Below are 48,331 nucleotides of genomic sequence, written 5' to 3' on the forward strand. Positions count from 1 at the left end.
CGACGATGAGTGGCGGCAGGTAGGTGGTGCTGTCCGCTTTGACGATCGAGTCGATGATGACCGCGGGGTCGAGGTCGTCGATGTCGGGGAAGGACACGTCGATGGTGCGGTCGGTGTCCTGCGCCAGTTGGACGATCTCCTGGCCGTCTTCGTCTCGCGACACCGTGCCTTTGAGCGGGCCTTGCGGCGCTTTGACGGCTTGGTCGATGACGTAGTCGAGGATCCGCCGGTCGGCTTCCGACCACACTGAGCGGCGGAGTTCCATGCTGCGTTCGGTCGGGGTGTCGAGCGTTTCAGCGGTTGCTCTGGCCCCGGTGGTGCCGGGGTCGCCGAGCAGCATCGTCACTGGCACGTCCAAAGCGGCGGCGACCATGGCGGCCAGCGGGCGCCCGGACTCGGAGTCGATGGTGGCGCCCGACTTAGGCACTGCTTCCAGCGCCATCTCGGGCGTAAGAAGGGCGGTCGCGCCGGCGCGTTGCGGCTCTCCCGAGTACCGGTCGGTGGCTGGCGCGGCGGCCATCCGCTGCCGGACTTGTGCCTGCTTGGATCCCTTGGAGGTGAGTCGCCACGCGAACCGGGACAGCGCCTTGATGAGCACTGCCCAGTCGGTCAGGAACTCGCGGTAGGCGTTGGCCCAGTCGATCGCGGCGTAGCTGTCGGGGATGCCGAACTTCCAGCCGAGCTGCGAGTTGACTTTGACGTGGTAGACGGGGGCGTCCCAGTACACCTCGGCCAGAGCAGAGTCGCCGTAGGTGGGGAACGTCAACTTCCGCGGTTTGACCGGCGGGTTGTAACCAAGCGCCGGATAGTAGGCGACCATCCGCTCCTGCACCATTCCGGCGCCGGTGCGGCGGTCCTGCCACCACTCGCGCCGGTAGAACCACGGCTCGGAGCGGTCCTCGGGGTTGCATACGACGTCGGTGATCTCATCCCACGGCAGCGTCCGCACCTGCACGCGGCCCGTACGAGGGCTGGTGAACAGGGCGAGGAACACGTTGCCGTCGGTGTAGAGCGCCCGCTCCAACTCCTCATGAGCTTGATCGCCTGAGAAGGTGCGGCGGTTGCCCTGGTCGGTGACGAACTTCTGGACGACGTCGTTGACGTCCTGCCCCTGCTCCCCCGTCGCGCGGGCGGAGATCTGGACGCCCTGTCCCCAGATGTAGCCGGTCCGCAGGGACAGGCCGCGACGCAGCAGAGGCGACTTGATCGCCATGATGCGGCAGACTGCGGTGATCTGCTGCAATCCTTCGCGGGTGAACTCCCGCTCGGCGTAGGCGGTGAGCTTCTGCCAGCCGGGCTCGTACATGCGGTTCTCAAGGTCGGCCAGCGACTCTTGCAGGTGCGCGACCATGTCGCGTTCCGCCCGCACCACCTCAGCCATCTCGGTACGGCCGGTGGCCCGGTACCACGTCTCGCGGATGGGTCCAGCGAACGTCTCTCGCAGGGAGGCGGCAAAGCCCACAACGCCTCCTCGGGTTTCAGTAAGGCGAGATGGTGTAGCCGTCGATGTCTTCGTCCAGCTCGCTGGCGTCCACGATCAGTGACCCGGCCAGGATCGGCGCGAGCAGCATCCGGTTGATCGCCTGCGTACAGCCGTCCACCTGGTCGTCATGACTGCCGTTGGGAAAGCCTGCATGTTCGTCGATGAAGTCGCCCACCCACGGACACAGTTCGGGCGCCGGCAGATAGACGGAGCCCGCCTCTATGAACGGGGTGACGGCGCGGGCTCGCGCCTCCTTGCTGCCGTCCGGCTCGACCGGGATGAGGCCGGGCACCTGGCGGCGCAGTGAGTTGATGACCGCGGTTCCGTTGGCCTTGTCCTCGACCAGCTTCAACGTGGCTTGGGGCCACTTCGCGGCCATGCGCCGTAGTGCCGCGCACGTCTCCGTGAATGACAGCCGGTCGTGGACCTGGTCGAGCAGGAACATCTCTAACCCGTGCCGCGCCCAGACCTGGCCCACCACGTAGTCGGAGCCGTCGGTGTCCTTAAACGCCATGTCCCACGACATGCAAACCTCATCGGCGCCTGGCGCCCAGTGAGAGCCGTCCTCACGGACGGTCCAGCGCTGCGAGGTGTACTCGCGCCACCACTCCCGCAGGAAGATATCGCCAGCGGCCGGCGCCGGTCGGCCTTGGTAGAGGCTGGCCCAAGTACGGGACCCGGAGCGGACCTTGATGGCCTCCCACTGCTCCTTTGTCCGACCTCGGGCCGACCGAAGGTACTCGCCCGGCTCGCGGTCGAGAGGGTCCGTTTCGCCCTTGTTCGGGTTGTGGTCGGCCTGGGCCGGAACGTTGACCACCCGCCACAGGTGCCCGTCCTCCGCGGCGAGCAGACGGCCGGCGAGGTCGTCTTCATGCCAGCGCGTGAGGATCAGCACGACGGGGGCGCCAGGTGCGAGACGGGTCGCCGCGACGTCGGTCCACCAGTCCCAGGCCCGCTCTCGGTAGGTGGGCGAGTCGGCTTGAGCCCGGTCCTTGATCGGATCGTCGATGATCATGAGATCTACTGGGCGCCCAGTCAGGGCCCCGCCGATACCGGCCGCGTAGACGCCGCCCTCGTGCCCGGTCAATTGCCACTCATGCTGGGCCGACAGGTCGTCGCGGACTGCGAGGCCAAGCTCGGAGGCGTGGACAGTGATGTCGTCGCGGATGGCCCTACCCCAGCGTCGGGCAACGCCGTGCTCGTAGGAGGCGATGGCGATCCGGGTGTCGGGTCGTTGCGTCAGCGCCCAGAGCGGGAAGCGTCGCGAGGTCCGCTGACTCTTCCCTTCCTGCGGCGCGCAACTGATGATCAGGCGCCCATCGGGAGTGTCAACCAAGCGGACCAGTTCGGCGTCCAGCAGGTCGAGCATGGGGGTTTGACGGGTCTTGGGGTCGAAGTGCTGCGCCAGCGCGCCGGGCGTGGCCCAGCGGCGGCGCGGCGGCTCGAACATGCGGGCTGCGGCTTCCCACGCGGTCAACGTCACGGCCGCTCCTCACGCACTGTAGCTGCGAGGCGGGATCACGCCGACCAGCAAATCCCTTGATCACTCTTGTGGTCGCTAACCGGCGGAGTACCCGAGTTCCTCGCGCTTCGCGAGCTTCAATCTCACGCAGTGTTACGAGACGGCGCGGAGGTGGCGCGGGACGACAGTCGGAACAAGAGCCTGCTGCTCCGGCGTCAGAACCAGGTCGTCGAGGATTCGCTGGATCACACCGCCCAGAAGCGCGCCCTGCTGCTCAGCCAGACGCACCTGCCGCTCGGCGATACCCGCCGCGATAGCCGCCTTGCACACGTCCGTCTGATGCTTGCGTTCTGCCTGATAGAGCGTCAGCCACACGTTCGGCTTCGCGGCCTTCGTCGTGTCGATCCCGGTGAACTCGCCAGCGCCCTTGTCGACCTCTTCGACGACGCCCCACACAAGGTCGTCCTCTTCGATCTCGCGGACCTTCTGCTGCAGCCACGCCACATGACCGGCTGTGCGATGCACCTCTTCGAGCAGGGCCTCGGCAGGCCCCACCTCGCGAGGCAGACCGTACGTCGCTACCGCCTTACGGGCCAGCTCAGACTGGGCAGCGACCTTGTGACTCGTTGTAGAGCCGCCATGCAGCTTGCACTTTCCTGTCCCAGCGTGAGCGGTTCCCCAGCCCTGAGGCCGATGGCACCAGCCGCCTTCTTCCCCGCGCTTCTTACCGTGGCAGTAGGACCCGTCACAGCAGGTGTCACGCTCCCCATCGCCGGGCGCAGTTGTCATGACCCCACCTCTGCTCGGTGTGCTCTAGCGAGATGGTCGACGGCTGTGGCCCACAGGGCGGCGACGGTGGCCACTGCGGGATCTACGTACGGGGTGCCGTGAGCCGAGTAGTAGGCGAGGACGTTCCCGTCGCAGTCCTGGCAGCGCAGCGCTACTCCTCCGCCTGCATCACCGGATAGGTGGAGGCGAGAGTCGAGCAGAGCAGCGATGAGGGCGTCAGTGGGAACCTTCACGTCTTCGCTTCCTCGGTAGAGCCATCGCCTCGATATGCGGCAAGAGCCTCGCGTACCTGGTCTTCGCTCCAGTCGCAGGAGTCCCACCACTCGATGGCCTTCCACACGTCGCGGAGACGGGTGATGCGGGTCTCGGCCCGGACCTGCCACTGACGGAGCATGACGAGCAGCTCTTCGGTCTCTCGTGCCGCGTCTTCTGCCCAGCCCAAACCGGCGAGGCGGGCGGACATCTGCTTTAGGTTGTAGCGGTGCCCGAGCAGGTCGTCGAGGTCCTGGATGTCGCACAGGTAGTCGTACGAGCCGCCGCTAATCGCGATCACCCACGTCCAGCCCAAAGCGCTTGCGGATGGCGAGGTCTTCGGGTGAGCCGGGATCGTGGTTCTCTATCCGAAGGCCAATCGGGGCGGGAGCTGCGGCGTGGTCGACGAAAGCCCGGTTGACGCCCAGATCGGCAGGATGGCGGGCGGCCTCCAGGACCAGGGCTCGGACGTCTGCGAAGTCGAAGCCGCTGGCGAGGAGTTCGTCGCGGTAGGCAGCAAGCTTGTTGGCGGTGGAGATCTGCGGCTCCACACGTGCGCCAAGTTCCGGGCTGGAATCCCGCAGGTCTACCGGCTCTTCCGGGATGTTCAGGAGTCGGCCGCAAGACGGGCATCTGGCCTTGTCTCCTGGGATGTTCACGCCGTCTCCGCCGCAGGAGCAGCGCCAGTGCATCTTCTCGATCGTGGTCGAGTCGTAGGCGTACGTCTTATAGGCGTAGACGACGCGGGCGGTCACCGCTTCCTCCCGCGAGAGCGGCAGCGACGATGGTACTCAGCCTTGACTCCGTGGGAGCGCGGGTGCGTACGGCCGAATACCAGCCGGTAGCCGGACCAGAGCAGGCGGCCCCGCAGCTTGACCGCGTATGGCCCCGTCCGCTCCAGGAGTGACGCGGAGACTACGAGGAACCGTTGTGTCTTGGACAGCATCTCGATCGGCGTGGGCGGGCCAGTGACGAACTGCAGATCCGACACAGTCTCTCCGAGATCAACAGGTTCGCCGGTCGCGGGAACCCATGAGACTCGGACCGTGGTCATCGGTCACCTGCCGACTCGCACTCCACAGCCACGATGTGACGGGTGGCAAGGATGACTCTCGACCCGTCCGGCTGGTCGAAGGTGAGAGTGCCGTTCTCCTGCCCAACCAGGGTGGCGAGTCGCTGCTTGCATTCGTCAAGGCTCGCGAAGTCGCTGGTGCGCTGCGCGTACTGAACGCCAGTGGTCACGGTGAACTTGAGGTCGATGTGCATGGTTTCTCCCGGATGTGCGAGGACCCCGAGTCCGGGAGGTCTCGGGGTCCTCTTACCTGCGGTGGCGAACCGCAGGGGCGTGGGTGAGGGGCTAGCTGTGGATCAGGTTGGTCTGGGCGAGTGCCACCAAAGTCAGGCCGACGAATAGCAGAACGTGCAGCCACGACTTCTGGATGGCGGCGACGATCGCGCCAGCCGCGAAGACTACGACGGCGAGAAGGAACAGGATGTCCATGAGAGACCTCCTCGGAAGTCAGCTGATCTTCACTGGTCTGCCTTCGATCACCGGGATCTCAGGCGAGGCGGTGATGCGGACGTACGGCACATAGGTGCCGGGAGCGGCGGAAAGGTCGAAGTCGCTGCCGGGCCCGATGAGGATCTGGGCGACCGTCTGGCCGTCCTCGTCCGTCCCCCACTGGGCTGTTTTCCAGCCAACGGGGTCGGGGCGAAGCGGATAGAGGCGGACCTGCATCTCCACCTGGAGGGTCACAACGTCGACGGGGCCGTCGACGGCGACGTCCAGATACTCCTTCGACTCGCGCGGGACCTCCCGTACCTGCATCGGCGGCCCTCCTCTCAGCGTGTTGCAGCCCAGCGGCGTTGAGACGTGTCCGCCGCCCAGCCGTTGCGGCCAGCCGATGGGCTGAACCAGCGGCGACGTTCCGGCCGATCGCTGAGGTGGACGTCGATGTCACCGATCTGACCGGTCGAAACGGACGGCGCCGGGATAGACGCCACCGCGGCTACGACGGGAGGCCGTGCCGTGCTGGAGATCAGCGCGGCGGGAACGGACGCGAACGCCTGGACGGCTGCCGCTGTGGCAGCGACCAGGGATGCGGTGGTCGGTGTCGGTACCGCGGCTGTAGCAAGGACGACCGCGGGCAGGGCGGTGGAGCTCGCGCCGGCCGATGGTGCCGGGATGTTGGCCGTGGTCGTGACGACCGCGGGCTGCGCTGTCGCGTTGCCGCCGGCCGCGACGGTGGGCGCCGGGATGTCAGCCGACGCCGTCACCACACTGGGTGTGGCTGTGGCTCCCGTACTGCTGTCTGGGCTCGGGATCGCCGCAGAAGCGCTCACCACGCCGGGAGACGCCGTCGAGCCAGCGGAGATCGCCGGGACTCCTACGGAAGCCGTAGCGGCCACCACAGACGGGCTCGCGGTGGATCCAGCCGTCACGGCCGGGGCCGGGATTGAGGCCGACGCTTGGACTGTGCTGGGGGACGCGGTCGTCGAGCTGCCCGATTGGACGCTCGGTGATGGAATCGACGCGACTGCGGAGACGACCGCCGGTGTGGCGGTCATGTCGTTGGCCACGCTTGGCGCCGGGATGGCGGCCGTCGCGGTAACGGTCGCAGGCGTAGCCACCTGTCCCGTGGCCACGGTAGGGGCGAGGACGGACGCCGTGGCCTGGACCGTCGCAGGTGATGCTGTGGAGCCAGCCGACACGCTCGGAGCTGGAACCGCAGCAACAGCTGTGACCGCAGGAGGACTCGCGGTTGAACCCGTCGCGGTCGCCGGCGTGGGGATGGTGGTGGTCGCCGGAACCACAGCCGGAGACGCGGTCGCCCCGGTGGAGGCGGTGGGCGCCGGGATGATGGCTGTGGCCCCGACGACGCTTGGGGCGGCTGTAGAGCCGGTGAAGACGTTCGGCGCGGGGACGGAAGCGGTGGCCGTGACGACTGCCGGGGAGGCCGCTGTGACGGCTGTGACGGTCGGAACGGGCACGCTCGCGGTCGCCTGAACCACTGCGGGCGAAGCGGTAGAGCCCGCGTGCGGTGTAGGAGCAGGGACGCTGGCGGTGGCCTGAACGACGGCAGGGCTTGCCGTGCTGCCCGTCGAGGTTGACGGGCCAGGAACCGACGCCGTGGCGGCTACCACGCCTGGCGTGGCCCTGGAACCGGCCGAGGTCGCAGGAGCGGAGACACTCGCCGTGGCTGCTACGACGGCCGGTGAGGCTGTCGAGCCGGCGCTGGGAGTCGGCGACGGGACCGAGGTAGTGCCCGTGACGGCCGCAGGCGTGGCGGTGGCGCTGCCGGTGGCGGGGGTGAGCGCGATCGACCAGGCGCCGATGGGGCCGCTCGTGCCGCCGAACGTGCGGGTTCCAGTCGCGCCGGCGACGCTGATGACCTGGTCGGCTTCGGCGTTGTACGCGAACGTCGAGGGCGGTGTCCGGAGTGTCATCCCGGACGGGGCGGTCATGTCGTGGACGACCTCGTCGGCGTACAGGCAGATGAGCCACGAGTTGGCGGCCGTGGTGGTGACGGACGGCGCGACCGCAGATGCGGCGGCGGACTGGGCGGTCACCAGCGTCGAGGAGGCGGCCCGGTAGCACAGGATGTCCACAATTGGGCCACCGCCGCCTCCGGCCCAGTTGAGGGCGGGGCTGGAGGCGCCTACGGTGATGGTCCAGGCGTTGGCGCTGAAGGAGCCGCCCGCCCGGTTGAAGCCGATCTGCGCCCACCCGGCCGGCCCGGTCAGGGCTGTCGCGTCCTGGGCGATGGCGAGCAGGATGTCACCCTGTTGCGCCCCCGCAGGCAGGACGCCGGTGAGGCTCTCGGCGTGGGAGGCGGCCACGAACTCGATGCCGCCGACGGACGTCGCAGGTGCGGGGACGGACGCGACCGCCGCAACCACGGCAGGTGTAGCGGTGGAGCCTGCGATGGTCGTCGCAGACGGGATACTCGCGGTTGCCGACACCACAGACGGGGTCGCGGTAGCGGACGTGCCACCGGACGGGACCGTCAGCGTGAATCCGATACGGGCCGTTGCTGAGATCGTGCCGGAAGCGGTGAAGTTCGCGGCGGACGTCGCGCTCCCGCTCACCAGCGTCCGATAGCCGACCGTCGCGGTCGGGTAGCCGCCGTGGTTGACATCCGCCGACGCAGGCTCGGTGAACCCCGCGGCAACGGTAAGCGTCCGGACGGTGCCTGCGCCGTTGCAGCCCGCGAACCGGACCTCCAGGTCAGTCGACCCGGTCGGGGTGATGCCCGGCGTGGCGATAGCGGTGCCGGTGCCGGAGGTCGAGTTCGCTGTTGTGGACGGTGCGCTTCCGCCCGACACTGCGACCAGGATGCCGACACTGAACGCGGACGAGTGGTGAGACAAGCTGTATGTGGACGGCTCGGATCCGCCCGCCGTTCGCACCCACACCTTGCCGTGCAGGTCGGAGGAGGAGGCGGCGTCGACGCTGCCGATCTGCGTCCAGCCTGAGGGGGTGACCATGTCGGTCAACGCCCCGAAGTCGGCGTACTGGCACAGGACCAGCACGTCTCCGGAGACCACGCCGGACGGTTTGGCGATCGTGTACGGGGTGGTCCCGCTGTCGGCGATGGTGTGGGAGCGGTACGCCGCAGGCACGCCGACCCCCCGACATGCGAAAACCGCCCGGCGGCGGCAGAGTCAGGCGGCGTTTACGCAGATCAGGCTAGGCGAGAGTGATCCGCCAGATCCCCGATGCCGACCAGGTGATTGCCAGCGTCCCGGCGGAAGTGCTGTACGAGCTACCTAGGTCGACTAGGGCATACGCGTTCTTGCCCGCCAGGGTGTTGTCGTAGACAAGAACCCCGCGAGCACCGGTGATGGTGGAGCTGGTCCACGAGGTGTCTGCGGCATCGAACGTGGCGATACCCGACGCGCCGGTGAACGTGGTGGAACCTAGCGTCGCCCCGCCAGCGGTGTAGCCGGTGCCGGACAGTTCGGTTCCGGAGTAGACGCCTGCCGCGTAGGCGGCGCTCGCCGCCGCCGCATTGAAGTCCGGAGTGATCGTTGACGGGTACAGGGCGACCTTGATGGTGTCGCCATCCAGGTTGGCCGCGAGCTGGGTGGTGTCGTAGATGTCGACGACCGTGGCCACGAACAGGCCAGACTGAGTGATCGACACGGCTAAACCTCCTCATCCACGAACGCGTCTCCGCCGACCACGACGCCCTCAGAGCGGCGCTCGGCGCGGGCGGCCCGCAGCGCCTCGGCGGCAGTTTGCTTGGCCGCCCTTGTCTGCTCGGTCGGACTGTTGGCGTACTCCTGCTTGGCGGCTTCGAGGTCGTCTTCGAGGCGGGCTTCCGCTCGCAGCGCGGCGGCGCGAGCCTCTAGCTCCTCGGCAAGATCAAGGCTCGACACGAGAGCCCTCCTTCGGGATGGTGGCGAAGATGGTTTCGGGGCTCTTGATATGCACGCTCTGCTGGTCTCGGCCGTGCTGGATCACGTCGTTGCCGAGCTGGTCGGTGGTCGCCTTGAAGCGCCGGCCAGTGCGGTCGTGGCCTTCGCGTACCTGATCGTGGGTGGCGTGGGTCCAGCCCTGAGGGCGGGTCTGCGGGCTCTTGTCGCGCAGCCACTCGGCGTAGGTCAGGCCCGTGCTCTCGTAGGTCCAGCGGGTCGGCGAAAGGGCCACGCGACCACCTCCGGGCATGCGAAAGAGCCCGCATAGAGGCGGGCATTGGAGGACGATCAGCGGGTGGAAGAGTGGGCGAAACTCATCGAAGCGATCAGCGGGCTGGTTTCAGGGCTGGCCTGGCCAGTCGCGGTAGTGCTCGCCGTGTGGCTGATCATGCGGCGGCACAACGCGGCGTTCAGCAGGTTGATCGACCGCATCACGTCGTTGCAGTTCCCTGGCGGACAGATCGATCTGGCCGCAGCCGCTGCCGCACGGCGGGAAGAGGTAGATGAGCTCGCAGAGCAGGTGGCCAACCAAGACGTAGCAGAAGATCGGCGGGTGGTAGTACGCGAGCTTGCCGCGTCGGCCGTTGAACTCGGAGCGATCGAACAGTCCCGCAGGATCGCTGACATCCTTGGCTCGCTGTCTAGCGAGACGCAGTCTTCTGCCGTGGAGGCGGCACTTGCCGAACTGGCTGTACGCGGCCACCACCCTCAGTTGTCGGTGCGTGTGCGCGGCACCCGCGTGTAGTCCTCGCCGGAGATCGGCTCGACCTCGTCCGCTTGGAACCAGACCGGGCGCGGCTCCTGATGGCCGCCACGGTAGCCAGACGAGATCTCCACGATCTCGACGAGGTACTCCCTGGCGCCGTCCGCGTTCTTGCGCCACTCCAGCAGGAAACCCGCGCCGGACGGGTGGCCGGGAAGACGTACAGACGGTGGGTCGCCCTGCATGCGGTCAGGATATCCAGCGCGTCGAACGTTCATTCGACTCAGGGTCGCCATCAACCAAGCAAAAGTCACGATAAGATAACGATGCCTATCGCTGGTGTCCATCTACATAGTGCCGGATAGCACCGGAGAATGACGAGTGGTGCCGGATAGTTTCGTGGACAACCAGGCGTGCCGAAATTGTCCGCCACACGCCGCCGACCTGCTATGTCATCGTCGTTCTATGCCTTCATTCGAGCAACGACAGCAGGTCGGAGACATCCACGAAGTTCGCGTCAAGCGCGAGCTCGAAGCGCGCGGCTGGATAGTAGATCCGCAAGGACAGGCGACCCTCTCCGAGCAGATCCGCAGAGCGGTGAGTCGCACCCGCTGGAAGAACGCTCCAGACCTCATCGCAGCCCGCGACGGCGACGTGGTGGCCATCGACGCGAAGGACCGCATGTCGTCCGCCGAGACGGGCCGGTACGCCATCTCTCGCGAGTGCGTCAGCTTCGGCATTCAGTTCGTCGCCGCGTTCGACGTCCCGATCTTCTACGTGTTCGGCAACCTCGGCGTACTCACGCCGCAGGAAGTGATGGCGTACAGAACGACCGGTGCACGAGCGATGGGCGGCTCGTACTACCTCGTGAACGGCAGGCTGGCCCACCAGTTCGACGACGTATTCGGCAGGCCAGTCAACACGAACGCGGCGGCCTGAGGCCCTTCGAGTCGGACAGGTGGTGGCCGCGCAGCAGAGCCACCGCAGGAGTTGGAGTTGATGCGCGCCCGAGCTCCGGTGACCCCTACGCTGAGCCGGGCGCGCGCTTTGGGGTGGTGACGGCCTGGCCTACGCCCGTGGACCCCTCAGATCCCGCAGACCAGGCCGACACCGGGTGGGGCTCCACGCCGACTCCCACGGGGGAGGGAGACGACGGAGCGGCACGCTCCTTGCACCAGGAGCGCGCGACTTGGGATGTCTAGCGGTGTCTAGGCAGCAGCAGAGAGGGAGGAGCGCAACTCGTCGCGCTCCTCAGGGGTGGCCGGCACAGGCTCACCGCGGTGGAGTTGGCGGGCGATCGTGGCGATGTCCAGCCAGTCGTACCAGGCGGTCTTGCCGAGCTTGAGCAACTTGCGGGCGTGGTGCCGGGATGCCCACACGCGGACAGTCGGCTCGGGCTTGCCGAGACGCACAGCGGCGGCGGCGATCGTGATCCGCTCAGGACGGTCGGGCATGCTGGACACCCCCAGACATGCGAAAAGGCCCCCGACACGTCCGCGCCTGAGAGCCTTTGATCCCACCTTGATTCCGATTTATAACAGGTCACCAGCCGAAACGCCAACTATGGCGCGCCGGAGCGCGGGTTTCGTGGCCGCCCATCCCGCCGACGTGGCGGGGCGGCGACCACAGTTCAACGGTTCAGGCTCGCCTACTGCCCGCATCGTCCAGTAAGGCGACTCGAACGCCGCCCCGCCGGTAGGTTTTCACCGGCTCGGCCCGGACCTTGGTTAGCTCGCTGTACTCCTCCTGGTCGTACTCGCAGCGGCAGGTACGGCAACGAGCTCCGTCGGGTCGCCCATCATCGTCGAGGACCTCATACAGCTCCGCGAACCCGCAATCGCAGTACACGCCGGACAGGTGACGTGCCGCCCGCTTGGTGTCGGTCAGGAACGCTCGGCACCGATAGGCCAGATGCAGGAGTTCGAGGCCGGCGTCGACTCCGGACAGGTCTTCGATGCTGTCGCCGCGGGGCATTGGTTCGGCGGGCAGGGCGAGCAGCGCGTCGAGGTGGGCGGCGAGGATCGTCCACGCCTGCGTGAGGATCGCACCATCACGCCGGCGCCGGGATGTCACGGTGTCCAGCACGGCGAGGCGTGCCACAGTACGGACTCGTTCTTCCCACGATACGAGCGTGGCGAGCAGGAGCCGCAGCAGTTCGTCCGCGGGCAGCGACAGAGGTACGGGCGCGGTCTTCGACATGGCGACGATCGGTCCTCCCCCAGCTGCGGCGAACGTCTTGTCGAGCCTTTGGTGGACGCGCACGAACAGCATCGGCAGATCGTTGAGGGCTTTCGCTACGGCGTTGCGGTCCTGGTGACAGAACGCCTGATAGGTGAGGGCAGGGAGACGGACCGTCTTGGCGCCCTGCGCTACCAGGCGCGGGTCGGAGCATCGGTCGCCGCGGGCGCATTCGCGCTGTCCTTGGTCGCGCCAGTAACCGTCGTCGGCGTTCGGGTCAGAGTGCATCCACATGTCGATCTCCCCGATGGTCGTACGCTGTTCGGGAGACCTGTTGTGGCTGTGGGGTCTGGTGGGGTTGTGGGCGGTCTCTCGCTGGCGGGCGGGAGGCCGTCTCTGTCGTTTACCGTCTTCGCTGGTCGGCTGTCTGTCCGTGTTCGATCAGCCACGTTCCCACATCGATCAGCTGGTTGCCGTCCAGGCGGACGCCGACAGCGATCAGGTAGGACTCACCCGAGCGCGGCCCGTGGTGTAGCTCTACACCGGGCAGGCGGGGATGGCGGGTGATGAGGGCGAGAGAATCGTGCATCGTGCGATCATTATCGCAGATGAGAGTCTGGCGCATGTCGGGACGTGGGATCGGCAGCAATCGTCTCACTGCGTGGTGTGTGTGGCGAGAATGCGCTCCCAGAACGGCTCCAGGTCGGCGCCGCTGATACGGGCGTAGTGGACGCGGGTGCGGTCTCGGTAGACGGCCACCTCCGTGTACGGGTCGCCGTGGTCAAAGCCGGTGTGGAGGCTGGTCCAGTCGTCGGGGTGCGGTCGCCAGTCGGGGAACGCGATCTGTGCTGCGGTGTCGCGGAGGGTTTTGGTGTGCTGTGGGGGGCGGTTCTGGTGGTGCACTATCCCACATTGGCATGTCGTGTCCACGATCGGACGGATTGACTACTGCTCGTCCTCGAAAAGGGCCGTCTGACCGTCCACGTCCCAGCCGCTCGGGACTCCCGTGATGCGGAGAGGCCGACGAGGTGTGAGACCGAGCTTGGATGCGCAGTCCGGGCCGAGTCCGCGCTGGCGGGATTCTGGCGTCTTCAGGGTGTGCTTGCAGGCTGCGCAGCGGGTCACGTGCTCTCGGATGGAGGGGTCGTCGAGGTCGAGGAGAAGTGTCAGCAGCGCGGCATCAACGCTCCTGCTGTGCTGCGACCGGTACTACGAACTGTGTCAGTGTCGGCGCCTCAAGGAGTAATCGGCCAAGAGAGACTGACGGACACCCCCCAAGGAAACCCGGCGCTGATACCGAAGTCGGCTGCTCCCAATGCGGCACCGGCGAAACCCAACGCCCTTCCGAGGACGTTGTACAGCTGATGAAGCCGGGTGATGATACTTGCACTCCATCCAGCCAGGGTTTGCTTGAGCGGACTTTCAGGCCCGTAAAAACGCACCATGGCGTCTGATATGACCGATGCCCAGGCTTCCACGACCACGAGGACGTAGCGAGCCTCCTCGATCTCCAGAGGGGGGTGGTCCTCCTCGATGGCGACGTCGATGTTGATGCGCTGTTGGATTTCCTCTAGCAGAGAGTTGAGACCGTCCTCATCTCTTTCTGAAGCGAGTTGACGAGCCCTTTCGGCTACGTAAGCTCGGAGTGTGGTGTCTGGCACATTCATGGGCTCATCCTTTAGCACGGCGACAGGCCACTTTGATCATGGCCATAGTGCCGCGCCCTCTACGGGGGCAACCGCCCTGTGTTCCGTCACCGTGTCTTGAAAACTTCCCCAAGGTCAACGGCCCCCCTCTTGGGGGTCACGGTCCGCCTCCTGCTCAGAGATCTGCTCGTCGCGGCTTCGGGCGAGATAGCCAGCCTCGAACCCTGCACGCCACATGCCGTGCCAGGCCACCGCTTTGTCGCCTCGGTTCAGGACGATGCCTCTCCAATGGCGGTCGGGCCGCGCGATCGACATTTGAGCGTAATAAGTTGAGCGCGACTATGTAGTAGAACAGATTTTCCTGTCTTCAGGTATACCCGATCATTGATTGGGCATAGAAGGTGAAGGGTGGCTGAAATCGATATGGCTCAACTTTTGCCATAAAATATCCAAAATTAGCCATCCATCCCTTGCGTAGCATTTCGACAACTGGGAGGCACCCGTGAATAGCCAGAGTCACCAAATCTTCGATGGTACCTTCGAAGGTATCTGGAAGGATTTCGACGAAGCCTTCCGCGCCAACCTTCTCAAAACGATCGGCCAGATGGGATCCCTCCACAGGCTCTCTGGCGACCAGGAGAAGATCAATGCCGAGTACGGTAGACGCTTCTATGAAGCCCTCGAAGAGACGCTAGTATCCGGTAGATTCATCTCCAAATGGAAGAACTCACTAGTCAACCCTATCCCTAAAAGCGCCGATGAGCTAACAGAAATATTCCAGCTTCACTCCGTCTACCCATCACACGCCTTCTACCTATTGCTCGTCTTTATCCATGAACATCCCTTGCGCGGTTTTTTCTCTGGCAGGGGAGCGCCAATTCCATTCAATACACTTACCCTCAAATTCGAGCAACTTTTGAGCGATCCACTACCTACGGGGGTAAATTACGAATTGGAAATGATCCAACTGGATCGTTGTCCTGGACTCGCCTATGATTCCGAGGTTTCGTCGACCCAGGAGTTGGATGCCTCACACACGCTCCCGTTGCGGTCGCCAAGCCGTCACCCTCAGCATCACTGGAGAGACCTGATCTGGGTGTGGCATTTCTGATCAGATCTAAGAGACGGCATGCAGCCACGTCTCCTCTGTGGGCAGCATGGCGTCGGCAAGGTCTTCGGCTTCGACGATGACGCGCCTGTAGGTGACGACCAGCGCGTGGAAGGCCGCCTTAGAGGTCCTAACAAAGGACCTATCGGACGAGGCGTCGCCAGCAGATGATCGCGGCGGCGAGGGTCATGAATGCTTCGTGGATGTCGTCGCGGATCTCCCAGCGGATGCGCAGGCGGCGGAACCAGCGCAGGAGGGCTATCGTTCGATCACCCAGCGGCGAACGCCCAGGCCGGAGCCGTGCGGGGTGCCCCGCCGGGCGATGTGCGGGCGAATGCCGACGCGCCAGACCCGGCGACGGTAGACGTCATGGTCGTAGCCACGGTCGGCGTATAAGCAGGCAGGACGCTTGCGCGGCCGGCCGTGCCGACCGCGCACAGGCGGAATCGCCTTGATCAGCGGCAGCAGTTGGGTGACGTCGTTGCGGTTGCCGCCGGTCAGCGACAACGCGAGCGGGATGCCGTTGCCCTCGGCACTGACATGGTGTTTCGAGCCCGGCTTGCCGCGGTCGACCGGGCTCGGCCCGGTTTTGGGCCGCCCTTGAGCGCCCGCACGTGCGAGCTGTCGATCACCGCCTTGGACCAGTCCAGCTGACCGGCGGCATGCAACTCGGCCAGCAGCAGCCGGTGCAACTCGTCCCAGACTCCGGCTTGATGCCAGTCCCGCAGCCGCCGCCAGCACGTCATGCCCGAGCCGAAGCCCAGCTCCTGCGGTAGGAACTCCCACGGGATCGGGGTGTAGAGCGCGAACAAGATCCCGCACAACGCCTTACGGTCATCCAGCCGCTTGCGCCCCGGATGACGGGCACGCCGCCGCACTTTCGGCAACAACGGCTCGATCCGCTCCCACAAGCTGTCCGAGACGATCCACGGCAGTTGCTCACCCTTCATCACACCTCACCCAACGACAATCATCACCGTAAGGATGCGGGCCATCTCATTCTGTTATGACCTCTTAGGCGCCTCTTCGGCTTCCTCGAACCCTCCCAAGTACGGGGCGAGCGCTTCTTTGATGACCACGTCGTGAGGGATGTCCTCAGGCCGGAAGTCCTCGTGGTCGACGGCCGCTGCGGCTTGTACGGCTTCTGCTGGGATCTCAGGCACGGCTGGCCTCCAGGGCTGCGACACGGTCACTGATCTTGCGGAGTTTGGACTGGAACACGTCCTGCGGGTCATCCACGACGGAGCCGAGAGCAACCATGGCGGTCACGATGACGTCGCACAGTTCGTCAGCGACGTCTTCGCGGGTGTGGGAAGCGGGCTTGCGCGGGTTCTGGCCGAGTTCGCCGATGCGGGCTTGGACGGCCTCGCCGAATTCTTCGCCGATCTTCATGATGCGCAACGTGATCTCGTGGTCGTCGCGGCCGTTGTTGTGGTCCAGCCACGCCACCAGCTCTGCGATCGTGGGCCATGGCCTTGCTGGGATGGGTTCAGGCATCGGACTCTCCGTTCGCGAGATCGCGGGCTCGGACCTTGTCCGCCCAGTCAGCAGCAGCGAGGAATGCCATGCCGATGCGTCGGGCCTCTTCAGGCTCCAGCGGGACAATGTCGTCGTCGTAGCAGTGCGGGTGGTTCACAAACACGCTGGCCGGAGTTTCGTCCGGGTCCACGACCCGGATGGCCCATCGGTCGGCAGAGGTCCATACGGGGCCAGGCAGGTGCTTGCCCTCTTCGATTCGGTTCGGCTTCGGATTGACCCGCGTGTCGATGTCGCCGAGCAGCCCGGCTGCTTCCTGGCGGAGTTCGGCGAGGCGCGCAATCAGGGCGGGATGGATCGCGGGCTCTGGCGCGGTCACTCGGACACCTCCGGAGGTTCGCGGTAACTGTCGAGGTAGGCGTCGTCCTCGCCCACCGTCCCAGCGACAAGGCGAGCTACGAGGTCCGCTTCCCAAGAGCCGGGGCGGCCTGAGATGAGCGCGTATGAGCCCTCAGGCTGGCGGGCTGCCACGGTGGCGAGGGCGGCGGCCAGCCAGCCGGGGAAGTCCTGCTGGAGGGCGACGGCATCGCTCAGGGCGTCTACCGCCCTACGCCCGTACGGTGTGTCCGTGATGGCCACGGTTCAGTCCTCCTCTCCGAGCGCCAGGAAGGCGCACCTCAGCGCGTACTTGTCGGCGTAGTCGATGTGACCGCATGCGGACCGCTCAATGCGGAGCACCTGCTCCAGCGTGGCGGGCTCCAGCCCGTACTCACCGCGCAGTTCGTTGACGAGGGCCAGCATCTGCTCGGCCTCGTACACGACCCAGCCAGGCGCTGGACCGTAGGGGCTGGGGACCTTGTCCCAGCGTTGGTCGCGGTGCTGGGCCGCCTCTCGGAGCTTTGCCAGGAAGGCGTCACGGGCGGCTAAGCGGACCTTGAGCGTGGCCATCGGTCAGCCCTCCTCAGAGTCCGCAGGCGTCGCGTAGCGGGTGTTCAACGGGCTCGTGTTCGGCAGCCAGCGGGTTTCGCCCGGATCGATCTCGTACTCCTTGCGGAGGGCTCGGACGTGACTGACGGAGCACTCCAGGATGCGGGCGATGGACGGGTCGTCCTTGCCAACCATGGCGAACCTCGCTGCCAACTCCGCCTGGTTGTCGGTGCTGGGGGTGCGCTTCATTGGGCGCCTTTCTCGTTGCTTGGGGTCTGGTCTTGGTGCTCCCTCCTGCGTCTGAGGCTGCCCGGCCAAGCCGGGAGGAGAGAGCCGAAGGTCAGCTGTAGTAGGCGCAGAGCAGCCAACTCGGGTTCTCCTGCTTGGGTGTGATTCCGAGCGCCTCCAGCGCCGCGTTAAGAGCGTTGTCCCACTTCAGGACTTCACCGAGATCCGGGGTTAGGTCCTGCGGGTTGACGACGAGGGCCTGGTCGTCGCCGACTTCGATCACCTTGGCGGCGAGGACGTGCATCGGGTATTCGCCGTAGCTGTAGGTGTCGAACTTGACGCCGAGAAGCGCCTTCGCCGCCTCCTCCCGGTCGAAGTAGCCGCCGTCCTGGTTGTCGCCCCACTTCTCGGTAAACCCGGCGATGACGGCAAGCAGGCGGCGTTCCGCCTGCTCGACGAAGCCGTCAGCGTCATCGCCGTCGTCGTACCAGGCGAGCGTGCTGACGTTGCTCGCGTCGATGCCGCCGTACTCGTCGGTCTCGCGGATCTTCCATTCATCGCTGCCGCCCAGGTCGTAGCCGTAGGCGAGGAAGGCGCTCGGTGAGCTACCCATGTCGATCTCCGTTCGGTGAGGGGTTGGGTGTCTTCCCGGCAGGAGCCGGGAGACAGGGGTAGGCGGCGGGAAAGCGCTTGCGGCGCGGGATCAGGGGGGTCAGTTGTCGGCGAGGCGCTCGTCCGCCGCGCCTTCGCTGTCGTCGGGAGGCCGCTCATCGAACACCTCGAACAGCACCCACCGGCCGTTCTCCCACTCGCGGACCACGATCCGCTCGCCACGCGGCAGGTGTTCGCGGACGTACTCGTACGCCTTGTTCTGGGAGCGGAAGCCCTTCGGCTCCTCGCCAGCGACCTTGACCCGCCAGCGGTTCGTGGGCGGCTTCGGCGGGGTCGTCATGTCGATCTCCAGGGGTTCGGTTGGCCCGGCAGGAAGCAGCCGGACCAGGAGGGGGTCAGGCGCCGATCAGGCGCTCGGCTCGCTCGGCGGGGGTGAAGGTCGCAGGCTCTTCTACGGCCCAGACGACGCGCTCAGGGTCGTCCCGGTCTATCTGACGGCGGGCGATCCGGTTGAGCGCCAACGTCAACGAAGGCGGAAGAGGGTAGCCGGCAGCCACGGCGTGAACGGTGAACCCCATCCGGGCGTTCTCGCCCAGCGAGTCCGACGCCGACGCGCGGGCTGTCTCCATGGTGGGCGCGTATACGCAGAACAGGGACGGTCCGTTTCCGGCCGATCCGGCTCTGACGATCCACGTCTGATTCGTGGGGGTGGACATGAGAAGTCTCCTTGATCGTTGACGGTTTGGTCTGAACGTGTCCGTCCCGGGCATCGCACACCGGGAAGGCTGCTGGCCGGACAGGAGGCCCGGGGGATCTCCCCCGGGCTGGAGGGTCAGCGGGTGGACAGGAACTCAGCCAGAGCGATCAGCGGCGAAGCGGGAGGCTCCGGGTCCGGGTTGGCCGCGCTCGGCAACTCGATCACGACAATCTGCCGGTCCGCCCAGTGGATGAAGGCGTCGCTGTCCGCGGGGCACAGGTCGATCCAGCGGCCCCCGTCGTCGGTGTGGACGACATAGGCGTTGGTTGCCCTGGCCGGGCAGCGGACGCAGGTGTGACCCTGCGCCGCGCGGGTCGCGATCAGTTCGGGAGTCACGTCGTCCGGCCGGGCCGGGGCGGAGGGCAGGCCCAGGATGAGTGTCGGGATCATGCCGGTCAGCCCTGGAAGCAGGCGAAGTCGAACGTGCAGTCGTTGCCGTCGGAGTCGAGGACCTCGATGTTCCAGGCGATGTCCTCGGAGACCTTCGCGAGGACCTTGCCGACGATCTCGACGCCGGAGGCGGGCAGGTGGCGGACCAGCTTGACGACCGCGACGCTCCCCTTGACGTGGGTGTCGTACTGGAGGGTGAACACCTTGGTGAAGCGGCCCTGACGGTCGCGGTTGAGGGTGCCGAGGTCGACGACGCTGGTCATGTTCATCTCCTTGTTGCCGGGGGTCTTGATCTGGTGTCCGTTCCGGGACTTGCACCCGGGCGTCTGCTATCGGACTGGGTGGCCCGGGAGAACTCCCGGGCCGGGAGGAGAAGGTCAGGAGCTCGGCGTGTCGAAGCCGAAGAACGCGTGCGGGGCAAGCTCAGCAGCGCCGTCGATCCACTCATCCCGCGAGAGCATGTCGATCTCGACGGCCTCTTCAGCCTTGCACCAGCTGCGAGAGGCGTCCGGGTCGCGGGTTTCGAGTTCTTCCACGATCCAGCCGATCGTGCGGGAGACGACACGGGCTTCGTCCTCGGTGCTGGCTTTCCGGTACTCCGTGGCGTTGATGTACATGTCGCACAGGTGCTTGGTGGAGCTGGTGGCGACTAGCTTGCGCGCTTCTTCGTCCTTTACGGCCATGGGCGCCTTCACCTCTCCCCTGTTGCGCTTTCCTACTGCGCTACACGCTAGCGCTATATCTGGCGTAGCGCAATAGGATTGCGCTACATTGGTGCGCATGGAAAGCGAGGACACCGCCCGGCTGCGCGAGGACATCAGAGCCGCCACCCGTAAATACCGGCGCACCGAGAAAGCCCACGACCAGGCGAGAGACGAACTCATCGCCGCGATCGTCAACGGCCTGCGCAACGGCGTCCGCCCCGCCGAGGCTGAGGATGACTCCCCGTTCAAGGGCGCGTACATCCGACGCATACGGGACGAGCACGGTATCCCCGCGTTCAAGAAGGGCCAGCCCGCACAGCCCGACCCCCAGTAGCCCTTCACCGCCCCTCCCCCGGCCGTTCGCCTCGCGTGCATGGCCCGCAATAGTGCTTGCCGTCACGCTCGTTCCAGCCGTACCGCTCAACCGCGATCGCGAAGGCGGAGTCCACGTGCCTGGCCCTGGTCTGGCAGTACGCCCAGCAGCCGGGGGTGTCGCAGTCGAAGGCGATGTGACGGATGCTCACGACGCCTCCTCCCCCGGCTTCTGGATGAGCTTGGCGATCCAGTCCCTGCCGGGAGCGAGGGCGCGGCGCTTGAGTTCGTCGAGGTAGTCGAGCAGCAGTTCAGGGGCGATCATGCCGCCGTCGTCGGCCGCCTGCGCGACGTAGCCGCGCAGTTCAGTCCATGCCGAACCGTAGTCGGCTGCGGGGATCGGGTTGGCGATGTCCAGCCACTCGATGCGGGTTGAGCCGTTGTGGCCGTGAACCTTGACGATCCCCTGGTGGCCTTTGTTGTGCCACACGACCGTGGTCGGCTCGTTCATGGGCTCACGGCCGAGCCAGTGAATCGCCGCCCACTCGTCGGAGAACAGCACCCCTTCGGCTACCACGCCCGTGCCGGAAACTCCGGAGACGTCCTCGACACGGACCAGGCGGAAGCGGCGGATTGCGTCGGCCATCAGGACGCCTCTCCGGACTGCTGAGCGGCCTGCCTGGACTTGCTTGCGGACTTGCGGCGCTTCAGCGTGCGGTCGTAGTCCTGGAACCGCGCTTTGCTGATCACGCTGCGGTCTGGGGCTCGCAGGACGACGCCCTCGTTCAGGCCAGGCTCTCCGGAGGTGGCCACACTGGTGGCCTTGTACGCCTCCAGGAAGCCGCGCATGTCCTCGACGCTGGACGGGATGTCACGGCCGTCGATCTCGAACAGGCGCGGAGTGAGCTCCACGCCGCACTGCTTCGCCAGGTCGGCGAGAACCCACTCAGAGGCGAACTCTTGGCCGCCGCCCTGCCTCCATGAGGCGATGCGCTCGATCTCCCACGAGAGCATGTAGTCGGGGACTGCCGCCACATCGAACAGCCGGTAGGCGGGCTGACCAGATCCGTACTGCTTCCACGCCGGAAGCTGCTTGGACCCGTACACCTCCACGTAGAGGACGAGGATCTCGCCGAAACCGCCGGCGCCGAGCGTGGCTGCCCGCTCGGCGACTGCGCGTAGGGCGTCCACGATGCCGAGCGCCGGGTTGTGGACGACGTCTCCGCTGGCAGTCAGCAGGTCCTCGCGGGAGCCGATCAGCCAGTCGCCGCCGGGCAGCAGGATGATCCGCCCGTTCGTGCCGTCGACCTTCTCCGTGCCGATCACAGTGCCTTCGTAGACGGTCGGCTCTTCGAGCAAGCCGCCGTTCTTCGGGTCGAGCGCATGGTGCGTCGGGATGCTCGGATACTTCGTCAGCGAGTTGAGCTTTCGCAGGTTGATGGCCCGTAGGTCGATGCTCATTCGTTCGATTCCCTTCTCAAACATGGATCTTGAAGGTTGATATTTCGATCTGAATTCGATCTTGAGTTCCCCTCGGAGCGCTCAAAGGTGCCTCTGAGCGCTCCGCAGAACGCCGGTCTTAGCGAGGGAGCCGAACGACGCCCTCGCGCGCGGCAGGTGCCTCTGAGGCGCGGGCAGCGGGATTTCCGTCCGAGCCGTGCGCCGCAGATTGCGCAAGAGCCGTCAGATCGAACTCGCCGTCTCGCACTCCGGCTGTGAAGGCAGCCCACTCACTCGGCGTGAAGACCAGGACAGGTCCGTCCTGCTGCTTGCCGTCCCGTAGAGCGATGCTGCCGTTCGCGAGCTCGGCCACCTCCACGCAGGAACTCGCACCGTTGCAGAAGCTAGACCTCTGCCAGGTCGCTGCCACGGGATCGATGTACATCAGCGACCTCCCTCGTTGATCGGGTTGAACAGGTTGTTCGCGGCCTCCCACGGTCCGTGAACCGAGGTCAGCGCTGCCAGGTCGTCCAGCACGTTCGCCTCCTCCGCGACGTCGGCGTCTCCGAACGGCCACACCCCATCCGCCCCGTCGACGACCTGCTCGGCCACCGACGGCGCCTCGGCCATGACCGTGGCCGCATCCCAGAAGTCGGCCGAGCGGATCGGCCATGGGTACGGGCGGAACGGCCACGTCACGGAGCGCCCATCGACACGGGCAGGAACCCGCGCTTGCTCAGCTCGCCAGCCACCTGCACGCCGGTCACCGAGGCGAGCACCCGGCACATCTCCGTGGCCCGCTCGTGCGGCAGCGGCTCCCCCAGCCGGTAGGCCACACGCTCGCCGTTGCGCTGGTAGACGATGGCTGCCTGCCATCCCGCGCTGAAGTGGTCGAGCCAGCCGACGTACGGCCGGTCAAGGTCGACGGCGGGCGTCTCGGTCGCGGGTTCGATGTCAGCCATGGACGGCAACCTCCTGCCTGGGAGGTTCGATGAGCTGAATGTGGGTCAGGGCGATGCCGCCCGACCAGCCTTCGACCGACACCACGGCAGCACCGTGGCCGAGCGTCCACGCCGGGGTTCGGGTACGGGTCACCAACGGCTCGTCGTCTCGGGTTCCGGGCCACGCCAGGACCGGCGTGCCGACCGGGTGGACGTCGTTCCAAGCAACGGCAGAGTCGCGGTACCAGAACCACGGCTTGGACGCCTTCTCCGAGGAGGACACATGCTTGCGGGGGCCGTTGGACTGGCAGAGGCCCCTGTCGTGGGGCGGAAGCCCGCACACATCCCCGTGCTCGCTCACCGCTCCGCACTCGCCCACGGCGCTCATCGGGCGAACCCCTTGTCTCCGTTGATGATCTGGGCCAGCCCGTTGGCGTACACGAAGTCGTCGCGCCGCTCACACCCGTTGCACGCGCCGTCCGGCTTGTCGCAGGGAGGCATGTCGTACTGGCGGGCGATCTCGTCCAGCAGGAAGATCAGCGCCCCGCGCAGAGCCTCAGGGACCCACTCGTCGTCGTTCGGGTACGGCATGCCGCAGACCTTGCACGGGCCGGGCTGGGCGAGGGAGCCGTGCGGCGGCTGGACGGGGAAGGTGTGGGGACAGCGCAGCCTTACGACTGCCATCCGCATCCGGTCGGCGGGCGTCTCGGTCTTGGTGTCAGCCATGGGTCGGGATCTCCTTCTCGTTGCGATCTTGCGTTGTCGTTTCTGTCCGGTTAACGGCTGATGCGGTCACGTCCACAGGCGTTTGCACAGGTTGTGGACGGTGTGCGCCGGACGGTCCAGGGGTGCCGAGCCACCGCAGGACAAGGACCACACTGCTCACGTGACAGCCCCTCCCCATCTCGATGTGGTTGACCGTCCCCTTCGAGCAGCCGATCTGCTCGGCCGCGGCCCGCTGGGTCAGACCGCGGGCTTCGCGCGCCCGGCGGAGCAGTCTCGGGAGGTCGACCAGGAGGCCGGCAAGAGCGGCGTACGGGGCAGGGCGGGCGGTCATCGGCTTGATGCTCACTCGATCTCCTCGACGACCGCGCCGTCCACGACTTGCGGCCGGAGGGTGATCGGGTTGAGCGGAACACCAAGCGGCATCCCGTCTTCAGCGCACGCCTTCTCGACCTTGCGCTGGTAGTCCTCGCAGTTGTGGAGAGCGTCCGCCAGGTCGCCGTAACCGTCGTCAATGACGATGGCGACGGCCCAGTTGCCGTGCTTGTTACGGACCGGGATGAACCGGAGCCAGTCCTCGCGCCACTTGAAGAAGTCGGCCGCTGCGCTCATCGGGAAGTCCTTTCGGGGAGAGCTCCAGGTGATGCCGCACTCGCAGATGCGGCGGGAGGGCGGGTCGTCGGGGTGCCGACCACGACAGGCCGGGCACGGGTTCATGAGGGGAGTCATTTCAGTTCACGGCGCGCAGATTCGGGCGGCCGTCGGAGGCGGGTGAGGGTTCGTCGTCTTTCGCCATGTCGATCAGGCGGCTGTAGTGGAGTTGAGCGGCGACGCTGATCGTCGCCTGGGGGCCGCCGCGGTTCTTGGCGACGATGAGTTCGGCTTCGCCGGCTCGAGGAGACTCGGGCTCGTAGGCGTCTTCGCGATGGACCAGGATCACCAGGTCGGCGTCGGACTCGATCGACCCGCTGTCGCGCAACTCAGCGATCTGGGGGCGCTTGTCCTGCCGCTTCTGAGACTCCCGGTTGAGTTGAGACAGCAGCACGATCGTCAGCCCGAACTCGCCGGCCATGGCCTTCAGTTGCTGGGTGACCATGCCGAGTTCCATGTCGCGACGCTGATGCTTGGGCGCGGTCATGATCTGCAGGTAGTCGACGATGGCCAACTTCGCCGGGTCGTCTCGGGACAGCCAGCGGAGTTGGGAGCGGATGTGCTCGAGCGTGCAACCTGGCGTGTTGTCGATCGTCAGCGGTGATCCGGAGATGCGGGCGCCGGCCTCGGCAGCGGCGGCCAGTTGCTGCCGGGTGACGTTGCGGGTCTGGATGGCACGGAGCGGTACGCGCGCTTCGGCGGCGGTGATGCGCTGCAGGACCTCTTCCTCGCTCATCTCGAGTGTGAAGATGATGCTCCGCTCGCCGTCCTGGATCGCCGCCTTGCGGGCGAAGTCCGTGGACAGGACGCTCTTTCCCAGGCCGGGCCTGCCCGCCACCACGACGAGTTGGCCTTTGCGGAACCCTCCGCCCAGCAGGTGAGTGAGGTCCTCGAACGGCGTCTCCACCACGTCGAGCTTCGGGGGCGGGTTCTCCAGTTCGTCCAGCAGTTTGATCATGGTGGCGGACACGTCACGCGGATGCTCGCCGACCCGGCGCGCGGTGGCCGCGTCGATCATCTGCCGGACCCGGTCGGTGTCGGCGTCCGGCTCCCATGAGGCGTGCTCGGTCATCTGCATGCCGCGGCGCAGCGCCTCCTGAAGCCTGCGCCGGTCGGCGTCGGCGGCGACCAGCCGGGCGAAGTGTGTAACCGACCCGGAGATGGCGGCGTGCTCGAGCAGCGTGTGCAGGTACGGGCCGCCACCCACCCGCTCGAGGTCGCCACGTTGCTGCAGCTCGATCAGGACCGCGGTCGGCTCGATCGCCCTGCCCTGCTCGCGCAACGCCTGAGCGGCGGCGAACACGAGGCCGGCGATGCCGTAGAAGTCTCCGGGGGCGACCAGTTCCGATGCGTCGTCCAGAGCGGTCCGGGACTGGATGGCCGCCCCGGCGATCGCCATCTCGGCGGCGATGACCTTTTCGGTGGCTTCCCAGCCGCTGGTCTCGAAGTCGGTCGCGGTCATCGGCCCGCCCTCCAGTCGTTGCCCTCGAGTTCGACCGTGGTCGCGCCGTCGCCCAGCCTCGAGGTGAGGCGGGCGCCGAGCGCGGCGTCGAAGTCGTCCATGTTCGACGTGACGACGGTCGGCCGGGCGTGCTGCCACCGCTCATCGACGACGCCGAGCAGCTTCTCCCGCTGCCATTCGTTGATCCGCGACGAGCCGAGATCGTCCAGCACGAGCACGTCGGCGTTGCGCATCAGGCGCAACCGGTCGAAGTCCGGCGGCGGGCCGACGACCTCCTGCCACTCGGCGGACGTGGCGAACAGGATCGTTCCCACGTACCCGGCTCGGACGGCCCGCTCGAGCACTTCCCACACGTTCCACGTCTTGGCCACACCCGGATCGCCGGTGATCACCAGGTTGCGGGCGGTCTCGTCGAACAGACGCGAACCCCACTCGGCGACGTCGTCGTTCAGGACGCCCTTGTGCTGAAGCATCGGCGGGCGGCGGGCGCGGAAGTTCTCGATGCGACGGCGCAGCCGCTCCGACCGCCACTCGGCGAGCGGGTCATCTTCAGGGTTCATGCTGACTCCCTCTTGCTGCGGAAAGGGTTCCGGCGGGGCTTGCCGATCTCGGGGACCTGCGAGCCTGAGCCGTTGCCCTGCTGGCCGCTCGGCTTCTGGCGGGCGTTCGCCGCCGTGGTCCATTTCTGCTGGTTGCGCATCCAGGTGCGCCAAGTGGCGAGCCAGTCGGCGCGGAGTTCGCGCTTGCCTGTCCAGTGGTCGACGAACTGCTCAGTTTCAAATTCGAGATCGACAACGAGAGGGGTTTTCTCGGCTGCCCACGCTCGCATTTCGTGCGTGATCGCGAAGTTTTTGGGGACCTGAGTCTTGCGCTTGGCCGACTCGTCGGGCTTCTGCTCTGGCTTCGCTTCGCGTCTCACATCAAATAGAGATCCAGAACCTTCAGACGCTTCAAGGTCAAAGGCTTCTTCAACCCCAGACCCCTTATAACCCTGGGATGACCCCCGGGGGTCATGCTGAGAATCGGACATCGACTCTTCAGCCTGCCCCTCGGGGGTCATGCTGAGGCTGGGGTCCCAACTCTCAGGGTGCTTGTACCCGTCACCCTGAGAATCGTGACGCCCTGCTTGGGGCTCGTTCTCAGGGTGCTTGTACCCGTCACCCTGAGAATGCTCAGCCTGACCCCCTACGGTCATGCTGAGAGAACTCGTCTCAGGGTGACCCCCTACGGTCATGCTGAGAATCCGGCCGTCGATCGCTGCCATATAGACGGCGGTTTGATTCTTTTGGCCCCTCGCGGTCTGCACGAGAAACCCTGACTTCAGGGCGACCTTGAATTTGTCCGCCATCTTGCGATCACTCCTTTCGAGTAGGGCGGCGAGATCCTTCCGAGGCACAGAGACGCGGCCATTCGCGTCCATAAGCAGTGCGAGCGTCATCAGCAACACACGCAAGGAATCGGTGACCTGCGGACTCCGCATGACTGCGCGCAGCCAGTGGGCGCGATAGGTGCCGTCGCCCAGCAGGCCACGTTGTTCGTCGTCGTTCACGTAGAGGGGCTCTCTCTCGGGGTGCTACTCGGGGATTGGGCCTATGAGAGAGATGCCGGTCTTCGGATCGTGGCCACTTCAGTCCCCCTGATCACTCACTTGTTCGAGTAGTTGGTCAAAGCGGAAGGGTGATCGTGAGCCCGATCGGTCCGAACTGGTCGACGAGCCTCGACCAGTCACGGCCGCGGGTGCGGCTGCGTTTCGTACGCCACTCTCCGCGGGCGTGAATCCAGAGACCCCCATGCGAGTCCCGAACGACAGCGGACGGCGGCGGCTCGGCGGGCGGCTCATCCGACATGCCGAGTTCGGCGAGGCGTCGGCGATACCAGGGGTTGGCTAGGTATCGATCCGAGCCCGCAGGCGCCACAACGTTCCATCCGGGACGCTCGGCGTTCAGGCTGTTGCAGCGGTGGCAGAGCAGGCCGCGGACCGCCCACAGGCCGAGCTTGTTCTCGTGATCGATGAACAACTTGCCGCTCGTGTTGCCTTGTGGCGGGACGCCGCAGATCTCGCACCGTTGGCCAGTGGCCACCAGCATTTGCTCGTAGTCGCGGCAGTTGAGCCCGTAGAAGCGGTGGTGGCAGTTGATATGACCCGGCATGGTGCGGACCACGCCAACCGCTGTATCGATTTTGCGCATGCCGAATAGCCCCCCGGCCCGTCGCGAACAAAGCCTCATCTGCCAGGGAACTTGCTCCTGGCGTGGATATACACGAAGATAGCGCCTGTGGATATACACGGCAACCTCGCGACGATCACACCTGCATATACACGGGTTACGCTTGACCTCGTGAAGGACACCCACACCAAGCACCGGCCAATCAGGGTCGAGGACGAGCTGTGGACTGCCTTCGGCGCGCTCGTCGGCGAGCGCAAGCGATCCCAGGTGATCCGGGACTTCATCCGCTGGTACATAGGCGAGCGCGGCGCACGACTTCCCCGCCCGCCCAAGGACACTGAGCCGGCCGACTCCTGACCGCGCCTCAACGCCCCCGAAGATCACGACGCCTCCTCAAGCTGCTCGGCGTCGTCCTCGATAGGCACCAACGCCAGACGCAGACCCAGGCCGCGGGCGACTTCCTCAACCAGCAGAAGTTGACGGCCGCCCGGGTCGCTCTCGAAATGGCTCACGGCGCGGGCTGACTTGTAGATGCGGCGGGCGAGGGCGGACTGCGACAAGCCCGCCTCGACCCGGCGGGATGCCAGCGCCTCGATCAGCGGATGCCTCACAACGCCGCCCCGATCCACTGCTCGGCGCGGATGGCCAGCAGCTTGTCGGCGTTGACGGCCCGCATCTTCCTGGTCGGCGGAACGCCTTGGGGTGGCCTGCCGTGCAGCAGCGTGGCGACGGTGCTCCTGTTGAGGTCCGCCAACGCGGCGATCTGCGGCAGCGGCAGGCCGGCCTCGCGGAGCTTCCGGACGTGGCGGCGTACAGGTTCGGCGTCGACGTCAGGTCGGTAGCGTCCGTACGCCTTGTCGCGGCGGCGCTGCCGGGCAGCAGCAGCATGTGCGGCCCGGCATAGGTCGCAGTGGCAGGGGCCGTGCCGGTAGCGCCTCGGGGTGCCGTGCGGCGCTGGTTCGGCCATCACGCCACCGCCTCGCGCGCGTCACGGCGCTCCTGCCGCTCCCGCGCGTGCTGGCAGCCCTTACAGGCGGACGTGAGCCCGTCCGTGGCCCGGTTGTCGGCGTAGAACAGCTCGGCCGACAGCACCTCCTGGCAGCGGCAGCACCGCTTCTCGGACACGGTGACTCGCGGCCGGGGCCTGGCGACGAGGGACAGCGCGCCGGTCCGCTGGACGCGCCGGCGGACGGAGACGCGCTCCTCGGGGTTGAGTCCTCCCCAAATGCCGAACTTGTCGTTGCGCTGCAGCGCCTCCTCCAAGCAGCGCATCCGCACCGGGCAGCCGCCACAGACGGCCTTCGCTTTGGCCTCGCGGCGGTCACGATCCGGCTGGCGTTCGCCCTCCGGTGGGAAGAACAGCAGGACGGGCAGGTTCTTACATGCCGCCTGGTGATGCCAGTCGAGGTCAGTCATGGGGGGTTATCTCCGTTCGAGGGTCTGAGGTGACGGCCGGATCCGTCCGGTCCTGTCCGGCGAGGTCCAGCGCCATCCGCCAATCGGCCAGCTCGTCAGCCACCGCGGCTCGGGCAGCGGGCAGGGCGGACTCGTCACGGGCTGCCGCTTCAAGGTGCGGGATGTGGCGGGCTATCCGCTCAAGGTCGTCAGCAAGGTCAAGAGGCATCGGGCACCCCCTCAGAGGTCTTGCCGGCCCCGGGTTCGTCAGCGAGCGGAGTGGTGTCCTGTACGGCTGGCGCCGGTGAGAGACGAGCCGGAGCAGCCGCGAACGCGGGGCATCCGCACGGGACGGCCTTCGCGCCGGTCGAGATGGAGCAGGCGCCGCGAGAGCCGTTGCCGCGGATCGCGTGGAGCACTTCGACGTGACCACAGGTGCACGGGCCGGCGAGGGCGCCGGTTGGCGGGTCCTCGCGGCGGCCGTCGCACACCACCCAGTGGTCCAGGAGGGCTTGCTGGCAGCAGGGGCGGAGGGCGAGAGAGGTCATGCCGACACCGCCTCTCGCTTGCGGGCCGCGCCGAGGACCTTGGTGATATAGCTGGCACTGACGCCCAGCCGTTCCGCCGCGTGCTCGATCGCGTAGCCCTGGCCGTTGATCAGCTCTTCGGCGTTCTCGGCCAGCGCCTGCAGCCGCGGCACCTTCTCGCCGAGGTCGGGGCGGGCCGTGGGGTCGTCGATTGTGTCGTCGTCCCACGCCGCTGGGGGCGGCCAGCCTTGCTTGGCGGCGTGGTTCCGCGCCCGACTAGCGGCGATCTTGGCTCGGTGGTCATTCTCCGGCGGCGCCTGATCCCACAACTCGTCGTACAGGGCGCGCACCTTTCGGGCGGTTGCCACGATGGTGCGCGGTTCCTTCATCAGCGTGGTGAAGTTGCTCGGAGTCCAGCCGAGCTGCTCGGCCAGCTTCGACTGGGACCATCCGAGCGTGACGAGCGCCTGGAGTCGGCGGCGGGTACCCGTCGAGTCGAGGACGGTCTTGGCGCCGAGCAGGTCGAGTGACGGCTCAACGGCTAGGACCTTGGCCGCCAGTTTCAGGCGCATCTTCTGCTGCGGTCCCTTGCGGCGCTGCCCTCGCCGGCCGGTCAGGATGGCTTGGAGGCGCTGCAGGTCAACGTCGGCCGCCTCGGCAATCCGCCGCAGCCCGACGCCGCACGTTTGCAGGTCCCGCACGTGCTGGCGGACTGGTTCAGCGTCTACGAACGGCTGCCACGTGCCGTACGCGATGGCGCGCTCTCGCCGCTCGCAGTAGACGGATTTGGCGTAGCCGCAGGTGTAGCAGCGGCATCCGTCGAGCTTGTAGCGGGCGTAGCCGTGGTCGCGCGCGGTCACGGATGCCTCCGGTCGGTAAAGGGCCACCACTCGGTGGTCAGCCCGTCGCAGTCGTCGCCCTGGTGGAGCTTCTCGGCCATCTCGTGCTCGTCGAGGATCTGCTGGAGGCGGGTGGGCGGCCGGTGGAGGGCGTGGGCTCCTGCCTCGTTCCACTGGTCGAGGAGGGCGCGGGCCCTGATCTCCGCCACGGCCTGCTGCTGACGGCGGAGCCGGCGGAACACTGCGGCGGCGATCCATCCGCTCGCCACGAGGGCGACCAGGAGCAGCGGCATGAACCACGAGTTCAGCGAGGCGGTGTCGGGGGCGGACAGCAGGTCCAGCAGGGTCACGTCTCGGGTCACGGCTGGTCCCCCATCCGTGAGTGCAGGGTGGCGGTGACCTCGGCCTTGCTCGCGTGCTCCAGCGCCGCCTTGGCCTCGTCACGCTCCGTCTTGAGCGCGGCTGCCGCCTGCTGGAGGCCGGTCTTGTCGGAGCGGAGCTGCTTGATGCAGGCGTCCTTGTCGAGGATCACCAGGACGCCGACGGCCAGGACCACGACGAACAGGACGGCCAGGATGACGAACATGACCCCGATCACCCAGACACCGCCTTTTGCGGAGTGGTGGTCAGGGTGCGGAGCAGGTCGGCGATGAAGGCCCTCACGCGGGTGTGGCCACAGGTCGGGTCCAGCCGGGCCGCCAGGTCGAGAGCGGCGTTGATGCTGTTCTCCGCGCCGACGTGGAGGCGGCGCAGCAGCTCGTTTTCGGCCTTGAGGCGGTCCACCTCGGCCTCGGCTGTCTCCGCCCGCTCACGCCATTTGTAGGACCAGGCGGGCGGCAGGTAGCCGCCGCCGGTCACCTGGCGGACAGCGGCCACGACCTCGGTGGCGCGCTTCAGGTCCTCGGCGAGACGAGCCGCCTCGCGGCGGAGTTCCCACGCCTTGTCGCGCAGGCGGATCGGGTCCGTGGCCACCAGTTCGTCGAGATCGTCGTAGGAGGGAAGTGCGAGAGGCTCAGGCATGGTCGGCCACCGCCCCAGCCGCGACCAGCTCGGCGCGCTTGCTGTCGTACTGGCTGATCCCCCAGACGATCGCGTGGCAGCACCAGAGGTAGTGCCAGTGGAAGTCACGGAGATCCCACTCCCACACGTCGTAGAAGCGGAACCCCTCATGCTTGAAGCGTTCGAGCGACTCTCGTGCCTCGGCCTCAACGGCGATGTTGTCGCGGAAGATCTCGTTCTGGATTGCCAGCAGCAGACCCGCAGGACGGTCGTCCCGGTACCGGATCTCTTCGATGACCCTGGCTTTGAAATGCTCCTCGGTGTAGGACTTGCAGGCGTCCCGCCCGCCTTGGGTCTTCTCCGCCCAGTAGTCGGCGTTGATGCGACCGCTCTTACTCCGGAAGAACTCGAACATGTCGGGGACGCGGGTGAAGATGTAGCCGCCGTCCACGTCACCCCGGATGGCGAGGCATCCCGGCCACGTGATGATGTCGAACCAGTAGGCGCCCTGCTTGGGCTGCCTGAACCGCAGGTGCCGGTACAGGCCGTAGTCGTGCAGGACGGTCATCTCGTGCTGGGCGGTCTCGCGTGCGAACCGCTCGGCGATCGGATCCACGGCGCGGCTCATGCGGCATCTCCCGTCCCGGCCTGAGCGGCCTCGTGGGCGTCTGCCATCTCGGCCAGCTGGGCGGAAAGCTCGCGCGCATCGGACGGGTCCAGCTCCCACTCGTCCATACCTCGCAGGTACAGACGGATCCCGTCGGGAGTGAGGGCGAGCAGATCGCCGCCGTCATCCCACGAGATGCCGAGTTCAGCGGGGCGCTCCAGCACGATCGGCGCTGTCGCGCCGGGGACGACGACCGCCCGGAAGTGGACCTCGGGCAGCTTCTCGCCGTCCTCGCTGTACGCCTCGATGCCGATGTGCACCACATTGCCGTCGGCGCCGATCGACGGGTGCCAGTAGTTGCCGTCGTGGTAGTCGTTGTCGCCGCTCGTCAGCATCTCCGCGACTTTCTCCGGGGTCGGAGGAGTGGCGGCGACGGGCTCGGGGGTGATCTCGCTCATGCGGCACCTGCCGTGTCGTCGTCGGGGAAGAACGCGCCGTCGCTCTCCTCGGGGTCGTCGCGGAGCAGCAGCCCCATCGGCTCGGCGAACTCGGTCCCGAGGTCGATGTCCACGCGCCCGGCGGCGGTATCGATGTTCAGCACGACCTGGCCGGTCGCCCCGGTGGTCGTCGCACCGAACCCGGTAGCGGTGTAGCGGATGTGCGTCTGGCCGGCCTTTTGCTCCGCCTTGATGGCGGCGGCGATGGGCTCGAACACGTCGGGGTCGATGCCGTAGCCGCGCAGCCAGTCCCACATCCACTCGTCGACGTCGCCGTCCGACCACATCCCGAACAGGCGCCTGGCCAGCTCGTCGGCCATGCCGGGCAGCTCATGCTTGAGCACGCGCAGCAGGTAGGCGGCGGCGAACTCGCGGGTGACGGCCTTGACCGCGATCCCGTAGCGGCAGATCTCCTCCTTGGAGGCGTCCGGGTCGGGGAAGTCGATCAGGCCGCTCGCCAGGTAGGCGCTCGCCGTCAGGGCGCGGGCCAGGTTGTCGGCGGTCGCTTCTTCGGCGTTCGTCGGGAACGGGGCGATCTCGTCCAGGCGCTTCATGCCGCACCGCCGTTCTGCTCTGCCTGAGCGGCCTCAGGGCGCTTCACGGCCAAGAACCGCACACGACCGTTCTCCAGAAGCACCGCCAGGTTGTGCTCGGCGAAGTGGTCCATCCACGCGATGTCCCGAGCGCTCTTGATGGCTTCGACCACCGCATGCAGGTCCCAGTCGGCGCCGATGAACCCAGCGAAGCTGTGCACGATCTCCCGACCGAAGTCGGAAGACTCCGGGTCGGAGATCTTGAATGCTGCGGTGGTAACCCGTTCGATCGCTTCTTCGGCTGTAAGGCGTACCAGCCCGTCAGATGCTGTTTCGGTGCTCATGCTGAGCGCTCCAGGTTGGTGTCGTAGGGGTGGCGGCGGTAGTCGGCGAAGGGGATCAGGTCTTCAGCTACCGGGGCCGCCGCCAGCGCGGGCCGACGGATCTGAGAGAAGTCGTCCACGGCGGGAGCGGGCTGCGGGGCAGTAGCGGCCCAGCGGCGGCGGCAGTGGCGGCCGGTGTGGCGGGAGAACAGCGCGGCAGGTAACGCGGCCAGGTGGCGGGAGGTCATGAGTGGCCCCCGGTGCGCTCCAGTTCGTCGTGAGCGGCCTCCAGGTTGCGGATCGCCCCGTCCGGGTTGTGTGACAGTTCCCCTCCGTACGGGGGGATCGGCACACCCGCCACCGCGAGCAGGTCTGCCAGGCCCTTGGCGACGTCGCGGCCCCGCTGCGACTCCAGCTCGGCCTGGTCCTTCTCGGTGTTCTTGGAGGCGATCCAGGCGAGCCTCTCGTTGACCTCCCGCTGCAACTGGTCGATCTCCTCACCCTTCTGGGTGGCGACGGTCCAGCGTGCGGCGGCGTAGTGGGCGGCCTGCTCGTAGCGGGCCTTCAGGTCGGTGACGATCTGGTCGGCGGCGTCCTGGGTGGCGAACACCACGACGGGAGCGGCGACGAGCTGGTCTTTGCTGTTGCGAGTCATGTGCTGGTGCTCCTGGTGCAGTTGTGGATCTTTGCGGGGTGCGTGCTCGCCCCCGAGCGGTGAGCACGCCGAAGCGAGGTCTACGAAGAGGAGAGGTCCACGATGTGACGGGCCAGGAACGGCTTGTCCTCGTCCGGCACGATCGCGGGAGTGACGCCCAGGCGGCGGGCGCGCTGGCGGGTGAGCAGCCGCTGGCCGACGTCCGTAGGGATGTCCGGGTCCAGCAGGACGGCCCACACATCGATCAGCGGATGCTTGATCTCGTCGAGGTTCAGCGGAGCGTTCATCGACCACCACCGCCGACGGCGAAGAGCGGGTTGACCGTGTGCTGGTTGCCGCGTAGGCCATCCTTGACGAGCTGCTCCTTGAACAGCAGTTCCGGGTCGCCCGGACGCACGAGCGTCTTGAAGCGGCGTCGGCCGCCGAAGATCCCGGCCTCGTGCAGGTAGAGGTAGGGCTTGCCGCGGTAGCCGGGCTCGAAGTGTTGAGGCCCGTCCTTGTAGCACTCGTTTTTCTCATCCCACGCGCCTTGGCCGCGCTGATCGATCAGGTAGCCCTTGGCGTACAGGTGCTCGAAGAACGCCTTGGCCGGCACCTCGGAGAAGTACTTCTTGTGGAACTTGGTCGCGGTGATGCCGGGGCCGCCCTCGAACTCGGCGAACTTCCGCTCAGCGACGTCGGCCCGCTCCTCCGCCTTGTCGGCGCGGACTTCAAGGTGCTGATTGGCGGCCTGCAACTCGCGGTTCCGCTTCAAGGTGGCCACGTACCGCTCGGCCACTTCCAGCTCGTCCAGTTCGGCGGCCTGGGCCTGCTCAGCCTCGTGCGTACGGACCGCGAAGTACGTCTGGGCGGCAGCCACCTCAGGCTTACGCGAGTCGCAGTTCATGGCCACGAGGTAGGCGGCGTACCGGGTCAGCCGGTAGTCCTTACCGTTGCGACCCGCGTGACCTGCATTTTTGAGGATGGCCTCAAAATTGGCGTCCACGTCGGCACCGACGTTGGCCGCCGCGCACTTCGCCTTCTCAACCGCTTCGTTGAACTGTCGCCAGTTCGTGTAGCCCATAAGCGGCATCAGTTCGCGCGCTAGCCAATAGTCGCCCCGCTCGTCGGTCCTCTTGATCGTGTCGAACGGCGAGAGGTTGCGGCGAGGTTCGATCTCGTTCACTGGCTTCCTCCTTCCTCTGATCGGATCTGGGGTTTATGCCGGTGGGCGCCCCCGATAGGTCGCCCACCGGCGGGATCAGGGGGTCTCGATGTCGGAGGGAGAGCCGTACGGGTCCGCGATGAACGCGGCGAAGGCGCCAGGGCACAGATGGTCGGCCGGCATGTCCTGTCCACAGCGGTCGCAGCGGCTGACCAGGACGATCCGGAAGGTCAGGGGGATCACGCCGCGTCCTCCTCTTCCGGCTGGTCGCAGTCGTGGTCGGTCGGCAGCCAGGCCCGGCAGTGGTGGCAGTAGGCGATGTCCTCCACCGGGATGTCGCCGGCGAGCAGCTGCTTGCGGACGGACGCGAGCACGTCGAGTGGGGTCTGCTCCCACGAGTGGATGAGCAGCCCGAACTCATACGCCCACGGCTTCTCAGCGCCGACCTCGTTGTGGTGCGGCCTACACAGCGGCACCGCGTTGTTCGGGTCGGTGATGGATCCGCGACGGGCTCGGGTCAGCGGTTCGTGCAGGTCGTCGGCCAGCCGCCAGCAGTTGGGTTTGCTGCAGGTGGGCTGCCCGTCTGGCCACAGCTCGTTGGCCATGGCCTTGCGCTCCCGGTTCTCCCGGTCACGCTTCTTGCTTGTGCTGCGGAGCGGCATGCGGGCGAGCTGGCTTTCGCCGCGGTGCAGTTCGGTGCGCCTCTCCATCGGCTTGGTGCCGCGCTTGATCCCGGTCCGCTTGAGCGCCATCAGGAACCCGCCACGAAGTAGAGCGAGAACGCTTCGGGATTCTTGGGGTTGCGGCGGAAGTCGAGGTTTTTGCCGAAGCCGTCCACCTGCACCCGGCCGCCGCCGTCAGGGCGGAGCGCGTCAAGCGCCTGCTTGGCTTCGGCTTCTTCCTTTTCGGCGGCGCGCTTGCGTTCGCGGGCCTCCCACAGCTTGGCCGCCCACTTCGCCGCGTCGGGGTCTTCCACGAACAGCACCGACCGCAGGTGCCGCTCGGGCACGTAGCCCTCCCAGCAGATCCCGCCGTCCGGCCCCCCGAACGGGCAGCCCTGGCAGAAGACGGAGTCGGGGTCGTTGTCGCGCGGCAGCATGTCCACATCGGTGCGGCGGACGTTCTCAAGCCACTCGAATGCGTCGCGGACGTGCCGAGGGTTGAACGGTGCGCCCTCCGCGTTCGGCCACTGGTATTCCTCGCCCGTGTCGCGGGCCAGGTAGTCGATGCGGACCCGCTTGACCTTCGAGCCCGCAAGGATGCGCGCCGCCGCGTAGCAGGACACCTGCCAGAGGTGGCCGTGCTCCGGCCCGTGCAGTTTGATGTGCTCCAGCCAGCGGGAGGAGGTGGTTTTGACGTCCACCATCAGGTCGTCCTCTTCGCGGTCGAAGTGGCCGAGCAACCCGGCGATGCGGACCTCCTGCTCGGCGACCACACCCGGAAGGCCGAGCCCGGCGATGGTGTCGGCGATCAGGTCGTGGATCGCCGAGCCCATGGCGGCCTGCACCGACCCTGACGGGTTGACCGGCTCCGTGCCAGCCAGCTTGTAGCCGACCTTCCGCCTGCATGAGCCGAGGTCGGACATGCCGATCTCTTTCTGCAGTGAGCGCGGGCGGCGCCGGTCGGCCATCAGTAGAAGTTCGGATGTGGACGGCATCAGACGACCGCCTTCTCGTCCGTGGCCTGCTTGCTCGCGGCCGATGGCCAGCCGGTGATGATCTGAACCGCGGCCAGATGGGCGCACGGGGTAGAGCTGCCGCACGAGCACAGCCAGCGGCCCTTCTCCAGCTCGATCCAGTAGCGGGCGTTGAACCCCTGCACGAGTGCCCCAACCGTGTGCGGGCGCAGGTTGGGCTTGACTGTCTCGGCGAACAGGACGCGGACCTTCTCATCTCGCAGGTAGCTGAGAGCTTTGGTGCGGACGTCAGGCATCGGCTGCCGCCCTGGGGCAGTCGTCCTCGAAGTGCTCGCCGACCGCGCCGCAGATGCAGTCATAGTCGGCGGGCACCTCAGGCTCGATAACCTCGCCATCGACAGGTGCGGAGAAGTCGAACTCGCCTACCAGCGAACTGACCTCTTCGGCCAACTTCTCCGGCTCGGTGACGACCGCGTCGAGTGCCGTCTCCGGCGCCACCACTTCGACCGTGGTCTCGTCGGGGATGTAGTCGTAATCTCCCTCGATCGCGAAGCCGAGCGCCACCTCCGGGCAGGCCAGCTTGGCGCCGTTGGAGATGGCCCGGTTACGCAGCATGGTCTTCGGGTTGGTCTCCCACGGCAGCGGCTCGCCCTTCTGGGAGCGGGCCCACAAGCTGCCGTCTTCCTTGATCGTGACCAGTCGCGCAGTCGCCGCGTCCTGGATCGTGTACGTCTCGCGGTGCGGGTTGTCGGGATCGTCCTTCGTGGTGATCTCGACCGTGTACCGCTCGGCGGTGGACTCGATCTGCCGGACCTTGTGGCCGGCGCGGCGGGCCAAAGCCGTCCAGGTCTGCGACGACAGTTGCGGCTTGCCTTTGACCACGTAGATGCCCTGAAGCGACTGCATCGGCGACATGCCCAGGTCCTGGCCGTACAACATGATGGCCAGCACGTCGGCAGGCTTGCCTCGAAGCCGATCGGGCACCACGGAGGCCATGGCGAGCGCCTGCGACAGACGGTAAGCCGAGTCCAGGTCAAGGACCGGCGCACCTAGATTGACTGGACGCTTCTCCAGCGCGTTGGACGTCACTGCTCGCGCTCCTTGTCGGTCTCAGACTCTGTTGCCAGGCGGTTCAGCGCCTTGATGTGGCGGGCGTAGACGTGGATGGCCGAGGGAGTGCCGGTGTTCCGGGTGGTGACCTCCCATTGGTGGCCAGCCCAACCTCCGCGGCCCTTGCGGATCCGGCCGGTGAGCCGGCCGACGTCCTTGTAGCCGCCGATGATGATCCGCGCCCATTTGCCGGTGTTCTCGATCAGGACGGCGATGGTGTGCGCCCACTCCTCGTCCTGTGTGCTGGCGGGTGGGGGCGGGTCCATGAACTCCGGCTCCATCGGCGCGCTCATGCGTCGTCCTTGCGGCGCTGGAATTCGTCCTCGATGTCGAGCGGCAGCACGGGGCCGCCTCGTACGGTCGGCTTGCTCTCGGCCAGGTCTTCGCCCTCACGGGCGGCCAGCTCCGAGGCGAACTCGTCCAGATCGACCGCGCACAGTTCGCGGTGGTCGTGCGTCAGCCGGGACTTGATCCGGCCTGACACGGCCAGGGCCAACGCCTGGTACTCGGGGATGTCCAGCCGGGACGAGGCGTCGGCCAGTGACAGCCAGCGGGATGTCTGCGCCATCACCGGACCTCACCCACCAGGCGGGCGTACACGCGGTGCTCGCCGTCCACCGTCCGGGCTCGTGCCTCGAACACGCCGTACGGCTGCAGGCCCTCGACCAGGCCGTAGCGGATCCGGTGCGCGTACCGTCCGGCCTTGGTCACGTCGTCGAGGACGGCAATCCGCGCCCAATCGCCGGGCGACCGGCTCAGCGTGTCGCCAACCAGCGCCCAGTCGATGCGCTGCGGCATCGACCAAGAACGGCAGGGCGCGGGCGGGTCCTCGAAGACGATGTCGAACGAGGTCGGCTTCATGACGCCACCGCCTCAACCGGGCGGGCATCCTCGCGAACCTCGGCGCGGACAGCCGTCCAACGAGGCTTGCCGTAGTAGTCGCGCACCTCGTAGCGGACGTACACGACGTCCGCGCGGGCCAGCAACCGGGCGGCGGCATGCCACGCTTCCCGGTCCAGCCGGTGGTGGCCGTTGCGGATTCCCTGGAGCGACTCGTACCAGCCGACGGCCCAGCCCCAGCCGATCGTCTCCCGATCTCCGGGGACGACCGCGAAGTACCGAGTGGGCAGCGGCGGCACGTACTCCCGCACCCCGGCCGGGTGATGCACGCGGGCCGTCATTCCGATCAGCAGCTTGAGGATCGCCACCTCGTACGCGAACGGGAAAGCTTCGACCGTGGCGGACATCGTCTCGGCGTTCACGCGGACACCTCGCCGTACTCGGCGGCGTGAGCAGCGCGACGCGCCTGCTCGATCAGCCGCTCAACCTCGTCGCCCGCCGTCTTCACGCGCGGGTCAAAGGCGTTGTTCAGGGCCAGGTGCAGCGCCTGCTTCGCCGAGATCGCGTTGCGGAGGGCGAGCACTCCCGCCAGGAGTTGGGTCCGCAGCCGGTTCCCGCCCTCGGCGTTCATGAACAGGTAGGTGTGAGCGGCCATCGCCTTAAGGGCGCGGGCCTCGGCCCCCAGCGGGATCACGTCACACACCTGCTGAAGGGGTGCGGTCTCATTGATATCGATCACTTCTGTGGCGCCTTCCTCTTTCGGTCGGACGCCTTCTTGCAGGTGCGGCACACGCGCGACGTCTTTTCGGGGTTGTCGCGACGCGGCTTCAGGAGTGTGTTTTCGGGCGTGTATTCATGGCCCCGCTCGCAATGGGTTCGATGCCCCCAGCGACTGGCCATCGTGTTAGGGGAGCGGAGCACGTTCACCTGGGGCGTTACCACTTCCAGGTGTCGTGGGTTGACGCATCGTCGCACCATGCAGAGGTGGTCGATCTGCATGCCGTTGGGGATAGGGCCCACGAACAACCTGTAGGAGAGGCGGTGGGCGAGGTACTGCTTGGTCTTACGCTGACGGGTGATCCCCAGTCTCGGATATCCCGAGTTGATGATGATCCCGGTCCAGATCCAGCAGCCGCCGTACCCAGGTGTGACCTTGCTCAGTAACTGGTCGGCGATTGGTTTGGGCTTCGGCCCGCGAGGTCGTCCGGCTGGAGCGTCATAAGATGTCATTGAGGTCCTGCTCTCTTCGATGTCAGTGCTCTTTGAGCGGGATCAGCGGGTCCGGCAGGGGTCAGAAGCTGTCGGGCCCGCACCTTTTAGGGCGTGGGAGCCGCGATCTCGGCGGCGAACTCCAGGGCGTCATCGATGGCGCGCAGGATCCGGGCGAGCATGGCGCCGGCCAGAACGTCGCGGTTGTAGCGCTCGGTGGCGGTCACGACGCCTTCCCGATGCGTGGACCTTTGGCGACGAGCGGGCGCACGTTGCTCCCAGAGATGGGGGCGGGCTGTGGCTGACGGGTGCGGCGCGGAACGGGCTGCGGTTTGACGGCCTGGCGCCTCGGCTCGTTCGCGGTCTCGCGGGCGGCGGGCCGCTGCTCACCTTCGCTGACAATCTCGGCGATCATCTCGTCGGTCCACCGGTACTTACCGGTGCCCTTCTTGCCAACCGTGACCCTGGTGGATCCCCAACGGCCCGACGCGGCCATTCGCACGACGGCCCGAGGCTTGCAGTTGAACAGCTCCGCCAGGCAGTGTTTGGTGTGCAGCGTCTTGCCGCAGGGGCAGTAGGCGGGGGTGGCGCTCATGCCGATTCCCGCTCGGCGTCATCGTCGGCCAGCAGGTCTTCGCGGGGTACGCCTAAGACGCGAGCGATGGCGTTGAGGAGCTTGAAGCCAGGCTGTGCGTGGCCGAGTTCGACGTTCCTGATGGTGTCGGGATGCCGCTGCATTTTTTCGCGCTTGGCGAGCTTGGCGACGAGTTCATCAACGGTGAGGTCGGCGGCTTCGCGTCGGGCTCGGATCTTTTTTCCGTCGGCTCTTGTGAGCTGCATGGACTGCAGACTAGTACAGATCTGTATGCAGAGTCCAGAGTCCAGGAGAACAGATCTGTACAGATTTCTAGTACAGGTTGGCACAGATTGATACAGACCTGGCCTGACACTGGGCCCTTACAACAGGTAGACCTGTACAGGTCTGTAGTCCATGATGAGTATTCGTGAGCCCTACACCAGCAACTCCCCGAGAGCGACTAGCCGCCGCCATGGAAGAGCGACGGCAGGCCCTCGGCATGACATGGGCAAAAGTGGCGTCCGAAGCGGAAATTACGGTCGAGACGCTCCGCGCTATCCGGCGCTTCAAGAACGAGCCCAGCACCCTGACAAAGAGAGGACTCGAACGCGCCCTCCACTGGAAACCTGACAGCATCGACGCGGTCCTGGCGGGCCGCGACCCGACCCCCCTTCCGCCAGCTGGCAGTCTTCCCGCGCTCGAAGCGGAGGTTCGGGGGGCGGTCGATGAAGCCGACGACGAAGGAGACTCGGCCATCACCCCGCAGCTGAAGGACCTGCTGGCGTCAGTCGATCGGCGACTAGCGGAACTCCACGAGACAGTCGCCAGCAGACTCGACGAGCAGGCCCGACAGATTGAGGAGTTGCGGCGAGAGCAGCGACTCGACGAAGAGGATCGACGACGCAAGGGCGCATAGCGGAAGATCTTCGCACACGCCACTAAAAGTAACAGAACGGTTACATTCGGATTTTGGGTGTAGACCCAAACCATGGCAAGAGCGTCAATAAAGTCCCGACAGCCTTACTGCACGAGGGACCAACCCGCACATCTCCCAGCACCGGAGGGCGGACGTGACGTCCCGTACCAACAGCACCAATGGCACCGACGGCCAAGGAGGAGGTGGTGACGACGGCGGCGGCTCCCCCAGCCAGCGCGCCCTGATCGCCCACGCGATCAAAGCCTCGCGCACCACCCGCCAAGACCGGGCCAGGATGCGTAAAGCTATCCGCGGCCTGGACCGTATTGGGCAGCATCACCAGCCGCCCGAAGATCCGTCGATTCCGCCGCAGCGCTTCGTCGAAGAACTGCGGCGGCCGACTCGCGCCCGCCGCAGAACGATCGTCGTCATGGTGGACGGCGACCGCGTCCCGATCCTGCTCAACCCGCAAGGCAAGGCCGATCCCGACCGTGAGCAGTGGCTGTGGGACTACGTCCGCGCCCTCGTACGAGAGGGCACAGCAAGATGAGCTCGCATCGCCGAGACGACAACGTCAAACCGATCCCCCTCCGCTTAGACATGCCGCCGGAGATCGCCGTACTCGCCCTTCCCCGGAAGGAGAGCGAGGCACCGACCGTCATCCTCAACACGGCCGAGAAGAACCAGCGGGCCGCCTACAGCGTGTTCAGAATCGACGCTGTCGCTGCCGCCGCCGTCGCCTGGATAGCGGAGCGACTTGCACGCTGGGCCCGCGACCATCCGGCGGCAGCCGCCACTTTCACCGCAGCAGCCACCTCGGCGGCCGTCGCCACAGGCGCGAACATAGCGCTGGACGACGGCCGCGCACCGGCGGCGTTACCGCAGCAGACGATCACCATCGTCGCCACGCGGATGGAACCAGTTGTCGCCACGACGCGGACGCCGGCAAGAACCACCGTCACGACCACGCCCTCACCAAAGGCGGTCACTGCCACGGACCCCACGCAGCCGCCCGTCCTTCGCACTGCCGAGGCGGAGCCGAGCGTTGAGCCCACGACCAAGCCGACAGTGAGATCCACCACCAAGCTCACTCGCAAGTCGAGCGCCAAGCCGACCGCGTCCAGCGAAGCGACCACGCCGACGGCACAAGAGGTGCCCGCGATCAGGACGCCCCCAGCGCCGTCACCCTCACCCGGACAGCCAGCGGCCACCCCGCCGCCCGCAGCGGAGGAAGAGCCTGCATCGACCACGGCGGCGGCCAGAGGCTGCGCCGTCCGCGTCGATCTGGACCCGCTGCTCGACCTGTGCGTGCTTTCCTAGAACCCCTGACCCCCACACTCCCAAGGACCCCTCATGGGCTATGGCGAGAAACGCGGCAAGTTCTTCCGAGCCCGCTGGCGAGGACCCACCGGCGACCTTGAAAGCATGTCTGGCTTCCTCACGAAGAAGGCTGCGGACACCTACGCCAACGACCAGGAAGCCGCCATCCGCGCGGGCCGATACGTCGACCCGCGCGCCGGCCAGATCACCCTCCTGGATTGGGTCAACATCTGGTATCCCGCCCAGGATCTGGAATTGACCACGCTGGAGACGTACCGGTCGCTGCTGGAGAACATCGTGCTTCCGGAGTTCGGCGAGCGCAGCCTGGCCTCGTTGGCTGCCGAGGAGATCGCCGCGTGGGAGAAGGATCTGGTCAGCAGCAAGAGGTGTTCCGCCCGGACTGCGAAAGACGCTCGCTCCGTGCTGGGCACGGCGCTGGGGGCGGCGATCCCGGCTCGCATTCAGGTCAATCCCGCCGAGCGCAAACGCGCCACCGGGAAGAAGGCCACTCGGCGCGTCCAGCGTGTCATGCAGGCGCGTAAGGCGTGGGCCACCCCGCTGGAGGCGCTGCTGATGGCCGAGCGAGTAGCGGCCATGAGTGGAGAGGAGAACGACTTCATCAAGCTCGTGTTCATCGCCTACACCGGCGTCCGCTGGTCGGAGGCGGTCGGCCTGGATCCCAGGTGCGTGCGCGGCGACACGATCGACCTGGACTGGAAGCTGTACGAACTGAACGGCCGCTTCTACCGCGGCCACCCGAAGGACGGCAGCATCCGCCCCATTGATGCGCCACCGTTCCTCAGTGCGCTGCTGGGGCGGCAGGAAGTTCGTACGTGCACGTGCCGCACCGACGCTGAAGAGCCGTACTGCAGTGGCGGCAGATACGTCTTCCTCGGGCCTGGGGGCGGCCACGCCAGGCGTAGCGACTTCGCTCGACGCTTCTTCCGGCCCGCAGCCGATGGCTGGTACGCCGCCCGCGGCGGCAAGTCGGCCAGGGTGGCGGCGCCTGTTCTCGCCGACGCGGCCACCTCATGGCCGGGGAGGGTCATCAACCCTCCTTGGCCGGCGGGCGTCGACAGTTATCCGCGAGGCCGCGGCGTTCCGGTCTTGGCTGCGGACGTGCCCGTCGCGAACTGGCTGCCCATCATGAAGGATCTGACGCCGCACGGTCTGCGACACAGCCATGAGACGTGGATGGCGGAGGACCGCATCGCGGACGCTCTGCGGGACGAGCGCATGGGGCACATCGGCGACGGCAGCATGCGGGCCCACTACACGCACGTGTCAGATCAGATGCGTGGGGAGCTCGTCGACGCGTTGCAGAAGCGATGGGAGCAGTCGCTCGCCGACCGGGCCGCGCTGGAGCGGCATTGGGGTCAGCCGGTGCCGTCGTCGGTTTCGTTGCTGAACGAGTTGCTGGCGCCGTATCGGGATGGCGTGGTTACCGCGATCGGGTCGGCGCGGCCCCGTCGGGCTCTTCAGCCGGTTCGCCGGGAGCGGGTTCGGATGGCATCGGCGAGACGCTGACCCTAAAGATCCACTCCCATTTCGCTCCCACAATCGGACATCGATCAAACAGAAGAGGCCGTTTCCCGACTGGGAAACGGCCTCTGACCTGCGGTGGAGATGAGGGGATTCGAACCCCTGACCCCTTCGATGCGAACGAAGTGCGCTACCGGACTGCGCTACATCCCCATGGACTTGACCAGATTAGCAAACCCCCAGCACTCCTCGCGCCACACATTCAGTCCCCCACCGCCCGCCGGGGCGGCTCCGCGTACTGATCGAACAGTACGTCCCCCTGTCGAGCCGCCAGGTCGATGATCTCGGCCTGTGCCTGTTCGGCCGCCAGCTCCGCCGCCCGCTGCTGCTCGCGCAGCCGGCGGGCGCGGGCCGTACGGGCCTGAGCCGCACGATCGCGCCGTTCGCGGTCCACCTGGACCGCGATCCGGAGGAAGGCCATGTACGCCAGCATGATGACCCCGGCGGGCGCGACGCTCCACCAGGGGATCACCTTGACCGCGGCGGTGACGACAGAGGCGATCACGAGCAGGGCCGTGAAGAAGAGCAGGCGCCGGCGCCGGGCCACGATGATCGCGCGGCGCCTGGCCCGGAACTGCCGCGGGTCGACTCGTTCGAACTCGCCCGTGTAGTCCTCGGGCTGCTCCACCAGATCGTCGGGCTGCTGGGACAGGTCCGGTAGCTGGTGTTCGCCGGTGTAGTACTCCTCGAGCTCCACCAGCTCGGCGAGGTTGGTCTTGTCCCTGCGCAACCACATCGGAACTAGGACACACAGCCACATAACGACGATGGCCAGGTAGAGGAGGATGCTCACAGCCACCTCCGGGCAGCACAAAGACGCCTGGCTGCTGGCGGCGTCTTCGATGTGCTCACGTCACGCACCGTAAGACCGCGTGTCACTAATTGACGAGCATTCGGTGCGGTGTGTCGCGAGATCGTCAAACCTCTTCTACTGGAGACCCACCGTGAGCGGCTGACTCACGCGCGCGACGCCACTGTACGAGCAAGCCCCCGGGTACGTCCTCGACGGTCAACGCGTAACAAATGTGATCGCGCCAGGCTCCATCGATGTGAAGTTGGCGACGCCGTATGCCTTCTTCCCTGAATCCCAGCTTCTCAACCACCCTGCGGCTGGCTTGGTTCTCGGGGCGGATGTTCGCCTCCAGCCGATGCAGGCCGGTGGTGAAGAAGCAGTGGTCGACGGCCATGGCGAGCGCGGTCGGGGTGATGCCCTGACCGGCCAGCGCGCCGTCGATCCAGTAGCCCACCTGTGCGGAGCGGGCCGAGCCCCAGACGATGGCGCCGATGGTCAGCTGTCCCGCGAACCGGCCACCGTGCGTGACGACCCACGGCAGCGCGAGGCCCTGCCTGGCCTCGCGACGCAGGGTGCCGACCATGGAAATGTACGGGCCGAGACCCGTTCGGAACAGCGGCGTCTCCGGATTGCTGGGCTCCCAGGGACGCAGCCACTCGGCGTTGCGCAGCCGTGTCTCTCGCCACACACGTACGTCGGCCAGTCGCAGCGGTCGCAGGCCCACCGGGCCTTCGTTGAGAACCGCCGGCCAGCCACGAAGTCGATCCACATCTCTCATCATCCCCCTATCGGGCACGATGTCGCCACGGATCAGCAGCGGTGACTCTCCGCACGCTACGGGCGAGGGTGGTCACCCCCACGAATCTGATCGACCGCATGCCGAAGGACGGGAGCGAGTACGGCCACACCATCCCGTACGCCGCCGGAGGATCCGGGCAGATTGACGATCAACGTGTCGCCCGCCTGGCCCGCGAGACCACGGGAAAGGATCGAGGTCGGCACTTTGTCGCGGTTCGCCTGGCGGATGGCCTCCGCTATCCCGGGAATCTCGCGGGTGATCACCCGAGCCGTCATCTCCGGCGTCAGATCGGTCGGTGTCAGACCGGTCCCGCCGGTCGTCACGATCACCGCGTACCCTGCCGAAACGCCATCGCGGAGTGCGGCCTCGACCGGCTCCCCATCGGGCACCACGACGGGCCCCTCCACGGAACACCCGGCTTCCGAAAGCAACGAAACCAGGAGCGGTCCCGATTTATCGGCGTAAATCCCGGCTGATGCGCGATTCGACACGGTCACCACCAACGCCCGGATCACCGCGTCCACAACCCGGTCTTCCCGCCCACCTTCTCCTCCACCCGCACATCGGTGATCACCGCGGCCGGATCGACCGCCTTGACCATGTCGATCAACGCGAGCGCCGCCACGGACACCGCCGTCAGCGCCTCCATCTCGACACCGGTACGGTCGGCCGTCTTCACCCGGCAGGTGATGGCGACCCCCCAATCCTCGACGTCGAGCGACACCTTGACCCCGTGCAACGCGATCGGATGGCAGAGCGGGATCAGGTCGGGCGTCCGCTTGGCGCCCATGATGCCGGCGATCCTCGCCACGCCGAGCGCGTCGCCCTTGGGCACCTCACCCGACCGCAGCAGCTCCACCACCGCGGCCGACAGCAGCACCCGCCCGGTGGCCGTGGCCGAACGCGCCCCGACCTCCTTGCCGGACACGTCGACCATGCGCGCGGCGCCCGTCTCATCGAGATGGGTGAATTCCGTCAAAACCGGGTCACCTCCACGACAGCCCCGGCGGGCACCTCGGTCACGTCCTCGGGTACGACGATCAGCGCGTTGGCCGAGGCCAGCGCGGCCAGCTGGTGCGAGCCCTGCCCGCGCACGGGCGAGACGGTGCCGTCGGACGACAGCACACCGCGCAGGTACGACCGCCGCCCCGACGGTGACCGCAACGGCCCCGTGACCCTGGCGGAGACCGTCTCCGGCGGGTCCACGGGCAGGCCGCGCATCTTCTGCAGCGCCGGCCGTACGAAGAGCAGGAAAGAGACGAACGACGAGACCGGATTGCCGGGCAACGCGAAGATCGGCACCTGGTCCTCGCCCACGACGCCGAAGCCCTGCGGCATGCCGGGCTGCATCGCGACCTTCTCGAAGTTGACCGTGCCGAGCGGGGTGAGCGCCTCTTTGACCGGTTCGTACGCGCCCATCGAGACGCCGCCGCTGGTCACGATCGCGTCGGCGCGAATGAGCTGTGCGTCGAGCTGGTCGAGGAAGGCGGCGGGGTCGTCGCCGACGGTGGTCGCGCGGAAGCCCTCGGCGCCGGACTCGCGTACGGCGGCGGTCAGGGTCACGCTGTTGGAGTCCCAGATCTGGCCGGGGCCGAGGGGCATGCCGGGTTCGACCAGTTCGGCGCCGGTCGACAGGACCACGACGCGAGGGCGCGGCCGTACCATGACGCGGCGGCGGCCCACCCCGGCGATGATGCCGAGCTGCGCGGGCCCGATCACCGTGCCCGGTTTGAGGACGACTTCACCGGCTTGTACGTCCTCGCCCGCCCGGCGGATGGCGTTGCCGACCGTGGGAGCGCGGTCGATCGTGACGGAGACCGTACCGCCGTCCGTCCATTCCACCGGCACGACGGCGTCGGCGCCGGCGGGGAGGGGCGCCCCCGTCATGATGCGGACGGCATGCCCGGGACCGACCGCCCGCAGCTCGCTCGACCCGGCGGCCACGTCGTCGATCACCGGAAGGGTGACCGGGACATCCGCGACATCCTGCGCACGTACCGCGTAGCCATCCATGGCCGAGTTGTCGAACGGCGGCAGCGGCACCGGCGAGGCGACCTCCTCGGCCAGCGTCGCGCCTAGAGCCTGCTCCAGGTCGAGTTCGAGTGGGGCCAGCGGACGCACGGTGGCCAGGATCTCGGCCAGATGGGCGTCAACTGATTTCATCGAGGAACTCCCGCAACCACGGCACGAACTCGGGCGCCAGGTCGGGCCGGTCGGCCGCGAACTTCACGACCGTA

Annotated in this window: 92 protein-coding genes, 1 tRNA gene and 1 pseudogene (2 of these 94 running past the window's edge); 13 read left to right on the forward strand and 81 right to left on the reverse strand. The window is 66.9% G+C overall.

From position 1 onward, the window contains the following. From ACGFJ2_RS36060 to ACGFJ2_RS36095, 8 genes are all read right to left on the reverse strand, one after another. On the reverse strand, positions 1-1,462 hold the 5' portion of the coding sequence (locus ACGFJ2_RS36060; protein ID WP_393476011.1) for a hypothetical protein. Its footprint begins 263 nt before the window's first position; the window shows 1,462 of its 1,725 coding nt (coding positions 1-1,462); it begins with the start codon at positions 1,460-1,462; its stop codon lies beyond the left edge, outside the window. A 16-nt stretch (positions 1,463-1,478) separates the two neighbouring features. Then, complete coding sequence (terL, locus tag ACGFJ2_RS36065) at positions 1,479-2,966, reverse strand: phage terminase large subunit (RefSeq protein WP_393476014.1); 1,488 nt, start codon at positions 2,964-2,966, stop codon at positions 1,479-1,481. A 132-nt stretch (positions 2,967-3,098) separates the two neighbouring features. Further along, on the reverse strand, positions 3,099-3,500 hold the full coding sequence (locus tag ACGFJ2_RS36070; RefSeq protein ID WP_393476017.1) for a hypothetical protein: 402 nt from the start codon (positions 3,498-3,500) through the stop codon (positions 3,099-3,101). Between the two features lie 463 nt (positions 3,501-3,963). Beyond that, entirely contained in the window at positions 3,964-4,287 is a 324-nt protein-coding gene (locus tag ACGFJ2_RS36075; RefSeq protein ID WP_393476019.1) for a hypothetical protein, read from the reverse strand. Beyond that, positions 4,274-4,741 carry a hypothetical protein gene (locus tag ACGFJ2_RS36080; RefSeq protein WP_393476022.1) on the reverse strand — a complete coding sequence of 156 codons (468 nt, stop codon included), beginning with the start codon at positions 4,739-4,741 and terminating at the stop codon, positions 4,274-4,276. Before ACGFJ2_RS36080 ends, ACGFJ2_RS36075 begins: the two co-directional genes overlap by 14 nt. A gap of 295 nt (positions 4,742-5,036) precedes the next feature. Next, complete coding sequence (locus ACGFJ2_RS36085; protein ID WP_393476025.1) at positions 5,037-5,252, reverse strand: hypothetical protein; 216 nt, start codon at positions 5,250-5,252, stop codon at positions 5,037-5,039. Between the two features lie 91 nt (positions 5,253-5,343). Beyond that, on the reverse strand, positions 5,344-5,487 hold the full coding sequence (locus ACGFJ2_RS36090) for a hypothetical protein (protein WP_393476028.1): 144 nt from the start codon (positions 5,485-5,487) through the stop codon (positions 5,344-5,346). 18 nt (positions 5,488-5,505) lie between these two features. Further along, positions 5,506-5,814 (reverse strand): hypothetical protein, encoded by a 309-nt coding sequence (locus ACGFJ2_RS36095; protein WP_393476031.1) that lies wholly within the window; start codon positions 5,812-5,814, stop codon positions 5,506-5,508. A 201-nt stretch (positions 5,815-6,015) separates the two neighbouring features. Between ACGFJ2_RS36095 and ACGFJ2_RS36100 the strand changes: the two genes are divergently transcribed. The 4 genes from ACGFJ2_RS36100 to ACGFJ2_RS36115 all read left to right on the forward strand — a co-directional run bounded on the left by ACGFJ2_RS36100 (position 6,016) and on the right by ACGFJ2_RS36115 (position 8,352). Beyond that, on the forward strand, positions 6,016-6,993 hold the full coding sequence (locus tag ACGFJ2_RS36100) for a hypothetical protein (RefSeq protein ID WP_393476034.1): 978 nt from the start codon (positions 6,016-6,018) through the stop codon (positions 6,991-6,993). A gap of 144 nt (positions 6,994-7,137) precedes the next feature. Beyond that, positions 7,138-7,581, forward strand: a complete 444-nt coding sequence (locus tag ACGFJ2_RS36105) for a hypothetical protein (RefSeq protein ID WP_358178934.1) — start codon at positions 7,138-7,140, stop codon at positions 7,579-7,581. A gap of 84 nt (positions 7,582-7,665) precedes the next feature. Then, positions 7,666-8,088, forward strand: a complete 423-nt coding sequence (locus tag ACGFJ2_RS36110) for a hypothetical protein (protein WP_393476037.1) — start codon at positions 7,666-7,668, stop codon at positions 8,086-8,088. An 87-nt stretch (positions 8,089-8,175) separates the two neighbouring features. Further along, a complete protein-coding gene (locus ACGFJ2_RS36115; RefSeq protein WP_358178930.1) occupies positions 8,176-8,352 on the forward strand; it encodes a hypothetical protein in 177 nt (58 codons plus the stop codon). A gap of 324 nt (positions 8,353-8,676) precedes the next feature. On the opposite strand, the gene ACGFJ2_RS36120 is transcribed toward ACGFJ2_RS36115, so the two are convergent. From ACGFJ2_RS36120 to ACGFJ2_RS36130, 3 genes are read right to left on the reverse strand one after another with little or no spacing between them, the layout of a single operon-like run. Further along, entirely contained in the window at positions 8,677-9,132 is a 456-nt protein-coding gene (locus tag ACGFJ2_RS36120) for a hypothetical protein (RefSeq protein WP_357961983.1), read from the reverse strand. A gap of 2 nt (positions 9,133-9,134) precedes the next feature. After that, complete coding sequence (locus ACGFJ2_RS36125; RefSeq protein ID WP_357961981.1) at positions 9,135-9,368, reverse strand: hypothetical protein; 234 nt, start codon at positions 9,366-9,368, stop codon at positions 9,135-9,137. Next, positions 9,355-9,639, reverse strand: a complete 285-nt coding sequence (locus ACGFJ2_RS36130) for a hypothetical protein (protein ID WP_357961978.1) — start codon at positions 9,637-9,639, stop codon at positions 9,355-9,357. Before ACGFJ2_RS36130 ends, ACGFJ2_RS36125 begins: the two co-directional genes overlap by 14 nt. Positions 9,640-9,684: 45 nt before the next feature. Between ACGFJ2_RS36130 and ACGFJ2_RS36135 the strand changes: the two genes are divergently transcribed. Continuing rightward, positions 9,685-10,152 carry a hypothetical protein gene (locus ACGFJ2_RS36135; RefSeq protein WP_358178928.1) on the forward strand — a complete coding sequence of 156 codons (468 nt, stop codon included), beginning with the start codon at positions 9,685-9,687 and terminating at the stop codon, positions 10,150-10,152. Here ACGFJ2_RS36135 and ACGFJ2_RS36140 read toward each other — a convergent pair. Further along, positions 10,116-10,355, reverse strand: a complete 240-nt coding sequence (locus tag ACGFJ2_RS36140; protein WP_393476043.1) for a hypothetical protein — start codon at positions 10,353-10,355, stop codon at positions 10,116-10,118. The two genes, ACGFJ2_RS36135 and ACGFJ2_RS36140, sit on opposite strands and share 37 nt — an antisense overlap. A 220-nt stretch (positions 10,356-10,575) precedes the next feature. Between ACGFJ2_RS36140 and ACGFJ2_RS36145 the strand changes: the two genes are divergently transcribed. Then, on the forward strand, positions 10,576-11,049 hold the full coding sequence (locus ACGFJ2_RS36145) for a hypothetical protein (protein WP_393476046.1): 474 nt from the start codon (positions 10,576-10,578) through the stop codon (positions 11,047-11,049). Between the two features lie 269 nt (positions 11,050-11,318). Here ACGFJ2_RS36145 and ACGFJ2_RS36150 read toward each other — a convergent pair whose 3' ends face one another. From ACGFJ2_RS36150 to ACGFJ2_RS36175, 6 genes are all read right to left on the reverse strand, one after another. Beyond that, positions 11,319-11,564, reverse strand: coding sequence for a hypothetical protein (locus ACGFJ2_RS36150; RefSeq protein WP_393476049.1), 246 nt, complete (start codon positions 11,562-11,564; stop codon positions 11,319-11,321). Positions 11,565-11,748: 184 nt separating this feature from the next. Beyond that, positions 11,749-12,582, reverse strand: coding sequence for a hypothetical protein (locus ACGFJ2_RS36155; RefSeq protein WP_393476052.1), 834 nt, complete (start codon positions 12,580-12,582; stop codon positions 11,749-11,751). 109 nt (positions 12,583-12,691) lie between these two features. Further along, positions 12,692-12,877, reverse strand: a complete 186-nt coding sequence (locus ACGFJ2_RS36160; protein WP_357961961.1) for a hypothetical protein — start codon at positions 12,875-12,877, stop codon at positions 12,692-12,694. A 65-nt stretch (positions 12,878-12,942) separates the two neighbouring features. Further along, positions 12,943-13,191: a hypothetical protein gene (locus ACGFJ2_RS36165; protein WP_393476055.1), complete on the reverse strand. Its 249-nt coding sequence runs from the start codon at positions 13,189-13,191 to the stop codon at positions 12,943-12,945. Positions 13,192-13,233: 42 nt separating this feature from the next. Next, on the reverse strand, positions 13,234-13,413 hold the full coding sequence (locus ACGFJ2_RS36170) for a DUF6011 domain-containing protein (RefSeq protein WP_393476058.1): 180 nt from the start codon (positions 13,411-13,413) through the stop codon (positions 13,234-13,236). A gap of 110 nt (positions 13,414-13,523) precedes the next feature. Further along, the gene (locus ACGFJ2_RS36175) at positions 13,524-13,955 is read right to left on the reverse strand and encodes a hypothetical protein (RefSeq protein WP_393476061.1); all 432 of its coding nucleotides are present in this window, start codon (positions 13,953-13,955) and stop codon (positions 13,524-13,526) included. A 481-nt stretch (positions 13,956-14,436) separates the two neighbouring features. On the opposite strand from ACGFJ2_RS36175, the gene ACGFJ2_RS36180 reads away from it, so the two are divergent. After that, a complete protein-coding gene (locus tag ACGFJ2_RS36180) occupies positions 14,437-15,045 on the forward strand; it encodes a hypothetical protein (RefSeq protein ID WP_393476064.1) in 609 nt (202 codons plus the stop codon). A 139-nt stretch (positions 15,046-15,184) separates the two neighbouring features. On the opposite strand, the pseudogene ACGFJ2_RS36185 reads toward ACGFJ2_RS36180, so the two are convergent. The 13 genes and pseudogenes from ACGFJ2_RS36185 to ACGFJ2_RS36245 form a co-directional block, all read right to left on the reverse strand. Next, a pseudogene (locus tag ACGFJ2_RS36185) lies at positions 15,185-15,992 on the reverse strand (IS5 family transposase). Positions 15,993-16,046: 54 nt separating this feature from the next. After that, on the reverse strand, positions 16,047-16,205 hold the full coding sequence (locus ACGFJ2_RS36190; RefSeq protein ID WP_393476067.1) for a hypothetical protein: 159 nt from the start codon (positions 16,203-16,205) through the stop codon (positions 16,047-16,049). Further along, a complete protein-coding gene (locus tag ACGFJ2_RS36195; RefSeq protein WP_393476070.1) occupies positions 16,198-16,491 on the reverse strand; it encodes a MazG-like family protein in 294 nt (97 codons plus the stop codon). Before ACGFJ2_RS36195 ends, ACGFJ2_RS36190 begins: the two co-directional genes overlap by 8 nt. 40 nt (positions 16,492-16,531) lie before the next feature. Beyond that, positions 16,532-16,897: a hypothetical protein gene (locus tag ACGFJ2_RS36200; protein ID WP_393476073.1), complete on the reverse strand. Its 366-nt coding sequence runs from the start codon at positions 16,895-16,897 to the stop codon at positions 16,532-16,534. Continuing rightward, entirely contained in the window at positions 16,894-17,157 is a 264-nt protein-coding gene (locus ACGFJ2_RS36205; RefSeq protein ID WP_393476076.1) for a hypothetical protein, read from the reverse strand. Before ACGFJ2_RS36205 ends, ACGFJ2_RS36200 begins: the two co-directional genes overlap by 4 nt. A 3-nt stretch (positions 17,158-17,160) precedes the next feature. Beyond that, on the reverse strand, positions 17,161-17,466 hold the full coding sequence (locus ACGFJ2_RS36210; RefSeq protein WP_393476079.1) for a hypothetical protein: 306 nt from the start codon (positions 17,464-17,466) through the stop codon (positions 17,161-17,163). 3 nt (positions 17,467-17,469) lie between these two features. Next, entirely contained in the window at positions 17,470-17,694 is a 225-nt protein-coding gene (locus ACGFJ2_RS36215) for a hypothetical protein (protein ID WP_393476082.1), read from the reverse strand. A gap of 91 nt (positions 17,695-17,785) precedes the next feature. Further along, positions 17,786-18,286 carry a hypothetical protein gene (locus ACGFJ2_RS36220; protein WP_393476085.1) on the reverse strand — a complete coding sequence of 167 codons (501 nt, stop codon included), beginning with the start codon at positions 18,284-18,286 and terminating at the stop codon, positions 17,786-17,788. A gap of 99 nt (positions 18,287-18,385) precedes the next feature. Next, the gene (locus ACGFJ2_RS36225; RefSeq protein ID WP_393476088.1) at positions 18,386-18,625 is read right to left on the reverse strand and encodes a hypothetical protein; all 240 of its coding nucleotides are present in this window, start codon (positions 18,623-18,625) and stop codon (positions 18,386-18,388) included. A 55-nt stretch (positions 18,626-18,680) separates the two neighbouring features. Next, positions 18,681-19,001 carry a hypothetical protein gene (locus tag ACGFJ2_RS36230; RefSeq protein WP_393476091.1) on the reverse strand — a complete coding sequence of 107 codons (321 nt, stop codon included), beginning with the start codon at positions 18,999-19,001 and terminating at the stop codon, positions 18,681-18,683. Between the two features lie 116 nt (positions 19,002-19,117). Next, positions 19,118-19,432, reverse strand: a complete 315-nt coding sequence (locus ACGFJ2_RS36235; protein ID WP_393476094.1) for a hypothetical protein — start codon at positions 19,430-19,432, stop codon at positions 19,118-19,120. Between the two features lie 5 nt (positions 19,433-19,437). Further along, entirely contained in the window at positions 19,438-19,695 is a 258-nt protein-coding gene (locus ACGFJ2_RS36240; protein ID WP_393476097.1) for a hypothetical protein, read from the reverse strand. Positions 19,696-19,809: 114 nt separating this feature from the next. After that, positions 19,810-20,115 carry a hypothetical protein gene (locus ACGFJ2_RS36245; RefSeq protein WP_393476100.1) on the reverse strand — a complete coding sequence of 102 codons (306 nt, stop codon included), beginning with the start codon at positions 20,113-20,115 and terminating at the stop codon, positions 19,810-19,812. Between the two features lie 97 nt (positions 20,116-20,212). Between ACGFJ2_RS36245 and ACGFJ2_RS36250 the strand changes: the two genes are divergently transcribed. Then, the gene (locus tag ACGFJ2_RS36250; protein ID WP_393476103.1) at positions 20,213-20,470 is read left to right on the forward strand and encodes a hypothetical protein; all 258 of its coding nucleotides are present in this window, start codon (positions 20,213-20,215) and stop codon (positions 20,468-20,470) included. A 4-nt stretch (positions 20,471-20,474) separates the two neighbouring features. Here the strand turns inward: ACGFJ2_RS36250 and ACGFJ2_RS36255 are convergent, their stop codons facing one another. The 14 genes from ACGFJ2_RS36255 to ACGFJ2_RS36320 form a co-directional block, all read right to left on the reverse strand. Beyond that, positions 20,475-20,660 (reverse strand): hypothetical protein, encoded by a 186-nt coding sequence (locus tag ACGFJ2_RS36255; RefSeq protein ID WP_393476106.1) that lies wholly within the window; start codon positions 20,658-20,660, stop codon positions 20,475-20,477. After that, positions 20,657-21,094, reverse strand: coding sequence for a hypothetical protein (locus ACGFJ2_RS36260; RefSeq protein ID WP_393476109.1), 438 nt, complete (start codon positions 21,092-21,094; stop codon positions 20,657-20,659). Before ACGFJ2_RS36260 ends, ACGFJ2_RS36255 begins: the two co-directional genes overlap by 4 nt. Next, the gene (locus ACGFJ2_RS36265) at positions 21,094-21,909 is read right to left on the reverse strand and encodes an RNA ligase family protein (RefSeq protein ID WP_393476112.1); all 816 of its coding nucleotides are present in this window, start codon (positions 21,907-21,909) and stop codon (positions 21,094-21,096) included. The genes ACGFJ2_RS36260 and ACGFJ2_RS36265 overlap by 1 nt, the downstream gene beginning before the upstream one ends. Before the next feature lie 118 nt (positions 21,910-22,027). After that, positions 22,028-22,333 (reverse strand): DUF397 domain-containing protein, encoded by a 306-nt coding sequence (locus tag ACGFJ2_RS36270; protein ID WP_393476115.1) that lies wholly within the window; start codon positions 22,331-22,333, stop codon positions 22,028-22,030. Continuing rightward, complete coding sequence (locus ACGFJ2_RS36275) at positions 22,333-22,587, reverse strand: hypothetical protein (protein ID WP_393476118.1); 255 nt, start codon at positions 22,585-22,587, stop codon at positions 22,333-22,335. The genes ACGFJ2_RS36270 and ACGFJ2_RS36275 overlap by 1 nt, the downstream gene beginning before the upstream one ends. Then, positions 22,584-22,850, reverse strand: coding sequence for a hypothetical protein (locus tag ACGFJ2_RS36280; RefSeq protein WP_393476121.1), 267 nt, complete (start codon positions 22,848-22,850; stop codon positions 22,584-22,586). The genes ACGFJ2_RS36275 and ACGFJ2_RS36280 overlap by 4 nt, the downstream gene beginning before the upstream one ends. After that, complete coding sequence (locus tag ACGFJ2_RS36285) at positions 22,843-23,217, reverse strand: hypothetical protein (protein ID WP_393476124.1); 375 nt, start codon at positions 23,215-23,217, stop codon at positions 22,843-22,845. Before ACGFJ2_RS36285 ends, ACGFJ2_RS36280 begins: the two co-directional genes overlap by 8 nt. Further along, the gene (locus tag ACGFJ2_RS36290; RefSeq protein ID WP_393476127.1) at positions 23,214-23,555 is read right to left on the reverse strand and encodes a hypothetical protein; all 342 of its coding nucleotides are present in this window, start codon (positions 23,553-23,555) and stop codon (positions 23,214-23,216) included. The genes ACGFJ2_RS36285 and ACGFJ2_RS36290 overlap by 4 nt, the downstream gene beginning before the upstream one ends. After that, positions 23,548-23,901 (reverse strand): helix-turn-helix domain-containing protein, encoded by a 354-nt coding sequence (locus tag ACGFJ2_RS36295; RefSeq protein WP_393476130.1) that lies wholly within the window; start codon positions 23,899-23,901, stop codon positions 23,548-23,550. The genes ACGFJ2_RS36290 and ACGFJ2_RS36295 overlap by 8 nt, the downstream gene beginning before the upstream one ends. Beyond that, positions 23,898-24,164 (reverse strand): hypothetical protein, encoded by a 267-nt coding sequence (locus ACGFJ2_RS36300; RefSeq protein WP_393476133.1) that lies wholly within the window; start codon positions 24,162-24,164, stop codon positions 23,898-23,900. Before ACGFJ2_RS36300 ends, ACGFJ2_RS36295 begins: the two co-directional genes overlap by 4 nt. A gap of 118 nt (positions 24,165-24,282) precedes the next feature. Further along, on the reverse strand, positions 24,283-25,665 hold the full coding sequence (locus tag ACGFJ2_RS36305) for a replicative DNA helicase (RefSeq protein ID WP_393476135.1): 1,383 nt from the start codon (positions 25,663-25,665) through the stop codon (positions 24,283-24,285). Then, positions 25,662-26,225 carry an ATP-binding protein gene (locus ACGFJ2_RS36310; RefSeq protein ID WP_393476138.1) on the reverse strand — a complete coding sequence of 188 codons (564 nt, stop codon included), beginning with the start codon at positions 26,223-26,225 and terminating at the stop codon, positions 25,662-25,664. Before ACGFJ2_RS36310 ends, ACGFJ2_RS36305 begins: the two co-directional genes overlap by 4 nt. Continuing rightward, positions 26,222-27,214, reverse strand: coding sequence for a hypothetical protein (locus tag ACGFJ2_RS36315; RefSeq protein WP_393476141.1), 993 nt, complete (start codon positions 27,212-27,214; stop codon positions 26,222-26,224). Before ACGFJ2_RS36315 ends, ACGFJ2_RS36310 begins: the two co-directional genes overlap by 4 nt. 115 nt (positions 27,215-27,329) lie before the next feature. Next, the gene (locus tag ACGFJ2_RS36320; protein ID WP_358178859.1) at positions 27,330-27,854 is read right to left on the reverse strand and encodes an endonuclease domain-containing protein; all 525 of its coding nucleotides are present in this window, start codon (positions 27,852-27,854) and stop codon (positions 27,330-27,332) included. A gap of 150 nt (positions 27,855-28,004) precedes the next feature. On the opposite strand from ACGFJ2_RS36320, the gene ACGFJ2_RS36325 reads away from it, so the two are divergent. Further along, on the forward strand, positions 28,005-28,190 hold the full coding sequence (locus tag ACGFJ2_RS36325) for a hypothetical protein (RefSeq protein WP_358178857.1): 186 nt from the start codon (positions 28,005-28,007) through the stop codon (positions 28,188-28,190). 23 nt (positions 28,191-28,213) lie between these two features. On the opposite strand, the gene ACGFJ2_RS36330 is transcribed toward ACGFJ2_RS36325, so the two are convergent. The 29 genes from ACGFJ2_RS36330 to ACGFJ2_RS36470 all read right to left on the reverse strand — a co-directional run bounded on the left by ACGFJ2_RS36330 (position 28,214) and on the right by ACGFJ2_RS36470 (position 40,987). Continuing rightward, the gene (locus ACGFJ2_RS36330) at positions 28,214-28,444 is read right to left on the reverse strand and encodes a helix-turn-helix domain-containing protein (protein ID WP_393476146.1); all 231 of its coding nucleotides are present in this window, start codon (positions 28,442-28,444) and stop codon (positions 28,214-28,216) included. Continuing rightward, on the reverse strand, positions 28,441-28,800 hold the full coding sequence (locus tag ACGFJ2_RS36335) for a hypothetical protein (protein ID WP_393476149.1): 360 nt from the start codon (positions 28,798-28,800) through the stop codon (positions 28,441-28,443). Before ACGFJ2_RS36335 ends, ACGFJ2_RS36330 begins: the two co-directional genes overlap by 4 nt. Further along, positions 28,800-29,249: a WhiB family transcriptional regulator gene (locus tag ACGFJ2_RS36340; protein ID WP_393476152.1), complete on the reverse strand. Its 450-nt coding sequence runs from the start codon at positions 29,247-29,249 to the stop codon at positions 28,800-28,802. Before ACGFJ2_RS36340 ends, ACGFJ2_RS36335 begins: the two co-directional genes overlap by 1 nt. Further along, complete coding sequence (locus ACGFJ2_RS36345; RefSeq protein ID WP_393476155.1) at positions 29,242-29,457, reverse strand: hypothetical protein; 216 nt, start codon at positions 29,455-29,457, stop codon at positions 29,242-29,244. Before ACGFJ2_RS36345 ends, ACGFJ2_RS36340 begins: the two co-directional genes overlap by 8 nt. Positions 29,458-29,772: 315 nt before the next feature. Continuing rightward, positions 29,773-30,615, reverse strand: coding sequence for a hypothetical protein (locus ACGFJ2_RS36350; RefSeq protein ID WP_393476158.1), 843 nt, complete (start codon positions 30,613-30,615; stop codon positions 29,773-29,775). Beyond that, positions 30,612-30,956, reverse strand: coding sequence for a hypothetical protein (locus tag ACGFJ2_RS36355; RefSeq protein ID WP_393476161.1), 345 nt, complete (start codon positions 30,954-30,956; stop codon positions 30,612-30,614). Before ACGFJ2_RS36355 ends, ACGFJ2_RS36350 begins: the two co-directional genes overlap by 4 nt. After that, positions 30,953-31,192: a hypothetical protein gene (locus tag ACGFJ2_RS36360; protein WP_393476164.1), complete on the reverse strand. Its 240-nt coding sequence runs from the start codon at positions 31,190-31,192 to the stop codon at positions 30,953-30,955. Before ACGFJ2_RS36360 ends, ACGFJ2_RS36355 begins: the two co-directional genes overlap by 4 nt. Then, entirely contained in the window at positions 31,189-31,614 is a 426-nt protein-coding gene (locus tag ACGFJ2_RS36365; protein ID WP_393476167.1) for a hypothetical protein, read from the reverse strand. The genes ACGFJ2_RS36360 and ACGFJ2_RS36365 overlap by 4 nt, the downstream gene beginning before the upstream one ends. Next, a complete protein-coding gene (locus ACGFJ2_RS36370) occupies positions 31,607-32,221 on the reverse strand; it encodes a hypothetical protein (protein ID WP_393476169.1) in 615 nt (204 codons plus the stop codon). The genes ACGFJ2_RS36365 and ACGFJ2_RS36370 overlap by 8 nt, the downstream gene beginning before the upstream one ends. Beyond that, complete coding sequence (locus ACGFJ2_RS36375) at positions 32,218-32,658, reverse strand: hypothetical protein (protein WP_393476172.1); 441 nt, start codon at positions 32,656-32,658, stop codon at positions 32,218-32,220. Before ACGFJ2_RS36375 ends, ACGFJ2_RS36370 begins: the two co-directional genes overlap by 4 nt. Beyond that, the gene (locus ACGFJ2_RS36380) at positions 32,655-33,251 is read right to left on the reverse strand and encodes a hypothetical protein (RefSeq protein WP_393476175.1); all 597 of its coding nucleotides are present in this window, start codon (positions 33,249-33,251) and stop codon (positions 32,655-32,657) included. Before ACGFJ2_RS36380 ends, ACGFJ2_RS36375 begins: the two co-directional genes overlap by 4 nt. After that, positions 33,248-33,574, reverse strand: coding sequence for a hypothetical protein (locus tag ACGFJ2_RS36385; RefSeq protein ID WP_393476178.1), 327 nt, complete (start codon positions 33,572-33,574; stop codon positions 33,248-33,250). Before ACGFJ2_RS36385 ends, ACGFJ2_RS36380 begins: the two co-directional genes overlap by 4 nt. Further along, on the reverse strand, positions 33,571-33,801 hold the full coding sequence (locus ACGFJ2_RS36390; protein WP_393476181.1) for a hypothetical protein: 231 nt from the start codon (positions 33,799-33,801) through the stop codon (positions 33,571-33,573). Before ACGFJ2_RS36390 ends, ACGFJ2_RS36385 begins: the two co-directional genes overlap by 4 nt. Beyond that, positions 33,798-34,208 (reverse strand): hypothetical protein, encoded by a 411-nt coding sequence (locus tag ACGFJ2_RS36395; protein WP_393476184.1) that lies wholly within the window; start codon positions 34,206-34,208, stop codon positions 33,798-33,800. The genes ACGFJ2_RS36390 and ACGFJ2_RS36395 overlap by 4 nt, the downstream gene beginning before the upstream one ends. Before the next feature lie 80 nt (positions 34,209-34,288). Further along, entirely contained in the window at positions 34,289-34,495 is a 207-nt protein-coding gene (locus ACGFJ2_RS36400; RefSeq protein WP_393476187.1) for a hypothetical protein, read from the reverse strand. Further along, complete coding sequence (locus ACGFJ2_RS36405; protein ID WP_393476190.1) at positions 34,492-35,373, reverse strand: BRO family protein; 882 nt, start codon at positions 35,371-35,373, stop codon at positions 34,492-34,494. The genes ACGFJ2_RS36400 and ACGFJ2_RS36405 overlap by 4 nt, the downstream gene beginning before the upstream one ends. A 75-nt stretch (positions 35,374-35,448) precedes the next feature. Beyond that, entirely contained in the window at positions 35,449-35,595 is a 147-nt protein-coding gene (locus ACGFJ2_RS36410; RefSeq protein ID WP_393476193.1) for a hypothetical protein, read from the reverse strand. Further along, on the reverse strand, positions 35,592-36,104 hold the full coding sequence (locus ACGFJ2_RS36415) for a hypothetical protein (RefSeq protein WP_393476196.1): 513 nt from the start codon (positions 36,102-36,104) through the stop codon (positions 35,592-35,594). The genes ACGFJ2_RS36410 and ACGFJ2_RS36415 overlap by 4 nt, the downstream gene beginning before the upstream one ends. After that, positions 36,104-37,009 carry a hypothetical protein gene (locus ACGFJ2_RS36420; RefSeq protein WP_393476199.1) on the reverse strand — a complete coding sequence of 302 codons (906 nt, stop codon included), beginning with the start codon at positions 37,007-37,009 and terminating at the stop codon, positions 36,104-36,106. The genes ACGFJ2_RS36415 and ACGFJ2_RS36420 overlap by 1 nt, the downstream gene beginning before the upstream one ends. Beyond that, complete coding sequence (locus tag ACGFJ2_RS36425) at positions 37,009-37,284, reverse strand: hypothetical protein (RefSeq protein ID WP_393476202.1); 276 nt, start codon at positions 37,282-37,284, stop codon at positions 37,009-37,011. Before ACGFJ2_RS36425 ends, ACGFJ2_RS36420 begins: the two co-directional genes overlap by 1 nt. Further along, complete coding sequence (locus ACGFJ2_RS36430) at positions 37,277-38,077, reverse strand: recombinase RecT (protein ID WP_393476204.1); 801 nt, start codon at positions 38,075-38,077, stop codon at positions 37,277-37,279. Before ACGFJ2_RS36430 ends, ACGFJ2_RS36425 begins: the two co-directional genes overlap by 8 nt. Beyond that, positions 38,074-38,391: a hypothetical protein gene (locus ACGFJ2_RS36435; protein ID WP_393476207.1), complete on the reverse strand. Its 318-nt coding sequence runs from the start codon at positions 38,389-38,391 to the stop codon at positions 38,074-38,076. The genes ACGFJ2_RS36430 and ACGFJ2_RS36435 overlap by 4 nt, the downstream gene beginning before the upstream one ends. Further along, positions 38,388-38,666, reverse strand: coding sequence for a hypothetical protein (locus tag ACGFJ2_RS36440; protein WP_393476210.1), 279 nt, complete (start codon positions 38,664-38,666; stop codon positions 38,388-38,390). Before ACGFJ2_RS36440 ends, ACGFJ2_RS36435 begins: the two co-directional genes overlap by 4 nt. Further along, the gene (locus ACGFJ2_RS36445; RefSeq protein ID WP_393476213.1) at positions 38,666-38,959 is read right to left on the reverse strand and encodes a hypothetical protein; all 294 of its coding nucleotides are present in this window, start codon (positions 38,957-38,959) and stop codon (positions 38,666-38,668) included. The genes ACGFJ2_RS36440 and ACGFJ2_RS36445 overlap by 1 nt, the downstream gene beginning before the upstream one ends. Further along, on the reverse strand, positions 38,956-39,360 hold the full coding sequence (locus ACGFJ2_RS36450; protein ID WP_393476216.1) for a hypothetical protein: 405 nt from the start codon (positions 39,358-39,360) through the stop codon (positions 38,956-38,958). The genes ACGFJ2_RS36445 and ACGFJ2_RS36450 overlap by 4 nt, the downstream gene beginning before the upstream one ends. Further along, positions 39,357-39,677: a hypothetical protein gene (locus ACGFJ2_RS36455; protein ID WP_393476219.1), complete on the reverse strand. Its 321-nt coding sequence runs from the start codon at positions 39,675-39,677 to the stop codon at positions 39,357-39,359. The genes ACGFJ2_RS36450 and ACGFJ2_RS36455 overlap by 4 nt, the downstream gene beginning before the upstream one ends. After that, a complete protein-coding gene (locus ACGFJ2_RS36460; protein ID WP_393476222.1) occupies positions 39,674-40,168 on the reverse strand; it encodes an HNH endonuclease signature motif containing protein in 495 nt (164 codons plus the stop codon). Before ACGFJ2_RS36460 ends, ACGFJ2_RS36455 begins: the two co-directional genes overlap by 4 nt. A 202-nt stretch (positions 40,169-40,370) precedes the next feature. After that, positions 40,371-40,742, reverse strand: a complete 372-nt coding sequence (locus ACGFJ2_RS36465) for a hypothetical protein (RefSeq protein WP_393476225.1) — start codon at positions 40,740-40,742, stop codon at positions 40,371-40,373. After that, positions 40,739-40,987 carry a helix-turn-helix domain-containing protein gene (locus ACGFJ2_RS36470; RefSeq protein ID WP_393476228.1) on the reverse strand — a complete coding sequence of 83 codons (249 nt, stop codon included), beginning with the start codon at positions 40,985-40,987 and terminating at the stop codon, positions 40,739-40,741. Before ACGFJ2_RS36470 ends, ACGFJ2_RS36465 begins: the two co-directional genes overlap by 4 nt. Before the next feature lie 209 nt (positions 40,988-41,196). Between ACGFJ2_RS36470 and ACGFJ2_RS36475 the strand changes: the two genes are divergently transcribed. From ACGFJ2_RS36475 to ACGFJ2_RS36490, 4 genes are all read left to right on the forward strand, one after another. Beyond that, positions 41,197-41,640, forward strand: coding sequence for a hypothetical protein (locus ACGFJ2_RS36475; RefSeq protein ID WP_358178810.1), 444 nt, complete (start codon positions 41,197-41,199; stop codon positions 41,638-41,640). A gap of 154 nt (positions 41,641-41,794) precedes the next feature. Further along, positions 41,795-42,190 carry a hypothetical protein gene (locus ACGFJ2_RS36480; RefSeq protein ID WP_393476231.1) on the forward strand — a complete coding sequence of 132 codons (396 nt, stop codon included), beginning with the start codon at positions 41,795-41,797 and terminating at the stop codon, positions 42,188-42,190. A 50-nt stretch (positions 42,191-42,240) separates the two neighbouring features. Next, entirely contained in the window at positions 42,241-42,960 is a 720-nt protein-coding gene (locus ACGFJ2_RS36485; RefSeq protein ID WP_393476234.1) for a hypothetical protein, read from the forward strand. A 105-nt stretch (positions 42,961-43,065) separates the two neighbouring features. After that, positions 43,066-44,487 (forward strand): tyrosine-type recombinase/integrase, encoded by a 1,422-nt coding sequence (locus tag ACGFJ2_RS36490; protein WP_393476237.1) that lies wholly within the window; start codon positions 43,066-43,068, stop codon positions 44,485-44,487. A gap of 94 nt (positions 44,488-44,581) precedes the next feature. On the opposite strand, the gene ACGFJ2_RS36495 is transcribed toward ACGFJ2_RS36490, so the two are convergent. The 7 genes from ACGFJ2_RS36495 to galU form a co-directional block, all read right to left on the reverse strand. Next, a tRNA-Ala gene (locus tag ACGFJ2_RS36495) sits at positions 44,582-44,655 on the reverse strand. A 49-nt stretch (positions 44,656-44,704) separates the two neighbouring features. Next, positions 44,705-45,295, reverse strand: a complete 591-nt coding sequence (locus ACGFJ2_RS36500) for a hypothetical protein (protein ID WP_363990277.1) — start codon at positions 45,293-45,295, stop codon at positions 44,705-44,707. Between the two features lie 124 nt (positions 45,296-45,419). Then, a complete protein-coding gene (locus ACGFJ2_RS36505) occupies positions 45,420-46,073 on the reverse strand; it encodes a GNAT family protein (protein ID WP_357944580.1) in 654 nt (217 codons plus the stop codon). A gap of 56 nt (positions 46,074-46,129) precedes the next feature. After that, the gene (locus ACGFJ2_RS36510; protein WP_393476314.1) at positions 46,130-46,609 is read right to left on the reverse strand and encodes a molybdenum cofactor biosynthesis protein B; all 480 of its coding nucleotides are present in this window, start codon (positions 46,607-46,609) and stop codon (positions 46,130-46,132) included. Next, positions 46,606-47,031, reverse strand: coding sequence for a cyclic pyranopterin monophosphate synthase MoaC (gene moaC / locus ACGFJ2_RS36515; RefSeq protein ID WP_372470479.1), 426 nt, complete (start codon positions 47,029-47,031; stop codon positions 46,606-46,608). Before moaC ends, ACGFJ2_RS36510 begins: the two co-directional genes overlap by 4 nt. 38 nt (positions 47,032-47,069) lie before the next feature. Next, positions 47,070-48,257, reverse strand: a complete 1,188-nt coding sequence (gene glp / locus ACGFJ2_RS36520) for a gephyrin-like molybdotransferase Glp (RefSeq protein ID WP_357943685.1) — start codon at positions 48,255-48,257, stop codon at positions 47,070-47,072. Then, a protein-coding gene (gene galU / locus ACGFJ2_RS36525) for a UTP--glucose-1-phosphate uridylyltransferase GalU (RefSeq protein ID WP_357943683.1) crosses the window boundary here: on the reverse strand, positions 48,244-48,331 show its 3' portion. 815 nt of this gene lie beyond the right edge of the window; only the last 88 of its 903 coding nucleotides appear in the window; its start codon lies off the right edge, out of view; the stop codon is at positions 48,244-48,246. The genes glp and galU overlap by 14 nt, the downstream gene beginning before the upstream one ends.

Origin of the sequence: Nonomuraea sp. NPDC049028 (assembly GCF_043197735.1) — a bacterium.
Lineage (GTDB): Bacteria > Actinomycetota > Actinomycetes > Streptosporangiales > Streptosporangiaceae > Nonomuraea.

Coding starts and splice junctions, on each gene's coding strand:
- ACGFJ2_RS36085 (WP_393476025.1), bottom strand. CDS start 5,252: ATGCACATCGACCTCAAGTTCACCGTGACCACTGGCGTTCAGTACGCG.
- ACGFJ2_RS36090 (WP_393476028.1), bottom strand. CDS start 5,487: ATGGACATCCTGTTCCTTCTCGCCGTCGTAGTCTTCGCGGCTGGCGCG.
- ACGFJ2_RS36095 (WP_393476031.1), bottom strand. CDS start 5,814: ATGCAGGTACGGGAGGTCCCGCGCGAGTCGAAGGAGTATCTGGACGTC.
- ACGFJ2_RS36140 (WP_393476043.1), bottom strand. CDS start 10,355: ATGCAGGGCGACCCACCGTCTGTACGTCTTCCCGGCCACCCGTCCGGC.
- ACGFJ2_RS36145 (WP_393476046.1), top strand. CDS start 10,576: ATGCCTTCATTCGAGCAACGACAGCAGGTCGGAGACATCCACGAAGTT.
- ACGFJ2_RS36150 (WP_393476049.1), bottom strand. CDS start 11,564: ATGCCCGACCGTCCTGAGCGGATCACGATCGCCGCCGCCGCTGTGCGT.
- ACGFJ2_RS36155 (WP_393476052.1), bottom strand. CDS start 12,582: ATGTGGATGCACTCTGACCCGAACGCCGACGACGGTTACTGGCGCGAC.
- ACGFJ2_RS36160 (WP_357961961.1), bottom strand. CDS start 12,877: ATGCACGATTCTCTCGCCCTCATCACCCGCCATCCCCGCCTGCCCGGT.
- ACGFJ2_RS36175 (WP_393476061.1), bottom strand. CDS start 13,955: ATGAATGTGCCAGACACCACACTCCGAGCTTACGTAGCCGAAAGGGCT.
- ACGFJ2_RS36210 (WP_393476079.1), bottom strand. CDS start 17,466: ATGGCCACGCTCAAGGTCCGCTTAGCCGCCCGTGACGCCTTCCTGGCA.
- ACGFJ2_RS36215 (WP_393476082.1), bottom strand. CDS start 17,694: ATGAAGCGCACCCCCAGCACCGACAACCAGGCGGAGTTGGCAGCGAGG.
- ACGFJ2_RS36220 (WP_393476085.1), bottom strand. CDS start 18,286: ATGGGTAGCTCACCGAGCGCCTTCCTCGCCTACGGCTACGACCTGGGC.
- ACGFJ2_RS36225 (WP_393476088.1), bottom strand. CDS start 18,625: ATGACGACCCCGCCGAAGCCGCCCACGAACCGCTGGCGGGTCAAGGTC.
- ACGFJ2_RS36230 (WP_393476091.1), bottom strand. CDS start 19,001: ATGTCCACCCCCACGAATCAGACGTGGATCGTCAGAGCCGGATCGGCC.
- ACGFJ2_RS36235 (WP_393476094.1), bottom strand. CDS start 19,432: ATGATCCCGACACTCATCCTGGGCCTGCCCTCCGCCCCGGCCCGGCCG.
- ACGFJ2_RS36240 (WP_393476097.1), bottom strand. CDS start 19,695: ATGACCAGCGTCGTCGACCTCGGCACCCTCAACCGCGACCGTCAGGGC.
- ACGFJ2_RS36245 (WP_393476100.1), bottom strand. CDS start 20,115: ATGGCCGTAAAGGACGAAGAAGCGCGCAAGCTAGTCGCCACCAGCTCC.
- ACGFJ2_RS36250 (WP_393476103.1), top strand. CDS start 20,213: ATGGAAAGCGAGGACACCGCCCGGCTGCGCGAGGACATCAGAGCCGCC.
- ACGFJ2_RS36260 (WP_393476109.1), bottom strand. CDS start 21,094: ATGGCCGACGCAATCCGCCGCTTCCGCCTGGTCCGTGTCGAGGACGTC.
- ACGFJ2_RS36265 (WP_393476112.1), bottom strand. CDS start 21,909: ATGAGCATCGACCTACGGGCCATCAACCTGCGAAAGCTCAACTCGCTG.
- ACGFJ2_RS36270 (WP_393476115.1), bottom strand. CDS start 22,333: ATGTACATCGATCCCGTGGCAGCGACCTGGCAGAGGTCTAGCTTCTGC.
- ACGFJ2_RS36280 (WP_393476121.1), bottom strand. CDS start 22,850: ATGGCTGACATCGAACCCGCGACCGAGACGCCCGCCGTCGACCTTGAC.
- ACGFJ2_RS36285 (WP_393476124.1), bottom strand. CDS start 23,217: ATGAGCGCCGTGGGCGAGTGCGGAGCGGTGAGCGAGCACGGGGATGTG.
- ACGFJ2_RS36290 (WP_393476127.1), bottom strand. CDS start 23,555: ATGGCTGACACCAAGACCGAGACGCCCGCCGACCGGATGCGGATGGCA.
- ACGFJ2_RS36300 (WP_393476133.1), bottom strand. CDS start 24,164: ATGAGCGCAGCGGCCGACTTCTTCAAGTGGCGCGAGGACTGGCTCCGG.
- ACGFJ2_RS36305 (WP_393476135.1), bottom strand. CDS start 25,665: ATGACCGCGACCGACTTCGAGACCAGCGGCTGGGAAGCCACCGAAAAG.
- ACGFJ2_RS36310 (WP_393476138.1), bottom strand. CDS start 26,225: ATGAACCCTGAAGATGACCCGCTCGCCGAGTGGCGGTCGGAGCGGCTG.
- ACGFJ2_RS36320 (WP_358178859.1), bottom strand. CDS start 27,854: ATGCGCAAAATCGATACAGCGGTTGGCGTGGTCCGCACCATGCCGGGT.
- ACGFJ2_RS36335 (WP_393476149.1), bottom strand. CDS start 28,800: ATGGCCGAACCAGCGCCGCACGGCACCCCGAGGCGCTACCGGCACGGC.
- ACGFJ2_RS36340 (WP_393476152.1), bottom strand. CDS start 29,249: ATGACTGACCTCGACTGGCATCACCAGGCGGCATGTAAGAACCTGCCC.
- ACGFJ2_RS36345 (WP_393476155.1), bottom strand. CDS start 29,457: ATGCCTCTTGACCTTGCTGACGACCTTGAGCGGATAGCCCGCCACATC.
- ACGFJ2_RS36365 (WP_393476167.1), bottom strand. CDS start 31,614: ATGCCTGAGCCTCTCGCACTTCCCTCCTACGACGATCTCGACGAACTG.
- ACGFJ2_RS36370 (WP_393476169.1), bottom strand. CDS start 32,221: ATGAGCCGCGCCGTGGATCCGATCGCCGAGCGGTTCGCACGCGAGACC.
- ACGFJ2_RS36375 (WP_393476172.1), bottom strand. CDS start 32,658: ATGAGCGAGATCACCCCCGAGCCCGTCGCCGCCACTCCTCCGACCCCG.
- ACGFJ2_RS36380 (WP_393476175.1), bottom strand. CDS start 33,251: ATGAAGCGCCTGGACGAGATCGCCCCGTTCCCGACGAACGCCGAAGAA.
- ACGFJ2_RS36385 (WP_393476178.1), bottom strand. CDS start 33,574: ATGAGCACCGAAACAGCATCTGACGGGCTGGTACGCCTTACAGCCGAA.
- ACGFJ2_RS36390 (WP_393476181.1), bottom strand. CDS start 33,801: ATGACCTCCCGCCACCTGGCCGCGTTACCTGCCGCGCTGTTCTCCCGC.
- ACGFJ2_RS36395 (WP_393476184.1), bottom strand. CDS start 34,208: ATGACTCGCAACAGCAAAGACCAGCTCGTCGCCGCTCCCGTCGTGGTG.
- ACGFJ2_RS36400 (WP_393476187.1), bottom strand. CDS start 34,495: ATGAACGCTCCGCTGAACCTCGACGAGATCAAGCATCCGCTGATCGAT.
- ACGFJ2_RS36415 (WP_393476196.1), bottom strand. CDS start 36,104: ATGGCGCTCAAGCGGACCGGGATCAAGCGCGGCACCAAGCCGATGGAG.
- ACGFJ2_RS36420 (WP_393476199.1), bottom strand. CDS start 37,009: ATGCCGTCCACATCCGAACTTCTACTGATGGCCGACCGGCGCCGCCCG.
- ACGFJ2_RS36425 (WP_393476202.1), bottom strand. CDS start 37,284: ATGCCTGACGTCCGCACCAAAGCTCTCAGCTACCTGCGAGATGAGAAG.
- ACGFJ2_RS36435 (WP_393476207.1), bottom strand. CDS start 38,391: ATGAGCGCGCCGATGGAGCCGGAGTTCATGGACCCGCCCCCACCCGCC.
- ACGFJ2_RS36440 (WP_393476210.1), bottom strand. CDS start 38,666: ATGGCGCAGACATCCCGCTGGCTGTCACTGGCCGACGCCTCGTCCCGG.
- ACGFJ2_RS36445 (WP_393476213.1), bottom strand. CDS start 38,959: ATGAAGCCGACCTCGTTCGACATCGTCTTCGAGGACCCGCCCGCGCCC.
- ACGFJ2_RS36460 (WP_393476222.1), bottom strand. CDS start 40,168: ATGACATCTTATGACGCTCCAGCCGGACGACCTCGCGGGCCGAAGCCC.
- ACGFJ2_RS36465 (WP_393476225.1), bottom strand. CDS start 40,742: ATGAGCGCCACCCCCGCCTACTGCCCCTGCGGCAAGACGCTGCACACC.
- ACGFJ2_RS36470 (WP_393476228.1), bottom strand. CDS start 40,987: ATGCAGCTCACAAGAGCCGACGGAAAAAAGATCCGAGCCCGACGCGAA.
- ACGFJ2_RS36475 (WP_358178810.1), top strand. CDS start 41,197: ATGGAAGAGCGACGGCAGGCCCTCGGCATGACATGGGCAAAAGTGGCG.
- ACGFJ2_RS36485 (WP_393476234.1), top strand. CDS start 42,241: ATGCCGCCGGAGATCGCCGTACTCGCCCTTCCCCGGAAGGAGAGCGAG.
- ACGFJ2_RS36490 (WP_393476237.1), top strand. CDS start 43,066: ATGTCTGGCTTCCTCACGAAGAAGGCTGCGGACACCTACGCCAACGAC.
- ACGFJ2_RS36505 (WP_357944580.1), bottom strand. CDS start 46,073: ATGAGAGATGTGGATCGACTTCGTGGCTGGCCGGCGGTTCTCAACGAA.
- moaC (WP_372470479.1), bottom strand. CDS start 47,031: ATGGTCGACGTGTCCGGCAAGGAGGTCGGGGCGCGTTCGGCCACGGCC.
- glp (WP_357943685.1), bottom strand. CDS start 48,257: ATGAAATCAGTTGACGCCCATCTGGCCGAGATCCTGGCCACCGTGCGT.